The 57,671-nt window shown below is 74.1% G+C and carries 39 protein-coding genes and 1 pseudogene (1 of these 40 running past the window's edge); 20 read left to right on the plus strand and 20 right to left on the minus strand.

Translation table 11 applies throughout. From position 1 onward, the window contains the following. Positions 1 to 184 precede the first annotated feature (184 nt). The 6 genes from OO54_RS25205 to OO54_RS25230 form a co-directional block, all read right to left on the minus strand. Positions 185 to 1,606 carry a serine/threonine-protein kinase gene (locus OO54_RS25205; RefSeq protein ID WP_033206858.1) on the minus strand — a complete coding sequence of 474 codons (1,422 nt, stop codon included), beginning with the start codon at positions 1,604 to 1,606 and terminating at the stop codon, positions 185 to 187. 508 nt (positions 1,607 to 2,114) lie between these two features. Next, complete coding sequence (locus OO54_RS25210; protein ID WP_033206860.1) at positions 2,115 to 4,145, minus strand: DUF8189 domain-containing protein; 2,031 nt, start codon at positions 4,143 to 4,145, stop codon at positions 2,115 to 2,117. A gap of 112 nt (positions 4,146 to 4,257) precedes the next feature. Continuing rightward, the gene (locus OO54_RS25215; RefSeq protein WP_033206861.1) at positions 4,258 to 5,778 is read right to left on the minus strand and encodes a DUF8189 domain-containing protein; all 1,521 of its coding nucleotides are present in this window, start codon (positions 5,776 to 5,778) and stop codon (positions 4,258 to 4,260) included. Between the two features lie 55 nt (positions 5,779 to 5,833). Continuing rightward, the gene (locus OO54_RS25220; protein WP_033206863.1) at positions 5,834 to 6,823 is read right to left on the minus strand and encodes an alpha/beta hydrolase; all 990 of its coding nucleotides are present in this window, start codon (positions 6,821 to 6,823) and stop codon (positions 5,834 to 5,836) included. A gap of 216 nt (positions 6,824 to 7,039) precedes the next feature. Next, on the minus strand, positions 7,040 to 7,375 hold the full coding sequence (locus tag OO54_RS25225; protein ID WP_033206865.1) for an SCO0607 family lipoprotein: 336 nt from the start codon (positions 7,373 to 7,375) through the stop codon (positions 7,040 to 7,042). 161 nt (positions 7,376 to 7,536) lie between these two features. Then, positions 7,537 to 8,418 carry a S1 family peptidase gene (locus OO54_RS25230; RefSeq protein WP_033206866.1) on the minus strand — a complete coding sequence of 294 codons (882 nt, stop codon included), beginning with the start codon at positions 8,416 to 8,418 and terminating at the stop codon, positions 7,537 to 7,539. A gap of 257 nt (positions 8,419 to 8,675) precedes the next feature. Between OO54_RS25230 and OO54_RS25235 the strand changes: the two genes are divergently transcribed. The 6 genes from OO54_RS25235 (at position 8,676) to OO54_RS48380 (ending at position 15,678) form a co-directional block, all read left to right on the plus strand. Then, complete coding sequence (locus OO54_RS25235; protein WP_033206867.1) at positions 8,676 to 8,954, plus strand: hypothetical protein; 279 nt, start codon at positions 8,676 to 8,678, stop codon at positions 8,952 to 8,954. Then, complete coding sequence (locus OO54_RS25240; protein WP_033206869.1) at positions 8,947 to 9,999, plus strand: polyprenyl synthetase family protein; 1,053 nt, start codon at positions 8,947 to 8,949, stop codon at positions 9,997 to 9,999. The genes OO54_RS25235 and OO54_RS25240 overlap by 8 nt, the downstream gene beginning before the upstream one ends. 60 nt (positions 10,000 to 10,059) lie before the next feature. Then, positions 10,060 to 11,223, plus strand: a complete 1,164-nt coding sequence (locus OO54_RS25245) for an oxygenase MpaB family protein (protein WP_033206870.1) — start codon at positions 10,060 to 10,062, stop codon at positions 11,221 to 11,223. 144 nt (positions 11,224 to 11,367) lie between these two features. Further along, complete coding sequence (locus OO54_RS25255; protein ID WP_106970100.1) at positions 11,368 to 11,955, plus strand: lanthionine synthetase LanC family protein; 588 nt, start codon at positions 11,368 to 11,370, stop codon at positions 11,953 to 11,955. Positions 11,956 to 12,448: 493 nt separating this feature from the next. Further along, positions 12,449 to 13,849, plus strand: coding sequence for an APC family permease (locus OO54_RS25260; RefSeq protein ID WP_033206873.1), 1,401 nt, complete (start codon positions 12,449 to 12,451; stop codon positions 13,847 to 13,849). A gap of 158 nt (positions 13,850 to 14,007) precedes the next feature. Further along, complete coding sequence (locus OO54_RS48380; RefSeq protein WP_033206875.1) at positions 14,008 to 15,678, plus strand: TerD family protein; 1,671 nt, start codon at positions 14,008 to 14,010, stop codon at positions 15,676 to 15,678. Here OO54_RS48380 and OO54_RS25270 read toward each other — a convergent pair. Further along, positions 15,671 to 16,798 (minus strand): alkene reductase, encoded by a 1,128-nt coding sequence (locus OO54_RS25270; protein WP_051787169.1) that lies wholly within the window; start codon positions 16,796 to 16,798, stop codon positions 15,671 to 15,673. The genes OO54_RS48380 and OO54_RS25270 overlap by 8 nt on opposite strands. Before the next feature lie 166 nt (positions 16,799 to 16,964). On the opposite strand from OO54_RS25270, the gene OO54_RS25275 reads away from it, so the two are divergent. From OO54_RS25275 to OO54_RS25285, 3 genes are read left to right on the plus strand one after another with little or no spacing between them, the layout of a single operon-like run. Further along, entirely contained in the window at positions 16,965 to 20,528 is a 3,564-nt protein-coding gene (locus OO54_RS25275) for an AfsR/SARP family transcriptional regulator (RefSeq protein ID WP_234439498.1), read from the plus strand. Further along, positions 20,525 to 21,523 (plus strand): GHMP family kinase ATP-binding protein, encoded by a 999-nt coding sequence (locus OO54_RS25280; RefSeq protein ID WP_078905335.1) that lies wholly within the window; start codon positions 20,525 to 20,527, stop codon positions 21,521 to 21,523. Before OO54_RS25275 ends, OO54_RS25280 begins: the two co-directional genes overlap by 4 nt. Position 21,524: 1 nt before the next feature. After that, positions 21,525 to 22,838 carry an ATP-grasp domain-containing protein gene (locus OO54_RS25285; RefSeq protein ID WP_033206876.1) on the plus strand — a complete coding sequence of 438 codons (1,314 nt, stop codon included), beginning with the start codon at positions 21,525 to 21,527 and terminating at the stop codon, positions 22,836 to 22,838. Between the two features lie 12 nt (positions 22,839 to 22,850). On the opposite strand, the gene OO54_RS25290 is transcribed toward OO54_RS25285, so the two are convergent. After that, on the minus strand, positions 22,851 to 23,102 hold the full coding sequence (locus OO54_RS25290) for an EF-hand domain-containing protein (protein ID WP_017240930.1): 252 nt from the start codon (positions 23,100 to 23,102) through the stop codon (positions 22,851 to 22,853). A gap of 232 nt (positions 23,103 to 23,334) precedes the next feature. Here OO54_RS25290 and recQ point away from each other — a divergent pair, with 232 nt between their 5' ends. Further along, the gene (gene recQ / locus OO54_RS25295; protein WP_033206879.1) at positions 23,335 to 25,383 is read left to right on the plus strand and encodes a DNA helicase RecQ; all 2,049 of its coding nucleotides are present in this window, start codon (positions 23,335 to 23,337) and stop codon (positions 25,381 to 25,383) included. A 76-nt stretch (positions 25,384 to 25,459) separates the two neighbouring features. Here the strand turns inward: recQ and OO54_RS25300 are convergent, their stop codons facing one another. Then, positions 25,460 to 26,833 (minus strand): YhgE/Pip domain-containing protein, encoded by a 1,374-nt coding sequence (locus OO54_RS25300; RefSeq protein ID WP_033206881.1) that lies wholly within the window; start codon positions 26,831 to 26,833, stop codon positions 25,460 to 25,462. A gap of 271 nt (positions 26,834 to 27,104) precedes the next feature. Between OO54_RS25300 and OO54_RS25305 the strand changes: the two genes are divergently transcribed. After that, on the plus strand, positions 27,105 to 29,624 hold the full coding sequence (locus tag OO54_RS25305) for an ATP-dependent Clp protease ATP-binding subunit (RefSeq protein ID WP_033206884.1): 2,520 nt from the start codon (positions 27,105 to 27,107) through the stop codon (positions 29,622 to 29,624). A gap of 16 nt (positions 29,625 to 29,640) precedes the next feature. On the opposite strand, the gene OO54_RS25310 is transcribed toward OO54_RS25305, so the two are convergent. The 3 genes from OO54_RS25310 to OO54_RS25320 are packed head-to-tail and all read right to left on the minus strand — an operon-like array spanning position 29,641 to position 33,777. Beyond that, positions 29,641 to 30,582, minus strand: a complete 942-nt coding sequence (locus OO54_RS25310) for a LysR family transcriptional regulator (protein ID WP_033206886.1) — start codon at positions 30,580 to 30,582, stop codon at positions 29,641 to 29,643. Between the two features lie 49 nt (positions 30,583 to 30,631). Next, entirely contained in the window at positions 30,632 to 31,468 is an 837-nt protein-coding gene (gene fdhD / locus OO54_RS25315) for a formate dehydrogenase accessory sulfurtransferase FdhD (protein WP_033206887.1), read from the minus strand. Next, positions 31,456 to 33,777, minus strand: a complete 2,322-nt coding sequence (locus tag OO54_RS25320) for an FdhF/YdeP family oxidoreductase (RefSeq protein WP_033206889.1) — start codon at positions 33,775 to 33,777, stop codon at positions 31,456 to 31,458. Before OO54_RS25320 ends, fdhD begins: the two co-directional genes overlap by 13 nt. A 274-nt stretch (positions 33,778 to 34,051) precedes the next feature. Between OO54_RS25320 and moaA the strand changes: the two genes are divergently transcribed. The 4 genes from moaA (at position 34,052) to OO54_RS25340 (ending at position 38,962) form a co-directional block, all read left to right on the plus strand. Continuing rightward, positions 34,052 to 35,074, plus strand: a complete 1,023-nt coding sequence (gene moaA / locus OO54_RS25325) for a GTP 3',8-cyclase MoaA (RefSeq protein ID WP_033206890.1) — start codon at positions 34,052 to 34,054, stop codon at positions 35,072 to 35,074. A gap of 188 nt (positions 35,075 to 35,262) precedes the next feature. Beyond that, positions 35,263 to 36,519, plus strand: coding sequence for a molybdopterin molybdotransferase MoeA (locus OO54_RS25330; RefSeq protein ID WP_200146727.1), 1,257 nt, complete (start codon positions 35,263 to 35,265; stop codon positions 36,517 to 36,519). 275 nt (positions 36,520 to 36,794) lie between these two features. Then, the gene (locus OO54_RS25335) at positions 36,795 to 37,238 is read left to right on the plus strand and encodes a molybdenum cofactor biosynthesis protein MoaE (protein WP_033207078.1); all 444 of its coding nucleotides are present in this window, start codon (positions 36,795 to 36,797) and stop codon (positions 37,236 to 37,238) included. Between the two features lie 122 nt (positions 37,239 to 37,360). Continuing rightward, complete coding sequence (locus OO54_RS25340) at positions 37,361 to 38,962, plus strand: FUSC family protein (protein ID WP_234439499.1); 1,602 nt, start codon at positions 37,361 to 37,363, stop codon at positions 38,960 to 38,962. 146 nt (positions 38,963 to 39,108) lie between these two features. On the opposite strand, the gene OO54_RS25345 is transcribed toward OO54_RS25340, so the two are convergent. After that, the gene (locus tag OO54_RS25345; protein ID WP_399523783.1) at positions 39,109 to 41,379 is read right to left on the minus strand and encodes an FdhF/YdeP family oxidoreductase; all 2,271 of its coding nucleotides are present in this window, start codon (positions 41,377 to 41,379) and stop codon (positions 39,109 to 39,111) included. A gap of 263 nt (positions 41,380 to 41,642) precedes the next feature. Between OO54_RS25345 and OO54_RS25350 the strand changes: the two genes are divergently transcribed. From OO54_RS25350 to OO54_RS25360, 3 genes are read left to right on the plus strand one after another with little or no spacing between them, the layout of a single operon-like run. Further along, the gene (locus OO54_RS25350; protein WP_033206895.1) at positions 41,643 to 42,641 is read left to right on the plus strand and encodes a Dyp-type peroxidase; all 999 of its coding nucleotides are present in this window, start codon (positions 41,643 to 41,645) and stop codon (positions 42,639 to 42,641) included. Beyond that, positions 42,638 to 43,453, plus strand: a complete 816-nt coding sequence (locus OO54_RS25355) for a family 1 encapsulin nanocompartment shell protein (protein WP_033206896.1) — start codon at positions 42,638 to 42,640, stop codon at positions 43,451 to 43,453. Before OO54_RS25350 ends, OO54_RS25355 begins: the two co-directional genes overlap by 4 nt. 3 nt (positions 43,454 to 43,456) lie before the next feature. Then, on the plus strand, positions 43,457 to 44,092 hold the full coding sequence (locus tag OO54_RS25360; RefSeq protein ID WP_033206898.1) for a DUF1345 domain-containing protein: 636 nt from the start codon (positions 43,457 to 43,459) through the stop codon (positions 44,090 to 44,092). A 24-nt stretch (positions 44,093 to 44,116) separates the two neighbouring features. On the opposite strand, the pseudogene OO54_RS43840 reads toward OO54_RS25360, so the two are convergent. The 3 genes and pseudogenes from OO54_RS43840 to OO54_RS25375 form a co-directional block, all read right to left on the minus strand. Next, a pseudogene (locus OO54_RS43840) lies at positions 44,117 to 44,570 on the minus strand (hypothetical protein); the annotation flags it as partial. Positions 44,571 to 44,575: 5 nt separating this feature from the next. Further along, the gene (locus OO54_RS25370; protein WP_033206900.1) at positions 44,576 to 45,037 is read right to left on the minus strand and encodes a GreA/GreB family elongation factor; all 462 of its coding nucleotides are present in this window, start codon (positions 45,035 to 45,037) and stop codon (positions 44,576 to 44,578) included. A gap of 186 nt (positions 45,038 to 45,223) precedes the next feature. Further along, on the minus strand, positions 45,224 to 46,465 hold the full coding sequence (locus OO54_RS25375) for a serine hydrolase domain-containing protein (RefSeq protein ID WP_051787173.1): 1,242 nt from the start codon (positions 46,463 to 46,465) through the stop codon (positions 45,224 to 45,226). A gap of 153 nt (positions 46,466 to 46,618) precedes the next feature. Between OO54_RS25375 and OO54_RS25380 the strand changes: the two genes are divergently transcribed. Beyond that, positions 46,619 to 47,290, plus strand: a complete 672-nt coding sequence (locus OO54_RS25380; RefSeq protein ID WP_033206903.1) for a maltokinase N-terminal cap-like domain-containing protein — start codon at positions 46,619 to 46,621, stop codon at positions 47,288 to 47,290. Here OO54_RS25380 and OO54_RS25385 read toward each other — a convergent pair. The 3 genes from OO54_RS25385 to OO54_RS25395 form a co-directional block, all read right to left on the minus strand. Then, entirely contained in the window at positions 47,287 to 48,366 is a 1,080-nt protein-coding gene (locus tag OO54_RS25385) for a trypsin-like serine peptidase (RefSeq protein WP_033206905.1), read from the minus strand. The genes OO54_RS25380 and OO54_RS25385 overlap by 4 nt on opposite strands. A gap of 6 nt (positions 48,367 to 48,372) precedes the next feature. Continuing rightward, positions 48,373 to 53,709: a trypsin-like peptidase domain-containing protein gene (locus OO54_RS48385; protein WP_033206907.1), complete on the minus strand. Its 5,337-nt coding sequence runs from the start codon at positions 53,707 to 53,709 to the stop codon at positions 48,373 to 48,375. 129 nt (positions 53,710 to 53,838) lie between these two features. Beyond that, positions 53,839 to 54,741 carry a DNA/RNA non-specific endonuclease gene (locus tag OO54_RS25395; RefSeq protein ID WP_033206909.1) on the minus strand — a complete coding sequence of 301 codons (903 nt, stop codon included), beginning with the start codon at positions 54,739 to 54,741 and terminating at the stop codon, positions 53,839 to 53,841. A gap of 106 nt (positions 54,742 to 54,847) precedes the next feature. Here OO54_RS25395 and OO54_RS25400 point away from each other — a divergent pair, with 106 nt between their 5' ends. Continuing rightward, the gene (locus OO54_RS25400; protein WP_033206911.1) at positions 54,848 to 55,657 is read left to right on the plus strand and encodes a caspase family protein; all 810 of its coding nucleotides are present in this window, start codon (positions 54,848 to 54,850) and stop codon (positions 55,655 to 55,657) included. Between the two features lie 245 nt (positions 55,658 to 55,902). Here the strand turns inward: OO54_RS25400 and OO54_RS25405 are convergent, their stop codons facing one another. Next, positions 55,903 to 57,671 carry the 3' portion of a LuxR family transcriptional regulator gene (locus tag OO54_RS25405; RefSeq protein ID WP_033206913.1) on the minus strand. The gene runs 1,111 nt beyond the window's last position, so 1,769 of the gene's 2,880 nt are visible here — the last part of the coding sequence; its start codon lies off the right edge, out of view; the stop codon is at positions 55,903 to 55,905.

Consider the following 57,671-nt stretch of genomic DNA (forward strand, 5'->3'; position numbering starts at 1 on the left):
CCGACGGCCGCATCGAGGTCTTCGGCACCAGCCACGCCGGCGTCCACCACCGCTGGCAGACCGGCTTCTCCACCTGGTCGGCATGGGGCTGGCTGAACGACGCCGGCCCGGCGATCGACTAGCCGGGGCCCGTCCCCCGGTCCGCGAGGCCCCCGGTGACCGGCATGCCGGTCACCGGGGGCCGTCAGCGCGCGGACGCGGGGCGCGGGCATCCCGGCAGCGCGGGCCGGTCCTTCGTGCGCACGGCGGGGAGCCAGGCGGCGGGGTACGCCGAACCGTGCGGGAGACGGACGCGGAACCAGAGGGTGGACTGGAGGTCCTCCTCGTCGATGACGGGCTGGCCGTCGAACAGCCGGCAGTCGGTGGTGAGGTCGTCGCCGTGCCACACGCGGGTCGGTACGACGTTGCCCGCCGCGTACGGTCGCAGCGGATCGATCGCCAGGCCCAGACTGCACTGCGGGTCCCGGTCGGCCCGGTCCTGGCAGCCCCGCTCCGCGTTGAACACCCGGACCGTGCCGACGGTCGCGCCCGCACGGTCCGGGTCCGCGAACCCGTCCTCCCGTACCGCGTCCGACCACAGGGTCGCGCCGACGCCCGCGCAGAGCACACCGGCGAGCACGGCGTTCCGGGCCCGGCTCCGCGCCCCTCGTACCCGGGCGCCGCGCGTCCCCTCGTGCGCGGCGATGCGGGCGAGCAGGCTCTCGGCCGTGTGCGGGGCGCGCGCCGCGTGCGTCGGGGCCAGGCAGTCGGCGGCCAGGGCACGCCAGAACGGCGGCACCGCGAGGTCCATGCGCAGCGGCGCGCGCCCCTCGCCGTACTCCTGCACCGCGGCGCCCCGCGCCAGTGGCGTGGCACCGGGGAACGGCGAGGCACCGGAGGCGAACACCTCGTGGATGACGACACCCAGGGCCCAGATGTCGGCACTCGGGCGGACCTGCACGCCGAGCTCCCCGAGCGGCGCCCGCCAGCGCTCGGGCGGCAGGTAGTCCAGGGTGCCGAGCGGAGGCACGTACCCGTGCGTCCCGGTCAGCTCCGTGGCGAGGCCGAAGTCCGAGAGACGCACGGAACCGTCCCGGCCGAGCAGCACGTTCTCCGGCTTCAGATCGGCGTGCACCCAGCCCGACCGGTGGAGGTGGGCGAGGCCCTCGCAGATCCCCGCGATCAGACCGCCGCGCTCGCCCTCGGACACCCCCGCGTCGAGGAGTTCGCGCAGGGAGCCCGCAGCCCGCTCCATGACCAGCACGATCGCGCCGTCCACCGCGGGCCGGTCCGGCGCGGACAGGACGAAGGACTCCCGCAGGCCGATCAGCCGGGGATGCCCGGCCCTGCGCGCTAGTTCGACCTCGCGCCGGGCGGACTCCACGATCCTGCGCGCCTGGCGCGGCGCGAGCCCTGCGGTCGGCATGACCTTGAGCGCCACGTCGTCGCCCCGGTCCCGGGCAGGACGGCTCCGAGCGGCCTCGACCGGCCGTGCCGCGTACACCGTGGACCAGCCCCCGGCGCCGATCAGCTCCGTGACCGCCCAGTCGCCCACCCGGTGGCCGGGTGGGAGCAGGTCCGCGCGGTCGTGCTCCGTGGTGTCGCCGGCGTCGCGCGGCGGCGTCATCGCGGTCCGTCCCCCTCTTCGTCCCGTCGCGGTTGTCGGACGAGGAACGATACTGACCGGTCAGGGGAGTTCACCGGCGTGCTTCGGCCACTTCGGGCGGGCGCCGCCGCGGGTCGCCGACGGGCCGCCGCCGAGGGGCGCGGAACGCCTCCGCGGGGCCCGCGGCGGCGCCCGCCGACGGGTGGCACCGGGCTGTGACCCAGGCCACCCGGGCACCGGGCGGGGGCGGCGCTTTGATGTCGATTTCCGCCCTCTGCGGCGGCCCGCGTCCCCGCCCCCGGGCGAGTGGCTCGGGGAGGAGGCCCCAACGAGTCCGCGGCCGTGACCCGGTGCCGCGCACCCTCGGGCCGCGGCCGCGGACGGACGGCCGCCCTCACGCAAGGTGGGCAAGGTCACCATGCCCGGAGGTCGGTAAGGGGCGATCCGGGGAGGTTCGTGAGGGCGGCGGGACCCGCCCCACGCTCCCCGCAGGTGGCGGGATCCGTACGGAGGGCCGCGTCGCGGGCACTCAGAGTGCGGGACTGCCCGACACCACGGGGACGACCGCGCGGTCGCCGAAGGCCGTCCACGGCCGCCAGCCGCCGCTGGGCCACGCCTGCACCCGCGTCCGTACCAGGCCGCCGGGAGCGACGGCGAAGACGTGGATCCGCCCGGTGGAGTCGAGCGCGGCCGACGGCGTGGCCGTGAGCCGCACGCCGGGTTCGCCGAACTCGGTGACGGGATCCCAGGCGCCGCCCGGCGAGTTCTGCCAGCGGTGCACGAGCCGGGCGCCGCCGGGGCTGAGGGAGAACGCCTCCAGGCGGCCGTCCGCGTTGGCGGCGAACGCCGGTGCGGCGGCGCTCCAGTCGAACAGCGGCTGCCAGCCGTCCCAGCCGCCGCTCGGCACGCTCTGCCGCCGGGCGAACGTCCCCACGCCGGACGGGCCGATCGCGGCGACGGTGAGCCGGCCGCTGCCGTCCCGGGCCGCCCGGGGCGCGGCGCCGGCCGCCGTGCCGAAGGCGTGCCACGCGCCGGTCCAGGCGCCGCCGGGGGACTCCTGCCAGCGGTGGCGGAGCCCGGCGCCGCCGGCCGCCAGGACGAACACCTCCAGCCGGCCGTCCGCGTTGGCCGCGACCACCGGCGGAGCCCCCGCGGCCCCGCCGAAGCCGGGCTCCCACGCGTCCCAGGCCGTCGAGCCGGGCGACCGCTGGCGCCGCCGGGCGAAGGAGGAGGCGCCGGGGCTCGACGCGAAGACCTCCAGCCGGCCTTCGGCGTCGCGGGCCACGGCGGGGGCCGCGCCGGCCGGACCGCCGAACTCCTCCCAGCCGTACCAGCCGCCGTCCGGCCGCTGGACGCGGTGGTGCAGGTTGACGCCGCCCGGCGCGAGCGAGAACACCTCCAGGCGGCCGTCGGCGTTCCGCCCCAGCACGGGGACCGCGCCGGCCGGCCCGCCGAAGGTCTCCCACTCCGACCAGGTGTCCGTGTCCGGAGCCAGTTGGACGCGCCGCAGCATCGAGCGGTCGCCGGCGTCGAGCGCGAGCACCGTGAGCCGGCCCGCCACGTCGAGGCCCGCCACCGGATTGTCCGGGCTCTGCCAGGGCGGTGGCGTGTCCCGCCACTGGAGGGGGGCGAGGTGCAGGCCCTGCTCGAACCAGCCCGCGGCGCCGGCGTACCAGGTCTCCCCGTCGGCGAACACCTCCACCGCGTGACCGGGGACGTGGCCCGCGGCGCCGGTGAGGTCGAAGCGGAACGGGTCGCGCGAGGCCAGGACGTCGGTGCCCTCGTAGCCGTTGCGCGGCCCGATGAACAGGTAGTACCAGCCGTCCCGTTCGACGACGTACGGGGACTCGGTGACCGAGACGGTCGCGTCCGTGCTCGCGTCGGTGAACGCGACGCCCGGCTCGCTCCAGTGCACCAGGTCGGCGGACCTGCGGTAGGCCACGACGTGGTGGCCGCCCGCGCCCGACAGCTCGGTGTAGTACATGACCCACTCGCCGCCGACCCGCAGGACCATGGGGTCACGGGCCGCGAGCCCCCGGAACAGCGGCCCCGACGGCTCGCGGGTCCAGGTGAACAGGTCGGTCGACGTGGCCAGGTTGATCGCGGCGCCGCTCGCGCCGCCCGCGGCGTAGAACATCAGGAACCTGCCGTCCGCCTCGACGACGTGCGGCGCCCAGAGGTGCTCCTCGCCGAAGTAGGAGGGATCGACGGTCAGCGCGTCGGCGTGGGTGGTCCAGGGGCCGTGCGGGGCCGGGGCCGAGGCGTGGGCGAAGGAGATCTCCGCCGTGCTGTCCGGGGACTCGCCGGGCGGCGCGGCGTCCCCGACGATCGCGAACAGGTGCCAGCGGCCCTGGGCCCTGATCAGCGTGTGGTCGTTGAGGTAGCGCGGTCCCGCGGCGGTGGACGGGTCGTACACGCGGGCGAAGGGGCCCGCGCCGACCCATCGGGGCGGCGGGACGGCGCCGGCGGTCGCGGTCGCGGCGCGGGCGGCTCCGGTGATCGAGAGCGCGCCCGCGCCGGCGGCGCCCCGGAGCAGGTTCCTTCTGCTGATCGGAAGCATGAATCACTCCAGGGGCCGAGGGGCCGAGGGGCCGAGGGGCCGAGAGGCCGGCGGCGGGTGGCGGGCGAGGGCGCAGGTGGCCGGGGCCGAGGACAGGGGGCCCGGGGAACCGTCAGTCGAGGCCGGGGCCCGCGGTGCCGTTGACCCAGCCCCAGGGGGACCAGGCCGCGAAACCGGTCTGCCAGATGTGGTACGTACCGGTGGGGTTGGTGCCGAAGACCTCGATCCTGCCGTCGGCGTTGGAGGTGGCGGTGACCTCGGTGCCGCCCCCGCCGAAGGGTTCCCACGCGCCGTAGGGCGCGTTCACCCCGGTCTGCCAGGTGTGCACGGCCGTCCGGCCGTTCATGGCGAAGACCTCGACGCGGCCGTCGGCCGTGCGCTCGCTGCTGAGCTGTGCGTCCGCGGGGCCGCCGGTCCCCTCCCATCCGGACCAACTCGTCGGGCCGGTCTGGTACTTGTGGAAGACCCCGATCGGTCCCGAGGCGAACACCTCGATCCTGCCGTCGGCGTTGTGGTCGACGGTGAGGTCGTGACCGCCGACGCCGAAGTCGCCCCAGGCGGACCAGCCCCCGTTCGGTGCGGTCTGGTACAGGTGCTGGAAGGAGCTGCCGTTGAGCGCGAACACCTCGAGACGGCCGTCGGGCGACTTCTCCATCTCGATGCGGCCGGCGGCGGGCCCGCCGCCCGTCGCCTCCCACGCGGACCAGCCGCCGTTCGGGGCCAGTTGGTACCGGTGGAACACGCCGGCCGGTCCCGAGGCGAAGACCTCGATGCGGCCGTCCGCGTTCACACCGGCCGCGATGTCGTGACCGCCGCCGCCGAAGTCCTCCCAGCCGGACCAGCCGCCCGACGGGGAGAGCTGGTAGCGGTGCCGGAAGGTGTTCCCGTCGATCGCGAACAGCTCCAGGCGGCCGTCCGCGTCGGGCGCGATCGCCAGCTGGGCGTCACCGGGCCCGCCGAGCGCCTCCCACTCCGACCAGTCGCGGTTCGCCTCCCGCTGCCAGGCGTGGTGGACGCCGTCGGCGCCGGCGGAGAACACCTCCAGGCGTCCGTCCGCGGACCGCGCCGACACCACCCGCCCCGACTCCGCCGGGTACACCAGGGGCGCGGGCCGCGGACCGCTGCCCGGGACGCAGGGCAGGATCACGCCGCCCTCCGCCAGGTAGACCTCGGGGTCGATGCCGTACGAGTACGACAGGTCCCCCCAGATCCGCAGGTGCAGGTGAGGACCGTCCGAGTTGCCCTCGGCGCCCATCAGGGCGATCTGCTGACCGGCCGTCACGCGGTCGCCGACCGAGACGTCCCGCCGGGACATGTGCCCGTACTCGGACGTCCTCCCGTCCGGGTGGCGGACGCGGATCCACTGGCCGTAGTCGCCGGTGTACCCGGAGATGGTCACCTCGCCGTCGGCCACCGCGTGGATCGGCGTCCCGACGTCGTTGGCGATGTCGACGCCGTTGTGGCCCGCGTGGAACGGCTGGCTCACGAAACCCGCGGTGGGGCATGCCAGGACGGGGCCGGTGGCCCCGGCGGGCCCGGCGGTGGCCGGGGTCGCGGCCACCGGTACCGGCAGGAGTGCGGCCGCAGCCGCGAGGACGCGGCTCAGCACGCGGCGGGAGAGTCCGGGAAGCACGGAACGCTCCTCCCCTCGATCGTCTCGGGACGGACGGGACGGACGGGCGTACGGCTCACGCCTTGCGGAGCCGGCCGATGATGCCGTCGATGTCGCGCCGCATCATGTCGTGGCGGATGAAGTGGCCGCCGGGCAGCTCGTACCACTCGTGCGGGATGCCCGCGTTGCCCAGGAGCGAGCGGAACTCGCGCTGACCCGCGAGGACCTGGGTCTCGTTGGCGGTGTCGAACCAGTTGATCGGGTCCGGGCTGGTGCCGGCCACCAGGAACACGCGCTTGTGGCGGTAGCTCTCGATCCGCTGCACCGGGTTGTCGGCGCTGACCCGGGCCTCGTCCCAGAACGGAGCCCCGTAGATCGTGCCGCCGTTCAGGTCCAGGGCCGCCGAACTGGCGTTGGCCCAGTGGCCGACGAGGCCGTTGTCCCGGCGCAGGCTGGCGGGGCCGGAGTGGGCGCTCACCGAGGCGAAGTGGCCGTAGTACTTGGCGGCGTACTTCAGCGCGCCGAAGCCGCCCATCGAGAAGCCGGCCACGGCACGGCCGTCGTACTCGGCGTACGTGCGGAAGTTCGCCTCGACCCAGGGGAGCAGCTGCGCGATGTGGAAGTGCTCCCAGTTCCGCGGGCCGACGTTGGAGCTCACGGGGTTGGAGTACCAGCCCGCGTGCCCGCCGTCGGGCATGACGACGATGATCGGCTTGCCCGCGGTCCAGTCGCGGACGCCCTCGCGGTCGAAGGTGATGAAGTCCTGGTCGGTCCCGCCGCCGTGGAACAGGTAGAGCACCGGGTACCTGCGTCCGCTCCAGTGGTAGTCGTCGGGCAGGAGCACGTTGACGCCGGGGTTCCAGCCGATCGCGTCCGTCTGGAACCGGTAGTACCACATGCGGTGGTCGGCCTCGTTGCGGTCGACGATCCGCAGGCCGAAGCCGTCGCCGGCGGCGGACGCGGGGGCCGCCGTCCCGAGGACGCCTCCGGCGCCCAGGGCCATGGCGGCCGACAGGCCTCCGGCGGTCTTGAGGATGCTCCTGCGGGTGGGGTGCTGCGCGCTCAACGAGACCTCCAGGTCGCGTGCGTGACGGTGCGTCCGGCAGGCCTGGACGGTAGCAACGCGACGGGGTCCGGGAGACCCCGGAAGATTGCGGACTGACACGCGGGGGAGCGTCGGCTAGGGAGGCGTCGGGCCTGCTCGGCACGGCAACCCCCGGGGGCGGCCGGCGGTGCGGCCGGAGGCCGGGGCCGACGGATGAGGACCCCCTGCCGGTGCGCGTCAGGGCTGGGTCGGGCGGCCCTCGGCGTCCACGACGATCGTGCCCCAGTGGCGGTCCCACTTGTCGCCGACGTGCTGGGGAACCATGCCGGCGGGGTAGCGGACGTAGCCCTCCGGGGGCTCCTGGCCGTCGGCGACACAGTCCTGGCCGTCGGTGTTGCCGACCGCCTTGACCGGGTAGCGGCCGGAGCCGCAGACGCGCTCCTGGCCCGTGCAGCCCGTCAGGAGGAGGGCGGCCGCCAGGGACCCGGCGATGAGCGCGGGGAGGGCGGTGGGGCGGGTGGACGTCTCGCCGGCCGAGGGACGGAACGGTCGGGGGCGTCGGGTCTGCTGCATGGTTCGCTGGCCTCTCTCGCTGGTGGACACAGTCTCGCCGCGGGGGAGGCGCTCGTGATGAGTACGCGTACTCACCATGAGGTGGGTCGTACCGGGGGATCGGGTGGGTGGCCGCCCCGCCGGCCGCCGCGCTCGGGCGGCGGGGCGGCGGGGCGGTGGTGTCACGGCTTGGGCAGCAGGCAGCCGGCGCGGTTGAGGTCGATCACGTTGCCGGGGCCGATGCAGGGGACGAGCGTGTAGGTCTGCTGGGCGTAGTTGATGCCCTGACGGACCGTCACGGTGCCGTTCTGGTCGACCTCGCACGGGTTGTTCACGGTGCAGCTCTCACCGCTCTCGTTGCCCGTGTTGTTGACGGCGACGACCTTTCCGGTGGCCGTGTCGATCACCGGCGAGCCGGAGGTGCCGCCGATGGTGTTGCAGGAGGAGGTGTAGCGGACCGAGTCCTTCCAGGTCCACGAGCCCTCCTTCAGGCGGTAGGCGAAGCCGTCTATGTCGCAGCTGTAGATCCGCTTCCAGTAGCCCGAGACCACCTTGATCGACGTCCCCTGGACCGGGTGCGCGTCGTTGAGGGTCAGCGGGCTGATGCCGTACTGGCTCTGGATCTGCGCGTAGGTCTTGGTCACCTGGTAGACCGACATGTCCGTGTCGGTCATGGTGGCGTACGCGATCTTGCTCGCCCGCAGCGTCGCGACCTTGGTGCCGGCCGAGTTGAGCAGGGAGAACGAGCGGCTGGACCGCTGGTCCTTGATGACCTCGCCGGCCGCGGGGAAGCCGGTCTCCAGGCAGTGGCCGTTGGAGAGGACGAGCGCGGGGTCGCTCGGCAGGGAGCCGGGGGCGCGGACGAGCGAGCCGGAGCAGTTGCTGAGCGCGACCGTGCCCGCGAAGTCGACGGCGGCCGCGGCCTGCGCCGCGGGGGCCTGGGTCTGTGCCGTGGGGGCAGTGGCCTGCGCGACCGTCTCCTGGGGTGTGGAGGCCGCGGCGGGGGCCGCCGTCGCGCCTGCCAGGAGCAGGGCGAGCAGGGCGCCGGCGAGAGGCTTGTTCATGTGGGGGTTCCCCTCTGAGGACCGTGCAACCGAAAATCCTTCGGTTGTCATGAGCATTCTTAGAAGGAAGGTTCCAACGGGCAAGAGGGTCTTCCGAATTGGTCGCGCCGAACGAGCCCGGCGCGTGCCGCCGCTCGTACACGCCGACGAGTCGATCACTCGTTGGTGAGTTCCGTCGCACCCGCCGCCGATCCGCCGCGACGCTGGAGGGCAGTGGTGTCGACACCGCGGCCGGACCGCGGGCGGGGGGAGTGGGCGTGACGCGAGAAACGGGATCCCGCGAGGGCCTGGACGAGCGCGTGGTGCTGGTGGCGGCGGGTCTCGCCGACCTGGCGGCGGAGGCGGTGGGCTCGGGGCTCGGGATCGTACGGGGACTGCTGAGACGGTCGGACGCCGCCGAGGTCGCGGCCGACGCCGAGCGGGACTTGGAGGCGCGCGGGCGGCTCGTGCTCGACCGGTACGCGTCGCCGCCGCCGGCGCACCTGGAGGTCCTCGCCCGGCACGCGATCGCCCGACGGGCCGGCGACGGTGGCTGAGCGGTGGGACGCGGCGGCCTTCAAGGCACGCGTCGACGAGGTGCTGCGACGGTACGCGGCCGAGGAGGCCGACCGACTGGTGGAGGTCGACCCCGCGCTGGGTCCGGTGGCCGGGCAGCTGGAGACCGCCGTCGCGGACGGCAAGCGGCTGCGGGCGGCGTTCTGCCACTGGGGCTGGCGAGCGGTCGGGCAGCCGGACAGCGAGGCGCTGCTGCGAGCGGCGGCGTCCATGGAACTCGTGCACGCCGCTGCGGTCGTCCACGACGACCTGATCGACGACAGCCCACTGCGCCACGGCCGGCCCACCGCGCACGTGGCGCTGCGCGACGCCGTCGCGCACCACCCGCGGGTGTCCGCGGGCGCGCGGTCCCTCGCGATGCTCGTCGGTGACCTGCTGATGTCGCTCGCCGGGCAGCTGTTCGTCACCAGCGGCCTGCCCGCCGCCTACCTGGGCCGCGCCCGCCCGCTCTGGGCCGCGCTCGCCCGCGACCTGATCGCGGGCGAGTGCCTGGAGATCCTGCACACCGGAGCCGCCCCCGACACGGCGGCCTCGCTGAAGGTGATCCGCTACAAGACCGCCAAGTACACCGTCGAACAACCGCTGTTGATCGGCGGCGCCCTGGCCGGTGCGGGCGGGCGACTGCGCGAGGGGTACTCCGCGTACGGCCTCCCGCTGGGCGAGGCCTTCCAGCTGAGGGACGACCTGTTGGGCCTGTTCGGGGACGAGGGGACCACCGGGAAGGCGGACGCCGACGACGTGCGCGGCCGCCGGCCGACGGCCCTGCTCGCGGAGACCTGGCGGCTCGCCGGAGAGGAGGACCGCGACCGGCTGCGCGAGCTGCTCGGCGGGAGCGATCCGGACGGGGACGCGCCGGAGGCCGTACGCGAGGTGATGCGGCGCCTGAAGGCGCCCGAACGCGTCGAGGCCATGATCACCGCGCGGGTCGACGAGGCCCTGCGCGCGCTCGACGAGCTGAACCTGCCGCCCGCCCCCACCGCCGCGCTCACCGCCCTGGCGCACTCGGCCGCGGTCCGCCGCCACTGACGGAGAGCGGCCGAGAGCGGCGGAGGACGGCGGAGAACGACGGAGACCAAGGAGCCCACCATGATCCACACCGAGGCGTCGATGGACGCCCTGCGGCAGACCGGCGACGAACTCGCCGACGCCACCGTCGCCACGCTCTTCGAACGCGGCGAGGTCGGTACGTTCAACACCCTGATGCGGTACGTCTCCACCGCTGGCTCCCCGCTGCCGGACGGCCTGCCCGACGTCGCCCGCGACTACCTGGAGGCCACCGCCACCCCGCCGGCCTGGGTGGACTGGGGCGAGATGGAGAAGGCCCGCCTGTTCTTCATCGACAACAACGTGCACATCTCCACCGCCCTCTCCTTCGCCTCCATGCCCGCCTGCTACGTCGTCCCGCACGTGGCGAAGCTGCTGTCGGCGACGCACGGCCTCGAGTACCCGTCCAAACGCATGGCGGAGACGGGCCAGTTCACCGTCCACCTGATGCAGCCCGACGCCTTCGAGGCCGGCAGCCGCTTCATCCCCGCCGCGCAGAAGGTCCGCCTGCTGCACGCCTCCATCCGCCACCACCTCAAGCGCGAGAACCGCTGGGACACCGCCTCGCTGGGGGTGCCGATCTGTCAGGAGGACATGATCGGCGGGCAGATGTTCTTCTCGATGCTCGTCCTCGACAGCCTGCACCGCCTCGGCATCCACATGTCGACGGAGGGGGCGGAGGCGTACTACTACGCCTGGCGCGTCGTCGGCGCGATGCTCGGAGTCGACCAGGAGGCCGTGCCCGAGTCCCTCGACGAGGCACGCCGGTTCCTCGACCTTTACATGGTCCGCCACATGGGGCCGTCGCCGGAGGGAGCCCACCTGACCCGGCAGCTGATCGACCTGTACGAGGAGGTCGTGCCCGGCACCCTCTTCGACCCGGTCGTCTCGGCCCTCATCCGCTACCTCGTCGGGGACACCTGCGCCGACTGGCTGGAGGTGCCCCGCACCCGCTGGGACACCGTGGTCAAGGCCGTCCCCCACCTCCTCGGCGTCCTGGAGAGCATCGAGGACCGCTCTCCGCTCGGCGCCTGGGCCCTGGACCGCCTCGGCCACCTCACCACCGTCCTCGAACTGTCCTCCCTCACCCGCGGCCGCGTCATGCACTACGCCATCCCCGAACACCTCAGGAAGGACTACGGCGTTCCGTCCGGCCCGCCCCGCACCCGCCGCTGGACACCGCCGGCCGCCACGGTCCCCTCCTGAGACGGGAGGGAGCGGGCGTCAGCCGGCGGAGACGTCCGCCGTGACGTCCGCCCCGGCGAGCCCGCGCGCTCCGCGAGCGCCCCGCCCTGGAAACGGCTCTCCGCCCCCAGCTCCTCCAGGAGTTCGGCGATGTGACGGCGGCAGGTGCGCAGGGACATCCCCAGGCGCCGGGCGATCACCTCGTCCTTCGCGCCCTGCGCCAGGAGCCCCACCAGCGCGCGCCGCAGACCGGGCCCGACCTCCTTGTACGCGGCCTCGCCGGCGCCCCGGAACAGGGCACGCCACCTGGCCGACTCGCCGGAACTCGCGCGGCACTGGCGCAGCGGCTCGTCCGCTGCCGGGACCTTCCTGGTCAGGCTCTGGGCGGCCACCGGCGGGACCGGCAAGGCACTGCGCGACCTCGTGGACGGCGCCGCCCTCGCGGTACGGGCGGGCAGGGCGACCGATTCGCCCGCCACCTGCCACGGGCTCGCGGGCAACGCCGAGTTCCTGCTCGACGCCGCCGCGCGGACGGGCGACGCGAGCCACCGCGCCGCCGCCGAACCGCTCGTGGAGCACCTCGCGGCCCAGGCCGTACTGCGCGACGGACGCCTGCTGGTGCCGGACGAGAACCGCGGGACCGTCCTCGCCGAATACGCCACCGGCCTCGCCGGCGGCCTCTCCCCGCTGCTGCGCCTGCGCGCCGACGGCTCCCGCGCCTGGCTGCCCGAGGGCGGGCCGGCGCACCCCTGAGCGTCCGGGGGAGGGGACCGTCGACACCGGCCGGTCCCTCCCGTCGTGGTGGCGGTCTCCGCCGGGAAGGCGGGTGGTCCTCTCCCGTCGTGGTGGCCGGTCTCCGCCGGGAAGGCGGGTGGTCCTCTCCCGTCGTGGTGCCCGGTCTCCGCCGCGAGAGGGCGGGGGTGCCGTACGCGTCGGTAGGTACGGCGTCGCCACGGCCGGGGTGTCCGAAGGCCGGACACCGGCGGTAAAGCACGGGAAAAGTCCAGGCGGGCGGGGTGCGGTTCCCGCACGGAGCGATTTCGCCGTCTTGACGCGTTCTTGGCGCCCCGAGGCTCCCCCCGGGCGTGGAGGAGCAACGAATTCCGCAGCCGGCAGGCCATTGACCTGCGGTTCTGCCCACGCTTCCATTCAGCCCGGGAGCCACGGACCCACTCTTTCACCGGCCGCCTCGGAGGCGATACCGCTCCCGCTCGCACACACCTAGCCCATCGATCGGAACCGTCTGATGACCGACACCCTCAGCGCGCCGCACGCGTTGGCCCCGCAGACCGGCCCCGTGCCGCAGAAGCTCAAGCGCTCCATCGGTGTCGTGGGCGGCACCCTGCTCACGCTGTCGTGCGTGACACCCGCCTCCACCCTGTTCGTCGTCGTACCGGACCTGTTCGGCGGGGTCGGCACCTTCGCCGCGCTGACCATCGCCATCGGCTCGCTGCTCTGTATCGGCGTGGCGTTCTGCTACTCCGAGCTGGGCACCCTGATCCCGAGCGCGGGCGGCGAGTACGCCATCGTCTCCACCCTCGCGGGCCGCCTGGCCGGCTGGCTCGTCTTCGTTCTGTCGCTGCTCGTCGTGATGATCGTGCCACCGGTGATCGCCATGGGAACCGCCGACTACCTGGCGCCCCTGGTCCACGTCCCGGCCCCGCTCGCCGGCGCCGGCGTGATGCTCCTCGCCACCCTCGCGGGCCTGCTGGACCTGCGTGCCAACGCCTGGATCACCGGCATCTTCCTCGTCCTCGAAGTCGTCGCGGCCGGCATCGTCGCCGTCCTAGGCTTCGCCCACTCGGAGCGCGGCGTCGGCGCGCTCGTCCACGGCCAGGTCGCAGGCGAGGGCGGCACGCACTCGCTCGTCACCGGCGCCATGGTGGTCTCCGGCCTCGCCATCGCCCTCTTCATCACCCAGGGCTTCTCGACGGCCGTCTACCTCTCCGAGGAACTGGAGAACCCGCGCAAGAGTGTGGCCCGCACCGTGCTCGCGACCCTGGCCATCTCCACCGTCGTGATCCTGGTTCCCGTCGTGGCCATCACCCTCGGCGCCGGCGACCTGGAGACCCTGACCGGCGGCGACATCAGCGGCATGATCGCCGCCTGGTCCAGCTCCGCCGTCGGCACCTTCATCAGCCTCTGCGTCGCCCTGGCCATCGTGAACGCCGGCATCGTCATGGTCATCCAGAACTCCCGCGTCCTGTTCGCGTCCGCCCGCGACAAGGCCTGGCCCGAGCCCGTCAACCACGCCCTGTCGCGGCTGGGCCGGTTCGGCTCGCCGTGGGTCGCCACCCTGCTCGTCGGCGTCCCCGGCGCCGCCCTGTGCTTCGTCGACCTCGACACCCTCTACGGCGTCACCGGCGTCTCCGTCACCGGCATGTACCTGCTCGTCGCGGTGGCGGCACTGTTCAGCCGCCGGGGCGCGCACCGCGAGGTCGCCGCGTGGCGCATGCCGCTGTGGCCGGCCGTCCCGGTGCTGCTCATCGGCGTCCTGGCGTACGTCCTCTCCATGCAGGACACCGAGTACCTGCTGTGGACCGGCGGCATCACGACGGTCGCCACGCTCTACTGGGCCCTCTACCTGCGCCCGCGCAAGGACACCCGCTGGCTGGTCAGCGTTCCCGAGGACGACCACCACGCCTGACCGTCCCCGACGACACGGCACCCGGGGCCGGGGCGGTACGGCACCGCCCCGGCCGCCGGGCTTCGCCGTTCGCGCGGCCTTGTCCGCGCGCGCCCGCCGCTGCAAGATCGTTCCGTGAACGACGAGGGTGGGAACACGAGGGGAAGGACCGGTACGTCATGGGGGAGATGACCAAGGGCGGCAACGGCTACGTGCCGACCGTGCCGCTGCGGATCGCCGTACACGGCGGCCTGGACGCGATGGCGTTGCTGCTCACCGAGGGCGGCGTGGTCCGGGGGGACGGAGACGTCGTCTTCCACGGCGCGCCCGCGCACCCGTCGGGCGCCGTACGGCTCACGGCGGCGGGCGGCGGGACGGCCTGGCTGGACGTCGGCCTCCCGGCCGTCGAGGAGCGGATCACCCGCGTCCTGGTGATCGGCTCGACCGAGACCGGTGTCCTCGGCGACGTCGCCGGTCTCGCGGTCGAGGCCTTCGCACCCGACGGCACGTCCGTCGTGCGCTACGACGTGACGGACGCCGCCGGAGAGACGGCGATGGTGATCGCCGAGCTGTACCGGCGCGCGGGCGGCTGGAAGTTCCGGGCCGTGGGCCAGGGCTACGCGAACGGCCTCGCCGGCCTCGCCACCGACCACGGCGTGGACGTGGCGGACCCGGCCCCCGGCCGTACGGCGCCCGACACGGGCGCGTCGCCGTCGCCGACGCCCGGTGCGTCCTCGGGCCCGGTCCCGGCGGTGTCGCCCCCGACGGGACCGGGGCCCACGCCGGTGCCGGCTCCCGTGCCGGCTCCCGTGCCCGCCCCGCCGCCCACGTCGGGCTTCACGCCGCCGCCCGCTCCGGCTCCCGCGCCTGGTTTCGCGCCGCCGCCCGCTCCGGCTCCGGCGCCTGGTTTCGCGCCTCCGCCTGCTCCGGCTCCCGCGCCCGCCCAGGGCTTCACGCCCCCGGCCGCTCCGGCCCCCGAGCCCGGTTTCACACCCCCGCCGCCTCCGCCCGCCCCCGCGCCCGCGCCGGGATTCGCGCCCCCGCCGGTCTTCGGGCCGCCGCCCACGCACGGCTTCGGTGCGCCGCAGGACCCGGCCTTCGCGGCCTCGAAGACGCCGGGCTTCGTCCCGCCGGCGGCCCCGGCCGCGCAGGGCTTCGCGCCTCCGGCGGTGCCCGCGGCGGGCATGCCCGGGGCGCAGGTTCCGCCCGCGGGGCCCGCCGTCCCGGGCGGGCCGGGCTGGTGGTCGTACGGGCCCGTCTTCGAGCCGTACACGCAGACCGGCCGGGACAACGACGTGATCACGGTCGACGGGCTCCCGCCGGGTCCGGTCGTCGTCCAGCTCGACGTCGAGGGCGACGGGTACACGGGTCTCTCGATCCTCAACTGGCGCAACAAGGAGACGGACAACCTCGTCAACAGCACCGAGGACGACTTCCGGGGACGGGTGCTCGCCACGGTGCCCAAGAACGGGACCCTGCGGATGAGGCTGGAGGCGGAGGGGCCGTGGCGGGTGGAGGTGTCGCCGCTGGCGGCGGCCCGCCGCCTCACCGAGGAGGAGGTGGACTTCCGCGGCCCCGACGTGCTGTTGCACACGGGGGGCGTGGCGGACCTCGCCATCCACTACCGGGGTGTCGAGAACCTCATCGTGAACGTCTTCGAGCTCTACGGGCACGACGACCACACCGCCCTGCCCGAGGACGACAACGTGGTCAACGAGATCGGCAAGCGCCGTGAGACCGTTCCGCTGCCCGAGGGGCCGCTCGTGGTGCAGTTCGAGATGGCGGACGGCCCGTGGCGGGCCCATCTCAAGCGGGTGCAGCCGCCGACCCGGCAGGGGCGCTTCAGGTGAGCGTCGGGTAGTCGGTGTAGCCGGTCTCGCCGCCCACGTACATCAGATGGGCGTCGCGGATCGGGTTGAGGGCCGCGCCGGCCCGCATCCGGGCTACCAGGTCGGGATTGGCGAGGAAGGAGCGGCCGAGGGAGACCAGGTCCGCGCCGGCCGCCAGGAGGCGCTCGCCGGCGCCGCGTCCGCCGTCGGCGGGCAGGGGGCCGGGCCAGGGCAGGGCCGGGTTCGCGATGAGCGTGCCCGGCCAGGCCGCGCGGAGCGTGCGGAACAGCGGCTGCTCGGGGTCGGCGAACACGAGGTGCAGATAGGCGAGGCCCAGATCGCGCAGCGCCTCCAGGAGCGCCGGGTAGACCGCCTCGACGTCGTCCTCCTCCATGCCGTTGGCGGTGACGCCGGGGGCGATGCGCACGCCGACCCGCTCGGGGCCGATCGCCTCGGCGACCGCGCGGACGACCTCCACGGTGAAGCGGATGCGGTGCGCGACGGAACCGCCGTAGCCGTCGGTGCGCCGGTTGGTGGCGTTGGACAGGAACTGGTGCAGCAGATAGCCGTTGGCGGAGTGCACCTCGACCCCGGCGAATCCGGCCTCCACCGCCCGGCGCGCGGCCTCGGCGAAGTCGGCGACCGTCGCGGTGATCTGAGCCTCCGTCATCTCCCGTGGCACCACGGCCTCCTGGTGCCCGGAGGGGGTGAAGACCGTGCCCGGCAGCGGGACCGGTGACGGGGCCAGCGGGTGGAGGCCGCTGGTCTCGGGGTGGCCGACCCTCCCGCCGTGCTGCAACTGGAGGAACATCTGCCCGCCGGCCTCCCGCACCGCCTCCGTCACCCGCCGCCACCCGGCCACGTGGGTGTCGTCGTAGATCGCGGGAATGTCGGGGTACGTCGCACCCACCGCGTTGGGCGTCGTGGCCTCCGCGATGATCAGCCCGGCCGAGGCGCGCTGTGCGTAGTACGTGGCCATGATCGGTTCCGGAACACCGGTCGCCCCCGCCCGGTTCCGCGTCATCGGAGCCATGACCAGCCGGTTCTTCAGCCGCAGCGCGCCGAGGCGGGTCGGCTGGAACAGCGGGGAGGCCTCGTGGCCCACGGGGGTGGTGCCTGTCGTGTCAGTGGTCGGGATCATTGCCGTGCTCATAGCCGTGCTCATTGACGTGCTCCCTCGTCCTTGCTCCTGTTCGGGGCGGCGAGCCCCGCTGAACCGAATGTCGCGCAGGCCGCTTCGGGAACGCTGACGGTCCGCTGACGGTCCACCGGGGGCGGGATGATCATGGGTGTGTAGGGTTCCTGCCATGAGGTTCGGGGTGCTCGGTCCGGTGGCGGTGTGGGACGCCGACGGCGCACCGCTGCGGGTGCCGGAGACCAAGGTGCGGGCGCTCCTCGCCGACCTCCTCGCGCACGAGGGACGCCCGGTGTCGACGGACCGCCTCGTGCACGACATCTGGGGGGACGCGGCCCCGGGCAACCCGGCCAACGCGCTCCAGGCCAAGGTCTCCCAGCTGCGCCGCGTCATCGGACGGGACCGCGTCTCCCACCAGCCGGCCGGATACCGGCTGCGCATCGACGACGGCGAGGCCGAGGTCGACGCGGAGCACTTCCGCGCCCTCGCGGCCCGGGCCCGCCTCCTCACCGCACCGCGCGCCAGGGCGTCCCTGTTCGCGGAGGCCCTGGAGCTGTGGCGCGGGCCCGCCTACGCGGACTTCGCCGACGAGGAGTTCGTACGCCCGGCGGCCCGGCGCCTGGCCGAGGAGCGGCTCACCGTCGTCGAGGAACAGGCCGAGGCACGGCTGGAGTTCGGCGACCCCGCCCTGCTCGGCGAGACGGCCGGGCTCGTCGCCCGCCACCCGCTGCGCGAGCGGCTGCGCGCCCTGCGGATGCGGGCCCTGTACGCCGCCGGACGGCAGAGCGAGGCGGTCGCCGCGTACACCGAACTCCGCACCCTGCTCGCCGACGAACTGGGCCTCGACCCGAGCCCCGCACTCGCGGCCCTGTACGAGGCCATCCTGCGGCAGGACCCGGGGCTGCACCCGCTCGCCGAGCCCCCTGGGGCCGTCCCCGTCGGAGGCTCCTCGGCCGTTACCGCGGACCGGAGTCCGGACACGGACGCGGACGCGGGCCGTACGAGCCCGGAGCGGCCCCGCCCGACGCCGGAAGCCGCGCCGGCCCCGGAGGCGTACGCCCGGGACGCGTACGCCTCCGCTCCGTCCGGCATCGGCTCTCGGCGCCGGAATCTGCCCGTTCCGGCGACGGCGCTGGTCGGGCGGGAGGAGGACGTGGAACGGGCCGGCCGGCTCCTCGCTGTCGAGCGGCTGGTGACGCTGACCGGGCCGGGCGGGGTGGGCAAGACCCGGCTCGCCCTGGCCGTCGCCGAACGGGTCGCGGACGACCCGGACGACCGGACGCCCGACGGCGTGTGGTTCGTCGAGTTCGGCGGGCTGCCCGCCGGGACGGCGGTGACCGACGGTCTCGTCCGGACGGTGGCCGAAGCGCTCGGCGTTCGCGACGCCGCGTCCCCGGGACGCGGCGCGGCCGGCCCGTCGGAGACCCTGCTCGCGGCGCTGAGGGAGCGCGAGGGCCTGCTCGTCCTCGACAACTGCGAGCACGTGATCGAACCGGCCGCCGAGCTGGTCGCGTCGCTCCTGCACACCGCGCCGGGGCTGCGCGTGCTCGCCACGAGCCGGGAGTCCCTGCGGCTGCCCGGCGAGGCGGTGTACGCGGTCGATCCCCTCGGACCCGATGCCGCCGCCCGGCTCTTCACCGAACGGGCCGCGGCGGCGGCGCCCGGCTTCGCACCCGAGGCCGAGGACGGGGAACGGGACAGGGGCGGGCAAGAGGACGGGCGCGGGACGGCCCGGGACGCCATAGCGGAGATATGCCGCCGACTCGACGGGCTTCCCCTCGCTCTGGAACTCGCCGCGACACGGGTACGAGCCGTAGGAGTACGGGAGTTGGCCGCGCGCCTCGGCGACCGGTTCCGGATCCTCGCGTCGGGGCAGCGGGGGCTGCCGGCCCGGCAGCAGACCCTGCGGGCGGTCATCGACTGGAGCTGGGACCTGCTCGACCCGTCGGAACGGGCGGTGCTGCGCCGACTGGCCGTCCCCGCCGGAAGCTGCGCGCTGGAGGCGGCGGAGACGGTGTGCGCGGGCGACGGCATCGCCCGCGAGGAGGTCCTCGACCTGGTCGGCCGCCTGGTCGACCGCTCCCTCGTCATGACGGTCGAGGCCCCCGGCGGACCGCGCTACCGGCTTCTCGAATCGGTCGCCGTCTACGCCCGCGACCGGCTCCACGAGGCGGGGGAGTGGGAGGGCACGGCGGCCCGCCACGTCCACCACCACCGCGACCTCGTCGAGCGCGCCGAAGCCCACCTGCGCGGTCCCGGACAGCACCTCGCGCTCGCCCGGCTGGACGCCGAGTCCGCCAACACGCGCGCGGCCCTCGACCACGCCCTGCGCACCGGCGACCCCACGAGCGTCGAGCGGCTGGCCACGGCACTGTGCCCGTGGTGGCTGATGCGGGGCCGCCTGCACGAGGCCCGACGTACGCTCGACGCCGTCCTGGAGGTCGCCTCCGACGATCGCTCCGCCGAACTCCGTCTACTGCACGGGGCGTTCGTCATGATGACCGGTGGGCGCGCGCCGGACACGGACTGCCCCGAAGCGGAGACCGCCGACCCCGTACGCCGTGGCCGCGCGCTCTGGCTGTTCGCGTACGGCCTGTACCACGCGGGCGACCCGGCCGCGGCGGAGCGCGTCAACGCCCGCGCCCTCGAACGGTTCACCGCAGCCGCCGACCCGTGGGGAGTCGCCGCCGCGCGGGCGCTGCGGGCACACACCGCGTTCGCCGAGGGCGACCTGCGCACCGCGCGCGACGAAGGCGTCGGCGGAGCGCAGGCGTTCCGTGAACTCGGCGACCGATGGGGCGAGTTGCAGACGGTTCCCGTCCTCGCCGCGCTCGCCGAGATCGAGGGCGACTACGCCGCCGCCACCGCCCGGCAGACCGAAGGACTGCGACTCGCCGAAGACCTGGGTCTCGCCGCGGAGGCCTCCGCCCGCCTCGGCGGCCTCGGCCGGCTCGCGCTGCTCGCCGGCGAGTGGGAGGAGGCCCGCGTCCTGCACGAGCGGGCCCGGCGCGCGGCCGCCGAGCAGGGCCACCTGTTCGGCGAGGTGTTCGCGCTCATGGGCCTCGCCCTCGGCGCGCGCCGATCGGGCGACCTCGACGCCGCCGAGCACCATCTGCGGACGATGCGCGACCGCTACCCGTCGTCCACCGCCGGAAAGCACCTGATCCATGTGGAGCTCGGCTTCACCGCCGAACTCCGGGGCCAGGCCGAACGGGCCGCCGCATACCAGGCACACGGCCTCGCCCTCGCCAGGGAACTCGCCGAGCCGCGCGCCCTCGCGCTCTCCTTCGAAGGGACCGCGGGCGCCGCCGCTGCCACGGGCGCCACCCCCGGCCTCACCCGGGCCGCGCTCCTCCTCGGCGCGGCCGACGCCGCTCGCCGGAGCGCCGGCGCACCCCTCCCCGAGGCCGAACGGGCCGACGTGGACCGCATCGCCTCCGCCGCCCGGGCGGGCCTCGGCGACTCCGCGTACACGGTCGCGTTCCGCGAGGGCGCCGCCCTGCCGCTCACGGAAGCGGTCCGCACGGCGGCATCGGAGGACGTGCGTACGGCTGAGTCGGTGGACGTGCGTACGGCTGAGTCGGTGGACGTGCGTACGGCGGCATCGGAGGACGTGCGCACGGCCGTGTCGGAGGACGTCCGCACGGTGGTACCGGAGGACGTCCGCACGGCGGCGTCGGCGGACGTCGGCAGCGCGGCCTCCGGGAGCGGCGACACGATCGGCCGGGCCCGGTGAGCGGCGCGGTCAGGTTCGAGGCGGAGGCCGAGGACGGGGTGGAGGCCGAGGACGGGGTGGAGGCCGAGGACGGGGTGGAGGCCGAGGACGGGGTGGGCCGGGTCGGCGTCGCCACGGCCCCGGTGCATCACGGCGAGATCCTCCAGGGAGTCTTTCCGCACCAGGGGCGGCCGACCCGGGGCCTGGTCACCCTGCCCTGCACCGTCCACACCACCCGCGCCTCCTTCGTCCCGGCCCGTGGCGGCGAGCTGACCGTCTCCCCGGCCCGGAAGACCAAGGCGCTGCGCGCCGCGCGGCTCGCCGTCGAGGCCTGTGTACCGCCCGGGCGGGCGCCCGTCGGCGGGCACCTCGAACTGTCCGGCGACGTCCCGCTCCGGCGCGGCTTCGGCTCGTCCACGAGCGACGTGCTCGCCGCGGTCCTGGCCGTACGGGACGCCCTGGCGGGCCCGTTGTCCCGCGAGGAGATCGCGCGGATCGCGGTACGGGCCGAGACGGCGTCCGACTCCCTGATGTTCGACGGGAGCACGGTGCTGTTCGCCCAGCGCGAGGGCGAGGTCATCGAGGACTTCGGCCGCCGCATGCCGGCGGTGCGGGTGCTCGGCTTCGGTTCGCGGCCCGAGGACGGGGGCGGGGGCGTCGACACGCTGGCGCTGCCGCCCGCCGCGTACGACGGGACGGAGCGGGCACGCTTCGCCGAACTCCACGCGATGCTGCGCGAGGCCGTCCGCACCGGCGACGCCGCCCTCCTCGGCGCGGTCGCCTCCGCCAGCACCGACATCAACCAGCGCCACCTGCCCATCCCGCGCCTCGACGGCCTGCGCGCCGTCGCGCGGGAGACCGGCGCCCTCGGCATCCAGGCAGCGCACAGCGGGGACATCGCGGGACTCCTCTACGACCCCGCCGACCCCGACGCCGAGGCCCGCACCGCGCGCGCCGGGCGACTGCTGCACCACATCGGCATCCACGAACAGTGGACCTTCACGACGGGTGACTGACATGACGACGACCAGGATCACGGGCGCCGACGACACGCGCGACGGCGCGGGCCCCGGCACGGACGCACCCCTGCTGCTGCTCGTCGAGTCCAACACCACCGGCACCGGACGCCAGTTCGCCCAGCGGGCCCGCGCGTGCGGAGCCGAACCCGTGCTGCTGTCCACGGACCCCGCCCGCTATCCGTACGCCGCCGAGGACGGGCTGAGGACCGTCGTCGTCGACACCGCGGACGGCGACGCCCTGTGGGCCGCGGTGACCGCTCTCGCGGCCGACGCGCGGATCGCCGGGGTCCTCTCCAGCTCCGAGTACTACGTGGCCACGGCCGCCGACCTCGCCCGGCGCCTCGGGCTGGACGGGCCGTCCGCCGACGCCGTCCGGGCCTGCCGCGACAAGTCCGCGCAGCGCCGCACCCTGGCCGGGGCCGGCGTGCCCGTGCCCCGCTTCCACGTGGCCGGCGACGTGGCCGAGGCGCTCGCGGCCGCCCGGTCGCTCGACGGCCCCGCCGTCGTCAAGCCGGTGCAGGGCTCGGGAAGCCTGGGAGTACGCCTCTGCCGGGACGGGGACGAGGTCGCCGAGCACGTCCGGGGGCTGCTGGCCGCCACCGTCAACGAGCGCGGCCTGAGCACCCCCGGCGTCGTGCTCGTCGAGGAGTACCTGACCGGGCGCGAGTTCTCGGTGGAGGTCTTCGGCGACGAGGCCGTCGTCACCGTCGCCAAGCACGTCGGCGCGCCCCCGGTGTTCGTCGAGACCGGCCACGACGTGCCCGCCCTGCTGCCCGCCGTCCAGGCCGCCGCGCTCGTCGACAGCGCCGTCCGCGCCGTCACGGCCCTCGGCCTCGGCTGGGGCGCCGCCCACGTCGAGCTCCGGCTCGACGGCGACGTCGCCCGCGTCATCGAGGTCAACCCCCGGCTGGCCGGCGGAATGATCCCGGAGCTCGTGCGCCGTGCCCTCGGCGTCGACCTCGTCGGCGCCCAGGTACGGGCCGCGCTGGGTGAGCCCGTCGACCTCGCCGGCACGGCGGACGCCGCCGGAGCGGCCTCCATCAGGTTCCTCACCGCGGCCACCGAGAGCGTCCTCACCGACGTCACCGCCGCCGAGGAGGCGGCCCGCGCCGTCGCCGGCGTCGTCGACACCGCCGTCTACCGCCCGGCCGGCACCGTCGTCGCACCCGCCGAGGACTTCCGGGGCCGCGTCGGCCACGTGATCACGGCCGGCGCGACCCCGGACCGGACGGCCGAGGCCGCCGACACCGCCCTGGCGCACGGTCTCGCCACCGCCCTCTCGGCCGCGGTGCCGACGGGGGCGGCCACGTGACCGTCGAGAGGCCTACCAGCCGAAGCGGCGGTCCACCAGGGCGGCGAACTCCTCGAAGCTGAGGACGCGGTCGCCGTTGCGGTCGGCCTCGTCGAACAGCGCCGAGGCGGCGTCGTCGTCCCCGACGCCCCAGACCGGGATCACGCCCCGTGCGGCGAGGGTCGGGCCCTTGGCCCGGAGCGCGCTGATGACCTCGGCCCGCGTCAGGGTGCCGTCCTGATCGAGGTCGAGCGCGTCGAAGAGGATCCGGGCCTTGTCGCTCATCACATGTCCTGTCCGCTGCCGGATGGTCGCGTTCCCCGGGCCGTACGTGGTCCGTGGGCGTCGGATCGGCCGACGCGTGCCGCACGGAAGGACGCCGGGACGGCCCGTGAGGTTGCCTGCGGAACCCCGGTCTCCGCGGGCCGACGGGGCGCGCCGACGGCCGTGGGCGAGGTTGTCCACAGGTTACGCCGGACGGGACCGGAGTGTCGGCGGGGGCGGATAGGCTGCGTGAATGGTCCTTTCCGACGAATCCACCGAGATCTCCGACGCCGCGCGGGTCCTTCAGCGCGTCTTCGGATACAGCTCCTTCCGGGGCGAGCAGCAGGAGATCATCGAGCAGGTCGTCGGCGGCGGCGACGCGCTCGTCCTGATGCCGACCGGCGGCGGCAAGTCCCTCTGCTACCAGATCCCGGCCCTGGTCAGAGACGGCACGGGCGTGGTGATCTCGCCGCTCATCGCGCTGATGCAGGACCAGGTGGACGCGCTCAGGGCGCTCGGTGTGCGGGCCGGCTTCCTCAACTCGACGCAGGACCCGTACGAGCGGCAGGCCGTCGAGCAGGCCTTCCTCGCCGACGAGCTGGACCTGCTCTACCTCGCTCCCGAGCGGCTGCGGACCGAGGGGACCCAGCGGCTGCTCGACCGGGGCAAGGTGTCGCTCTTCGCGATCGACGAGGCGCACTGCGTCGCCCAGTGGGGCCACGACTTCCGGCCCGACTACCTGGCCCTGTCCATGCTGCACGAGCGGTGGCCGAAGGTGCCGCGGATCGCGCTGACCGCGACGGCGACGGAGGCCACCCACACCGAGATCGCGGCGCGGCTCGGCCTCGAGGACGCCCGGCACTTCGTGGCGGGCTTCGACCGGCCGAACATCCAGTACCGCATCGTCCCGAAGAACAACCCGTTCAAGCAGCTGCTCGACCTGCTCAGGACCGAGCACACCGGGGACGCCGGCGTCGTCTACTGCCTGTCGCGGTCTTCGGTGGAGAAGACCGCGGCCGCCCTCGTGGAGCACGGCATCGACGCCGTGCCGTACCACGCCGGCATGGACGCCCGTACGAGGGCGGCCAACCAGGCCCGCTTCCTGCGGGAGGACGGCGTCGTGGTGGTCGCCACGATCGCCTTCGGCATGGGCATCGACAAGCCGGACGTGCGTTTCGTGGCCCACCTCGACCTGCCGAAGTCCGTCGAGGGCTACTACCAGGAGACCGGCCGCGCCGGCCGCGACGGCGAGCCGGCCACGGCCTGGCTGGCGTACGGCCTCCAGGACGTGGTCCAGCAGCGCAAGCTCATCGAGGGCTCCGAGGGCGACGAGCAGCACCGCCGGGCGCTCGGCATGCACCTGGACGCCATGCTCGCGCTCTGCGAGACGGTCGACTGCCGCCGGGTACGGCTCCTCGCCTACTTCGGGCAGGCCGGAAAGCCGTGCGGCAACTGCGACACCTGTCTGACGCCCGCCGAGTCCTGGGACGGGACCGTCGCCGCGCAGAAACTGCTCTCCACCGTGTGGCGGCTGGCCAAGGAAAGGCGCCAGAAGTTCGGCGCCGGCCAGATCATCGACATCCTCCAGGGCAAGAAGACCGCCAAGGTCATCCAGTTCGACCACGACGCGCTGTCGGTGTTCGGCGTCGGGTCCGACCTCGGCACCGCCGAGTGGCGCGGCGTCGTCCGCCAGCTCCTCGCACAGGGGCTGCTCGCGGTGGAGGGCGACTACGGGACGCTCGTCCTCACGGACCGGAGCGGCGAGGTGCTGGGCGGCCGCCTCCCCGTGCCCCTGCGCAAGGAGAAGGCCCCCGCCGCACCGTCCCGCAAGGAGCCCGGGGCCCGCTCGGGCAAGGGCGCCCGCGTGCCGGTCGACCTGCCGGCCGCCGCCGTCCCGGTCTTCGAGGCCCTGCGCGCCTGGCGGGCCGCCACCGCACGCGAGCAGGGCGTGCCGGCGTACGTCGTCTTCCACGACGCGACCCTCCGCGAGATCGCCACCCTCTTCCCCGGCACGGTCGAGGAGCTCGGCACCGTCGGCGGCGTCGGCGAGGCCAAGCTCACCAAGTACGCCGACGGCGTCCTCGCCGCCCTGGCGGAGTGCGAGGCCCCGGGCACCGCCCCGGCCACCGCGTCCGAACCGGCCTCGACCTCGGCCCCGGCCCCCAGAGGTCCTGTCGCCGCGTCTCCGTCTCCGTCCCCGTCCGCCTCCCCGGTCCCGGCGCCGCGGGCCGCGGCGCCGTACGACGAGGAGCCGCCCTGGGACGAGACGGAGGCCGAGCCGCCGTGGGACGAGTGGGAGTAGACGAGTGGGAGTAGGGGTCACCAAGGGGTGTCTCGCCGATCACGCCGCGGCCCCGGCGTGATCGGCGAGACACCCCCTACGGCTGCGGGGTGAGGCGGCGCAGGCCCCGGCGGTCGTAGTAGCGGGTCATGGCGAAGCCGAACGCCAGGGCGAGGACCGTGCCGATCGCGATCATGATCCAGCCGCGGGCGAGGCCCGCGTCGGCGCGGGCGTCGAAGTAGAGGATGGAGCGGACGCCGGCACTCAGCTGGTGCATCGGCTCGAAGACGCCCAGGAAGCGGTAGAAGCCCGGGGTGGCCTCCAGGGGGACGGTCGCGCCGGAGGAGGGGAGGGCCAGGGCGATGAAGACGAACATGGACACGAGCTGTCCGATCCCTCCGAAGGCGGCGTTGATGGCCTGGACGCCGAGGCCGACGGCGACCGTCGAGCAGTAGGAGAAGAGCCACAGCATCGGCAGGTGCGAGGCGTCCATGTCCAGGATCCCGATCGTCGCCACCATCACGAGGGTCGTGGTCAGGACCGAGATGCCCGCCGTCATGACCATCTTCACGACGAGGGTCCGGGTGCGGTCGATGGGCACGGTCGGCCGGCGGGTGTGCCAGGGGCCGAGCTCGCTGTCCGCGTATCCGAGGGCGGTGTCGACGCCGGTGTTGACGAGGTTCCCGCCGATGAAGCCGCCGAGGACGAGCAGCAGCGTGAAGTAGAAGGCGGTCAGGCCCAGGCCGCTGTGCCGGCCGATCGGATGGCCGACGCGGGTGGTGACCTCCACCGGATCGGCCAGCAGCAGGCGCGTCGTGGGCACGGTGGTGGTGGCCGTGAGCTGCTTCCCGATGGTCAGGGAGGCCTGGTGGGCGGCGTTCTGGTTGATCGTGGCGGTGAGGGAGGAGCCCAGGCTGCCGACGCCCGGGTTCGTGAGCACGGTGAGCGTCGGCCGTGCCGTCGCCCGGTTCGTGGTCAGTGCCGCGACGGACGCGGTGAAGTCCTCGGGGACGACCAGCGCGCCGAAGACCTTCCCGGAGGCGAGCGCGTCCTGCGCCTCCGCGCGGCCGAGCAGGCGCCAGTCCACGCTGTCCTTCCCCTGCGAGGCCGAGAGGATCGCGTCGGTGATCTGCTTCCCCAGGTTCTCCCGCTGCCCCGGCAGCGGGCGTCCCTGGTCCTCGTCGACGAGGGCGACGGGCAGCCGGTGCAGGTTGTCGGCCGGGTTGAGGATGCCACCCATGTAGAGGAGCGAGAGCAGCAGCGCGACCAGCGCGCTCAGCAGTGTCGGCACGAGCCAGAGCGCGGGACGCCGGAGAACCGCCCCGGCCCGGACGCCGGGGCCGCGGTCGTCCGGGCCGGGACGGCCATCCGGGCCGTCTGGGCTGCCCGGATCGTTCGGGCCGCCCGGATCGTCCGGGCCCTCCGGGGTCTGCGGGCCGTCCGGGGTCTGCGGGGGGATCGCGGAGGTCATGGGGCCATCGTCGACGGGAGCGGTGCCCCGGGCCGGGAACGCGGACCATCCGGGCGGGACGGGCGTGTCGGGCCCCGCCCGCGGGTCGCCCCGCAGACGACCCCGCAGATCGCCCCGCAGACGACGCCGCTGACGACCCCGCAGGTCACTCCCGTCGATCGACCCAGCCGCTCGCCCCGCCGGTCGTCACGCTCCGTTCCGTTCCGTTTGCGGAGCGGTGGACATGGCGTTTCAGTGGGATCGACTCCCCCCACGCGTCTCTGGAGCAGACATGTCGATGGCGTTCGGTTCCCCCTTTGGCTCGTCCGATCCGTTCGGCGACATGCTGAACAGGTTCTTCGGCATGTCACCGGCGTCGTCGCCTCCGGCGGTGCAACGCGTCCCCATCGGGCGGCTGCTGACGGAGTCGTCGTACGAACTCCTCAACATGGCCACGCAGAAGGCGGTGAAGGACGGCACGGCCGACCTCGACACGGAGCACCTGCTGTGGGCGGCCACCCAGGTCGACCCCACCCGCAGGCTGCTGTCCCAGGTCGGCGTGGACCCCGACGCGCTCGCCTCCCAGCTCGACCGGGTGCTGCCCCGCGAGTCCGGCGGGCCGTCCGCGGAACCGGGACTCACCCCGGCGGCGAAGCGCACGCTCGCCGCCGCCTACGGGCACTCGCAGGCCGCGGGCGTGTCGTACATCGGCCCCGAGCACATCCTCGGCGCGCTCCTGGAGGACGCCGGCTCCGGCGCCACCCGGCTGCTGCGCGCGGACGACGTGGACGTACAGAAGCTGCGCGGGCTGACGGACAAGTCCGGCCGCGCGGAAGGCGGCGCTCCCCCCGCGGCGAAGCAGCAGCCCGCCACGACCCTCGACGAGTACGGCCGGGACCTGACGGAGGAGGCCAGGGCGGGCAAGCTCGACCCCGTCGTCGGACGGGCCGAGGAGATCGAGCAGACCGTCGAGATCCTCTCCCGCCGCTCCAAGAACAACCCGGTGCTCATCGGCGAGCCCGGCGTCGGCAAGACCGCCATCGTGGAGGGTCTCGCCCAGCGCATCGTCGCGGACGAGGTCCCCGAGACCCTGAAGGGCAAGCGGGTCGTCTCCCTCGACCTGTCGGGGATGGTGGCCGGCGCGCAGTACCGCGGACAGTTCGAGGAGCGTCTGAAGAAGGTCATCGAGGACGTCCAGCAGGCGAGCGGCGAGATCATCGTCTTCATCGACGAGCTGCACACGGTCGTCGGCGCGGGCGCGACGGGCGAGGGCGCGATGGACGCGGGCAACATGCTCAAGCCCGCCCTCGCGCGCGGCGAGCTCCAGCTGGTGGGGGCGACCACCATCGACGAGTACCGGAAGCACATCGAGAAGGACGCCGCCCTCGAACGCCGCTTCCAGCCCGTGCTGATCCCCGAGCCGACGGTCGAGGAGACCGTGCAGATCCTCGAAGGGCTGCGGGACGCGTACGAGGCCCACCACCAGGTCCGCTTCGCCGACGGAGCCCTGGCGGCGGCCGCGGAGCTCTCCGACCGCTACATCAGCGACCGGTTCCTGCCCGACAAGGCCATCGACCTGATGGACCAGGCGGGCGCCCGCGTACGGCTCCGCGGCACCGGGCGCTCCACCGAGGTGATCAGTCGCGAGGACCGGCTCGCCAAGCTGCGGCGCGAGAAGGACCAGGCCGTCTCCGGCGAGGAGTTCGAGAAGGCCTCGGACCTGAAGCGGCAGATCGCCGAGGCGGAGGGCGAGCTCGCGGGCATCGAGGAGCGCCGCGAGGGCGTCGTCTCGGTGACGGCCGCCGACATCGCCGACATCGTGTCCCGGCGTACGGGCATCCCGGTCTCCCAGCTCACCGCCAGCGAGAAGGAGAAGCTCCTCAAACTGGAGGAGGAGATGCACGCCAGGATCGTCGGCCAGGACGAGGCGGTCACCGCCGTCTCCGAGGCGGTGCGCCGCAACCGCGCCGGCATGGGCGACCCGAACCGCCCGGTCGGCTCCTTCCTCTTCCTCGGGCCCACCGGCGTCGGCAAGACGGAGCTCGCCAAGACCCTCGCCGCCCTGCTGTTCGGCGACGAGGACCGGATGATCCGGTTCGACATGAGCGAGTTCCAGGAGAAGCACACGGTCGCCCGGCTCGTCGGAGCTCCCCCCGGATACGTCGGTTACGAGGAGGCCGGCCAGCTCACCGAGAAGGTGCGGCGCCAGCCGTACAGCGTGGTGCTCTTCGACGAGGTGGAGAAGGGGCACCCGGACGTCTTCAACACGCTGCTCCAGATCCTCGACGACGGCCGCCTCACCGACGGCCAGGGCCGCACGGTCGACTTCCGCCACTGCGTCGTCATCATGACGTCCAACATCGGCGCCCACCGCATCCTCGCCCACGAGGGCGACGCGGCCGAGCTCAAGGACGAGCTGATGGAGGACCTGCGGGGACGCTTCCTGCCCGAGTTCCTCAACCGCATCGACGACATCATCGTCTTCCACAGCCTCACCGAGGACGACCTGTCGGAGATCGTCGACCACCTTCTCGACCGCAGCAAGCAACGCGTCCACGCGCAGGGCATGACCCTGGAGGTCACCGAGGCCGCGAAGAAGCTGCTCGTCGCGCACGGCTACCAGCCGGCGTTCGGCGCCCGCCCGCTGCGCCGCACCATCCAGACCGAGCTCGACAACCGCGTCGCCTCCCTCCTCCTCGGCGGCGAGGCCGACCCCGGCGACACGATCGTCGCCGACGTCGTCGACGACTCGCTCCACTGCACCGTCCGCAAGCCGGCGGCCGCGGACACGGCGGCCGGCGGCGAAGTCTGAGCCGCCGGAAACGCTCCTACGAGGCCCCGGGCGACGGCCCGGGGCCTTCGGGCAGGTGCTCCAGCGCCGCGGCGACGTCCGTGCGCCCCGCGATCTCCGCGAGGGCGCGGGCCAGCACCGATCCCGGCTCCCTCGCACTGGTCACCAGCCCCATCGACACCGTCCGGGACGGCTCGACCAGCGGGAGCGTCCGCATCCCGTGCGGCACGCCGAAGACGTGCAGCCAGGTGTGCGGCACGACGCTCGCCCAACGGCCCGTCCGCACATGCGCGAAGAGCGCCGCCACGGAGTCCGTCTCGACCCGGGGCGACGGCAGCACTCCCGCCTCGGCGAACAACTCGTCGAGCACCTGACGCCCCTGCATCGCCCCGGTCAGCAGACAGAGCGGCAGCCGCGACGCCTCCGCCCAGGTCACCGCGGTCCGGTGCGCCGGGGCGTCGGCCTCGCCGGTGAGGAGCACGTACCGCTCCTCGTACAGCGGCACCGCCCGGAACCGGTCCCCGAGCCCGCGGCGCAGATACGTGACCCCGGCGTCGAGCTCGAAATCCCGCAACTGCCGCAGCACGTCGTCCGACCGCAGGTCCGCCGTCACCTCCACCGTCACGAGCGGGTGGGCCAGGCAGAACGGCGCGGTCAGCAGGGCGACGGAACCCGACGCGGTCGGGACCGAGCCGATCCGCAGCCGGCCGCTCAGCCCCGTACGCAGCGCACCGGCCTCGCTCTTGAGCGCGTCGCGGTCCGCCAGGATCCGCTGCGCCCACACCACGATCCGTTCGCCCTCGGGGGTGAGGCCCTCGTAGGTGCGGCCGCGCAGCACCAGCGGGACGTCGAGCTCCTCCTCGAACTTGCGGATCGCCTCCGAGAGCGCGGGCTGGGAGACGTGGCAGGCCTGGGCGGCGCGGGCGAAATGACGCTCCCGGGAAAGGGCCACCAGGTACTCGAGTTGACGGAACAGCACCCCACGGGTCTACCCGACCACCCGCTCGAACGCCAGTCGACGCCCCCGGTCAGACCATGGCCCCGGCCTCCAGGCGGTCGCCGCCGCAGTAGACGTTCATCGACGTGCCCCGCAGGAAGCCGACCAGGGTCAGCCCGCTCCCGGCGGCGAGGTCCACGGCGAGCGAGGACGGCGCGGAGACGGCCGCGAGCAGCGGGATTCCGGCCATCACCGCCTTCTGCACCAGCTCGAAGGAGGCCCGGCCGCTCACCATCAGGACGGTCCCGCGCAGCGGCAGCATTCCCGACCGCAGGGCGTGGCCGACGACCTTGTCCACGGCGTTGTGCCGGCCGACGTCCTCCCGCAGGCACAGCAGCTCGCCCTCGGCCGAGAACAGCCCGGCCGCGTGCAGCCCGCCGGTGCTGTCGAAGACCTTCTGGGCGGCCCGCAGCCGGTCGGGGAGGGCCGACAGGACCTCGGGGCCGACGCGCAGCGGGTCCTCGGACACGGACCAGGCGGCCGTGGTCCGCACCGCGTCCAGGCTCGCCTTCCCGCACAGCCCGCACGAGGAGGTGGTGTAGAAGTTTCGCTCCAGGGAGGCGTCGGGGGCGGCCACGCCGGGGGCGAGGACCACGTCGACCACGTTGTACGTGTTGCCGCCGTCGGACGTGGCCCCCGCGCAGTAGCGGATCCCGGCCACGTCCCGCGCGGAGTCCACCACTCCCTCGCTCACCAGGAACCCGGCCGCCAGGTCGAAGTCGTCGCCCGGGGTGCGCATCGTCACGGTCAGCGGGCGCCCGCCCACCCGGATCTCCATCGGCTCCTCGGCGGCCAGGGTGTCCGCACGGTAGGAGGGATCCCCCTCCCGCACGCGCAGGACGCGCCGGCGCACGGTCACTCGCCCCATGGTCCGCTCCCCTCTTCGGCCGCGGGATCACGGGCCGGCTCCAGCCGGATCAGGACCCCCTTGGACGTCGGGCAGTTGCTGATGTCGGCGACGCTGTCCAGCGGCACCAGGACGTTGGTCTCCGGGTAGTACGCGGCCGCGGAGCCGCGGCTCGCCGGGTAGGCGACGACCCGGAAGCCCTCCGCGCGCCGCTCCCGCCCGTCGTGCCAGACGCTCACGAGGTCCACCGGGTCGCGATCGGCGAGGCCGAGGTCCGCCAGGTCGGCGGGGTTCACCATCACGACCCGGCGGGCGTCGTGGATGCCCCGGTAGCGGTCGTTCGGGGCGTACCAGACCGTGTTCCACTGGTCGTGCGAGCGCAGGGTCTGCAGCAGCAGGTGTCCCTCGGGGACGTGCGGCATCGTGAACTCGTTGCGGGTGAAGACGGCCTTGCCGCTCGGCGTGGGGAAGACCCCCGAGTTCACCGGGTTGGGCAGGGTGAAGCCGCCGGGCACGGCGACCCGCGCGTTGAAGTCCTCGAAGCCCGGGACGACCCGGGAGATCCGGTCGCGGATGGTGCCGTAGTCGGTCTCGAACTCCTTCCACGGGATGAACGGCCGGTCGCCCAGGGTCGCGTGGGCGAGCCGGCTGACGATCGCGACCTCGCTGAGCAGGTGCGGCGAGGCGGGCGGGAGCTTGCCGCGGGAGGCGTGGACGTCGCTCATGGAGTCCTCGACGGTGACGAACTGCTCGCCGCCGGCCTGCACGTCCCGGTCGCTGCGGCCCAGGGTCGGCAGGATCAGCGCCGTGTCGCCGCACACGGTGTGGGAGCGGTTGAGCTTGGTGGAGACGTGCGCGGTGAGCCGGCACCCGCGCATCGCCTCCTCGGTGACCGCGCTGTCGGGGGTGGCCCGCACGAAGTTGCCGGCGACGCCGAGGAACACCTTGGCGCGTCCCTCGCGCATGGCGCGGATGCCGTTCACCGCGTCCAGGCCGTGGTGGGCGGGCGGGGTGAAGTCGAACTCGCGGCCCAGGGCGTCGAGGAACTCCTGCGGCATCCGCTCCCACACGCCCATGGTGCGGTCGCCCTGGACGTTGCTGTGGCCGCGCACCGGGCAGACGCCCGCGCCGGGCCTGCCGATGTTGCCGCGGGCGAGGAGGAAGTTGACGACCTCGCGGATGGTCGGCACCCCGTGCTTGTGCTGGGTGAGGCCCATGGCCCAGCACACGATGACGCTCCTGCTCGCGAGGACCCGGTCGAACACCTCCTGGATCTCCTCGCGGGTCAGCCCGGTGGCCGCCAGGACGTCCTCCCACGGGACCGTCCGCGCGTACGCGGCGAAGTCGGCGAACCCCGTGGTGTGGGCCGTGATGAAGTCGTGGTCGAGCACCGTGCCGGGCGCGGCGTCCTCGGCTTCGAGGAGCAGCCGGTTCAGGGCCTGGAACAGGGCGAGGTCGCCGCCGGCCCGGATGTGCAGGAACCGGTCGGCGATCGGCGTGCCGCGCCCGATGATCCCGCGGGCCTTCTGCGGGTGCTTGAACCGCATGAGCCCGGCCTCGGGCAGCGTGTTGACCGCCACCACGTGACCGCCGTTGCGCTTGGTCTCCTCCAGGGCCGACAGCATCCGGGGGTGGTTGGTGCCCGGGTTCTGCCCCACGACGAAGACCAGGTCCGCGTGGTGGATGTCGTCGAGGGAGACGCTCCCCTTCCCGATCCCCAGCGTCTCGGACATCGCGGCACCGCTGGACTCGTGACACAGGTTGGAACAGTCCGGCAGGTTGTTCGTGCCGTACGCGCGGGCGAAGAGCTGGAGGAGGAACGCGGCCTCGTTGTTCAGCCGGCCCGAGACGTAGAAGAGGGCCTCGTCGGGAGAGTCCAGCGCTTTGAGTTCCCCGGCGAGCAGGGCGAACGCCTCGTCCCAGTCGATCGGCTCGTAGTGGGTCGCGCCCGGCCGCTTGACCATCGGCTCGGTCAGCCGGCCCTGCTGGTTGAGCCAGTAGTCGGACATCGAGCCGAGCTCCGCGACCGAGTGCTCGCGGAAGAAGTCCCGGGTGACGCGCCGCGACGTGGCCTCGTCGTTGATGTGCTTCGCGCCGTTCTCGCAGTACTCGTTCCTGTGCCGCTCGCCCGGTGCGGGCTCGGGCCAGGCGCAGCCGGGGCAGTCGATGCCCTGGGGCTGGTTGATGTTCAGCAGCGTCAGCGCGGTGCGCCGCGGGGACGTCTGGCTCAGGGAATACTCCAGCGCGTGCGTCACCGCGGGCAGACCCGTCGCCCAGGTCTTCGGCGGGGTGACCCGCAGGTCGTCGCTCGGGTCCTCGATGCTGCTCATGATGTCGGGAGCCTCTATTTCTCACACGAATCCGATTCTCTCCGCAGAGCAGATTCGGCCGATTCCAGAGCAAAGTCAAAGTGGTAATTCCGATGACGTGATCGGTGCCGCCTATCGGTGTGTCAGGCCTTCTGTGAAGGGGTTTGTGCGACCGGATAAGCGACTCCTATCACGTCATCGAAAACATTTCTTTGACTTGTGCGGAAAATTCGCCGAGGGTGATCGGGTCATGAATTCGATGTCACCGCCGCATGGTGAGGAAGAAGGCGGACACGTGCTTCCCGACCCCACCGAGGCCGCCGCGCGGCCCGCCCCCCTGGTGGACCGCTTCGGCCGGGTCCACACGGATCTGCGGGTGTCGCTCACCGACCGCTGCAACCTGCGCTGCACGTACTGCATGCCGGCCGAGGGCCTCGACTGGCTGCCCCGGCCCGAGCTGCTCACCGACGACGAGGTGGTCCGCCTGGTCGGTGTCGCCGCCCGGCGCCTCGGCATCACCTCGGTACGACTGACCGGCGGCGAACCCCTCCTGCGCCGGGGGCTGCCCGGGCTCGTCGCGCGGCTGAGCACCCTGGACACGGCCCCCGAACTCTCCCTCACCACCAACGGCATCGGCCTCGCGCGCAGCGCCGCCGCGCTGCGCGATGCCGGTCTCCACCGGGTCAACATCAGCCTCGACACCCTCCGCCCCGAGCGGTACGCCGAGATCACCCGGCGCGACCGCCTCACCGACGTCCTGGACGGGCTGCGTGCCGCCCGCGCCGCGGGCCTCGCCCCGGTCAAGGTCAACACGGTGCCGGTGCGCGGGGTGAACGACGACGAGATCGCCGACCTGGCCGCCTTCGGCGCCGAACACGGCTACCGCACGCGGTTCATCGAGTCCATGCCCCTCGACGCCCAGGGCGCCTGGGAACGCGACCGGATGGTCACCGCCGACGAGATCCTCGACCGGCTGGGCGAGCGCTTCGACCTGATCCCGGTAGGCCGGCCGGACAACGCCCCCGCCGAGGAATGGCGGATCGCCGGGACCGAGGCGGTCGTGGGCGTCATCGCCAGCGTCACCCGCCCGTTCTGCGGCGGCTGCGACCGGGTACGGCTCACCGCCGACGGCCAACTCCGCAACTGCCTCTTCGCCGCCGAGGAGTCCGACCTCCGCGCCCTGCTCCGCGGCGGCGCCGACGACGCGGCGATCGAGGCCGCCTGGCGCGGCGCCATCGCCGGCAAGGGCCCCGGCCACGCCATCGACACCCCGGCCTTCCGCCGCCCGCAACGCCCGATGTCCGCCATCGGCGGCTGACCGCGGCCACCGGCCGTCGCCGCACCCGCGGCCGTACCCGCGGCCGTACCCGCGGCCGTACCCGCGGCCGGACCCGCGGCCGTACCCGCGGCCGGACCCGCGGCCGGACCCGTCGCCGTACCCGTGGCCGTACCCGTCGCCGTACCCGTGGCCGTACCCGTGGCCGGGACCCGAACCGAGGAGAGCGCATGACCGTGACACCCCTGGGCCGGGAGGCCCCACCGGACGAGGCCCGGCGGTGCCACGGCGGTCACGCCATGGCCTGGCACCGCGCCCGGGCCACCGCGCGCGCCGCCGCCGGGCCGCCGCGGCCCGCGGGATCCCTGCCACTCGCCGAAGCCCTGGGCCACGCCCTGGCCGAACCGCTGACGGCCCTCACCGCGCTGCCCGCGTTCGACACCTCCGCGATGGACGGCTGGGCCGTGGCGGGGCCGGGTCCGTGGAAGCCGTCGGGGGAGGGGGTCCTGGCCGGCGGACAGCCGGGGAGGCTCGCGCCCGGCACCGCCGTGCCCATCGCGACCGGCGCACGACTGCCGAGCGGGGCGCGCGCCGTACTGCGCCGGGAGCACGCGGAGACCGATGCCGCGACCGGGCTGCTGCACGACCGCTCCGAGGGTCCCGGACCGGTGGCTTCCGGACGCGATGTCCGGCCGTGCGGCCAGGAGTGCCGCGCGGGTGAAGCCCTGCTCCCCGCCGGTACGACCGTGACACCGGCCGTCCTCGGCCTGGCCGCGGCCGCCGGGCACGACCGGCTGGCCGTGCACCGGCGCCCGACCGTGGAACTGCTCGTGCTCGGCGACGAGTTGCTGGAGGAGGGGCCGCCCCGGCACGGCCGGGTACGCGACGCGCTCGGTCCGCTCCTGCCCCCGTGGCTGCGGCGCGGCGGCGCGGAGTTCGTCGGCCGCCGCCTGGTGCCGGACGACTTCGGGCGGCTGCGCGCCGCCGTGCGCGACTCCTCCGCCGACGTCGTGGTCACCACCGGCAGCACCGCCGCCGGACCGGTGGACTTCCTGCACGCCGCGCTCGGCGCGGCCGACGCCCGGCTGCTCGTCGACTCCGTCGCCGTGCGGCCCGGCCATCCGATGCTGCTCGCCGCGCTCCCGCCGGGCGCCGACGGCCGGCCGCGACGCCTGGTGGGCCTGCCCGGCAACCCGCTGGCCGCCGTGGCCGGGGCGGTCACCCTCGCCGTACCGCTGCTGCGACGCCTCGGCGGGCACACGGACGCCGAACCGCTCCGTACGACCGCCGCCACGGCCCTGCCCGGGCACCCGCGGGACACCCGGCTCCTCCCGGTGCGCCGTACCGGACACGGCGCGGCGCCGCTGCCGTTCGACGGCCCCGCGATGCTGCGCGGTCTCTGCCTGGCCGACGGCCTCGCGGTGGTCCCGCCCGGCGGAGTGGACGCCGGCGCCTCCGTCGAGATCCTGGAAGTACCCGGGCCGTGAACCGGACCGAGACCCAGCCACCATCCCGGTCCCAGCCCGAGCCCGAGCCCGAGCCCGAGACCGAGAACGTGACCGAGACCGAGACCGAGAACGTGACCGAGACCGAGCCCGAGCCCGAGACCGAGCCCGAGCCCGAGCCCGAGCCCGAGACCGAGAACGTGACCAGGACCGAGACCGAGACCGCGAACGTGACCAGGACCGAGCCCGAGACCGTCCCCGAGACCGACACCGAAACGCGTGGCCGGTCATCCGTACGAGGGCCAGGAAGAGCGGCCGTGCCGGCACCGACGCCACCCGGCGACCCGATCCGGCTCCTCGCCGTCCGGGACACCCCGCTCTCGCTCGACGAGGTGTACGCGGCCGTGGGCGACGACGCCGCCGGCGGCACCGCCCTGTTCGTGGGGACGGTCCGCGACCACGACGGCGGCCGGCCGGTCGCCTCGCTGGAGTACAGCTGTCATCCCGACGCGGCGGCCGAACTGCGGCGGGTGGCGGAGAAGACCGCCGCCGACTTCCCCGTACGCGCCCTCGCGGCCGTCCATCGGACGGGCCGCCTGGCCGTGGGCGAGGTCGCCGTCGTCGCGGCCGTCTCCTGCGCGCACCGCGCGGAGGCCTTCGCCGCGTGCGAACGCCTCGTGGAGGACCTGAAGCACGAGGTGCCGATCTGGAAGCACCAGGTGTTCGCGGACGGTTCCGAGGAGTGGGTCGGCGCGTGCTGAACGCAGGACGGGGGCCGGCCGGCCGGTGGAGGGCGGCGGGGCGTGCTCTGTCGCCCCGGGGCGCCCTGGCGCTGCAGAGCGTGGACGGCGCCCTGTCGTTCGCCGTGCGTGCGGCGGCCGCGATGGCGGTGCCCGCCGTGCCGATGGCGCTCGCGGGGCGTGCCGACCAGGCCGTCTACGCCATGCTGGGCTCGTTCACCACCACGTTCGGCCGCAACCTGCCGTACCGGCGCCGGGCCCGCGTCCTCGCGGTCGTCGCGGTGGCGATGACGGCGTGCGTGGGCCTCGGTACGGCGCTCGCCGCGTGGGCGCGCCCCTGGGACGGGGGAGCGGGCGCGGCGGTGACGATGGCGGCCATGGCGGTGGTGGCGGGGGCCGCGAAGCTCGCCTGTGACGCGGCGCGCCTGCGGGGCCTCGGCGCCGTCCTGCTGCTGTTCTCCTTCGCGGTGGCGGCCAACGCCGTCTCCGCCCCCGCCGACGTCCTGCCGCGGACCGCCCTGGCAGCGGCCGGTGCCGCCGTCGCCTGGGTCCTGGCGATGGCCGGCCGGTTCGTGCACCCGGACCGGCCGCAGCGGCTCGCGGTGGCCGCCGCGCTCCGGGAGCTGGCCGACCTGTGGGCGGCGGGCGGCGGCAGCGGGCTCGTACGGCACCGGGCGACCGCCGCCGTCCTCCAGGCGTACCGGACCCTCGGCCGGCTCCCTCCGGCCTCCGCCGAACGGGACGGCCGGGGCGGCACCCTCCTGCGGCTCACCGACCTCTGCTGGTCGCTCCTCATCGGATCGCCCAGCCGCCCGCCGGACGACCCCTCGGGCCTGGCGGGAAGCCTGCGCCGACAGGCCCGGCTGCTCGCGAGCCGCCGACGCCGGTTCCCGTACGCGCTGCCCGAGCTGACGGCGCCGCCCCCGACGGACCGGCCGGGCCGCCGGGGCCGCGGCCGGAAGCGGGCGGGGCCGGCCGGCCGGGAAGCCGCCGAACTGCGGGCCGCGGAGCTGGTGACGGGACCGCGCCACGGCCGCGCGGCGGTCCTGCTCGTGCCCGCCCTGCGGATGACGCTCGGCACCGGGATCGCGGGCGGCGCCGCCCTCCTCCTCGGGCTCGGCCACGGCTACTGGGCGGCGATCTCCGCCGCGGCGGTCCTGCACTCGGTCAACGTGCGCACGGCGACGCAGCGGGCCGTGCAGCGCACCCTCGGCACCGTCGCGGGCCTGCTGCTCGCCCTCGGCGTGCTCGCCGCGAACCCCGGACCCGTGCTCCTGGTCCTCGTGATCGTGCTGCTCGAATTCCTCCTCGAATACGTGGTGGCCCGCAACTACGGCCTCGGCGTCGTCTTCCTCACCCCGCTGGCCCTGCTGCTCTCCGATCTGGCCGCGCCCTCGCCCGCCGGGGCGCTCGTCGTGGACCGGGCGCTGGGCAGCGTCCTGGGGGTCGGCGTCGCGCTGGGCTGCGCGCTGCTCGTGGTGCACGACCGCGCCGCCGTACGGGCGGAACGCGCGCTCGCCGCCTGCACGGCGGCCTCCGACGAGGCCGAGCGCGTGCTGGCGGAGCGTGCGGCGCGGTCGTTCCCGGCCGTCCAGACGCGGCTGGCGGCCGCCGTGGTGGAGCTGCGCGAGGCCGACGACGCCGCGGCGGGCGAGTTGTGGCAGGCGGAGATCGACCCCACCGAACTCGCCGCCGCGGAACGGCGCGCCTATCTCCTCCTGGAGCGCTTCCTCCGGTGGCGCTGACGCTGACCGCGACAGACCGTGGACGACCGATCGTGGACGACCGACCGCGGACGACCGACCGCGGACGGCCGACCGCGCACGACCGACCGCGGGCGGCCGACCGCGACGCGTGGGCGACGACGGAAGCGGTCCGGCAGGGCCGTCGCTCAGCCGGAGGGGGCGATCGTGACGTTGACGTGCTTCATGATCGGCTGGTCGCTCTGGGTGCTGTAGTCGCCGAGCGCGCACAGCACGTTCATCTCGGGCATGTAGCCGGCGGCGCAGCCGCGCGGGATGTCGTACGGGACGGCGAGGTAGCCGTGCAGGGAGCGTCGGCTGCCGTCCCTGGCGGTGCTCGTGATGTCGACGGGCCCGAGGTCGGCGATCCCGCGTTCCCGCATGTCGGCCCGGTTCATGAAGACGAGCGTGCGCAGGTTCTTGACGCCCCGGTAGCGGTCGTTGTCGGAGTAGATGGTGGTGTTCCACTGGTCGTGGGAGCGCATGGTGCCCAGGGCCAGGGTGCCCGGCGCCGGGACGACGTCGGGGAGCTCGGCGGCGGAGAACTCGGCGCGTCCGGACGGGGTGAGGAAGACGAGTTCCCGGGCCGGCTGCTTGATGCGGAAGCCGAGGGGCAGCCGTACGCGCCGGTTGAAGTCCTCGAAGCCGTCGAGCGCCTTGGCCATGGTGTCGCGGATGCGGTCGTAGTCCTCGATGTACCACTCCCACGGCGTGGCGCTGTCGGGCAGCGCGGCGCGCGCCATGCCGGCGACGATGGCGGGCTCGGAGAGCAGATGCGGCGAGGCGGGGCGCTTCATGCCGATCGACAGGTGGACCATGCTCATCGAGTCCTCGACGGAGGTGCTCTGGATCCCCTTGCGCTGGTGGTCCTTCTCGGTGCGGCCGAGGCAGGGGAGGATGAGGGCTCCGGCGCCGTGGACGACGTGGCTGCGGTTCAGCTTGGTGCTGACCTGGACGGTGAGGTCGCAGGTGCGCAGCGCCGCGTACGTGACCGGGGTGTCGGGCGCGGCGAGGGCGAAGTTGCCGCCCATGCAGACGAACACCTTGATCTCGCCGCGGCCCATCGCCTCGATGGTGCGGACGGTGTCCATGCCGTGGGCGCGCGGCGGCTCGATCGCGCAGACCTCGGCGAGCCGGTCGAGGAACGCGTCGGAGGGCCGGTGGTCGATGCCGCAGGTGCGGTTGCCCTGGACGTTGCTGTGTCCGCGTACGGGGGAGGGGCCGGCCCCCTCCCGGCCGAGGTTGCCGCGGAGCAGCAGCAGGTTGACGATCTCGCGGACGGTGTCCACGCCGTGCTCGTGCTGGGTGACGCCCAGGCACCAGCTGACGATGGAGCGGTCGGCCTCGCCGTACACCCGCGCGGCCTTGAGGATGTCGGCGCGGGTCAGCCCGGACTGCCTCTCGAGCTCCTCCCACGGCGTGGCCTCGCACAGGGCGCGGTACGCGTCGAACCCGTGGGTGTGCCGCTCGATGAACTCCTGGTCCAGGGCCTTGGGGTCGATCGCGGACTGTTCCAGGATCGCCTTGGCCATGCCGCGCACCAGCGCCATGTCGCCGCCGATGCGTGGCTGGAGGTTCAGGGTGCTGGTCCTGGTCGACTTGAACAGCGCCATGTCGGTGAAGTCGTGCGGGACGATGGTGCGGGTGGCGGCCGCCTCGACCAGCGGGTTGACGTGCACGACGGCGGCGCCGCGGTGGTACGCCTCGGCGAGGGCGGTGAGCATGCGGGGCGCGTTGGAGGCGGCGTTGACGCCGAAGATGAACAGGGCGTCGGCCGTCTCCCAGTCCGCGAGGTCGACGGTTCCCTTGCCGGTGCCCAGGGACGCCTGGAGGGCGCGGCCGCTGGCCTCGTGGCACATGTTGGAGCAGTCGGGCAGGTTGTTCGTGCCCAGTTCGCGGGCCATCAGCTGGTAGAGGAACGTGGCCTCGTTGCCGAGCCGGCCGGAGGTGTAGTACGAGGCCTGGTTCGGGTCGTCGAGGCCGCGCAGGGCCCGGCCGACGACCTCGAAGGCGTCCTTCCAGCTGATCGGCACGTAGTGGTCGGATTCGGGGTCGTAGACCATCGGCTCGGTGAGCCGGCCCTGGTTCTCCAGGTCGTAGTCGCTCCATCCGGCCAGTTCGGTGACCGAGTGGGTGGCGAAGAACTCGCGCCCGACCCGCTTGCTCGTCATCTCCCAGGTGACGTGCTTGATCCCGTTCTCGCAGATGTCGAGGTGCAGGCCCTTGGTGTCGTCGGGCCACGCGCAGCCGGGACAGTCGAACCCGGTGTTCTCGTGGTTCATGCGCATGATCGCCCGGGGGCCGTCCACCAGGGCCTTCTCGCGCACGAGGAAGTTCGTCACGCTCTTGGCGGCGCCCCAGCCGGCGGCGGGGTGGTGGTACGGCTCGAAACGCGGTTCGCCCTCGGGGGTGGGGCCCACCCGGGCCTCGGTGGCCTCCGGAGGCTCCTGTCCGTCCTGGGCGGTGTTCCTGTCCTGGTCGGTGGTCAACGCGCTTCACCCCTTCGCCGCGCGGACGCGCGGGCATGGTGGGCAGAGGGACCCCTTCCGCGAGGCTATGCCCGCCGTTTCCCGCCTGCCACTCGACGGCGGGAGGCGCGCGCCGGGCTGCGTACCGGATCATGCGCACCTACGCTGACGCTGTCCCTTTCCTCTGCATTTCCGGTCCTTTCTCTGGGGGCAGCATGGCCGTACCGCAGCCCATCGTGGCGTCGCCCCTGCGGGCCGCCGTCTTCCTGGTGGTCACCGTCAATCCCGGGGGCGAGACCGCGGTCAGGGAAGGGCTCCAGGATCTGGCGGGCCTGACCCGGTCCGTGGCCTTCCGCGCGCCCGACGACCGGCTCAGCTGCGTCGCCGGCATCGCCTCCGGGGCGTGGGACCGGCTCGTCGGCGGCCCGCGCCCCCGTGACCTGCACCCCTTCGTGCCGCTGCGCGGTCCGCGCCACCGGGCGCCCGCCACGCCCGGCGACCTCCTGTTCCATCTGCGCGCCCGCCGCATGGACCTCTGCTTCGAACTGGCCCGGCTGATCGTGGACGGGCTCGGCGCCGCGGTGACCGTCGTCGACGAGGTCCACGGCTTCGCCTACTTCGACCAGCGCGACCTGCTCGGGTTCGTCGACGGCAGCGAGAACCCGGCGGGCACGACCGCCCTCGAGGCGGTCCACATCGGCGACGAGGACCCGGAGTTCCGCGGCGGCAGCTACGTCATCGTGCAGAAGTACGTGCACGACATGGCCGCCTGGGACGCGCTCACCGAGGAGGAGCAGGGGAGGGTCGTCGGACGGGCCAAGGCGTCCAACGTCGAACTCTCCGACGACGTCAAGCCCCCGAACTCGCACGTCGCCCTGAACACGATCGTCGACGAGGACGGCGTCCAGCAGCAGATCCTGCGCGACAACATGCCGTTCGGACGGGTCGGCAGCGGCGAGTTCGGCACCTACTTCATCGGGTACGCGCGGACGCCCGCCGTCACCGAGCGGATGCTGCGGAACATGTTCCTCGGCGATCCTCCGGGCAACACCGACCGCATCCTCGACTTCTCCACGGCCGTGACCGGCGGCCTCTTCTTCGTGCCGAGTGCCGACCTCCTCGACGACCTTCCCGCCGCCGCGCCGCCGGCGGCCGTCGCCGTCCCCGGGGACTCCCTGGGCATCGGCGGCCTGAAAGGAGCTCCCGTCCCATGACGACCCCCGACGTCACGAACAACCTGCACCGCGAACTCGCCCCGATCACCCCCGCGGCCTGGGCCGAGATCGAGGAGGAGGCCCGCCGCACCTTCCGCCGCCATGTCGCGGGCCGCCGCGTGGTCGACGTCCCCGACCCGGCAGGACCCGGGCTGGCCGCCGTCGGCACGGGGCACCTCACGCCCATGGACCCGCCCGCCCCCGGCGTCACCGCGCGGCTGCGCGAGGCGAAGCCCCTCGTCGAGCTCAGGGTCCCCTTCACCGTCGCACGGGCCGCGGTGGACGACGTCGAACGCGGCTCCAAGGACTCCGACTGGCAACCCGTCAAGGACGCGGCCAGGACCATGGCGTTCGTCGAGGACCGGGCCATCTTCGACGGGTACGGGGCCGCCGGCGTCGACGGACTGCGCGCCCGCAGCTCGAACCCGGTGGTCCGGCTGCCCGAGGAGCCGAGCGACTATCCGGACGCGGTCAGCCGGGCCCTCACCTCGCTGCGCCTCGCCGGCGTAGACGGACCGTACGCCCTGCTCCTCGGCGCCGACCAGTACCGGGCCGTCAGCGAGACGTCCGACCACGGCTATCCGATCGCGGCGCACCTCGGCCGGATGCTGGACGGCTCCCCGATCTGGGCACCGGCCCTCAGCGGCGGCTTCGTCCTGTCCACCCGAGGCGGCGACTTCGAACTGCTCCTCGGCCAGGACGTGGCGATCGGCTACTCGGGCCACGACGAGAACGGCATCCACCTGTACTTCCACGAGACGCTGACCTTCCTGACCTACACGGACGAAGCCGTGGTCGTCCTGGAGGCCTGAGCGGTGAACCGCCTCCTCGCCGGCGCGGTCTCCCGGCTCGCCGGATCGGCGCTCGTCGGAGCCGCGGCCGGCGCGGTCGTCGCCTGGCCGACCCACGCCGCGCTCGGCGTGCTCGCCGGCATCGCCGTGGCGGAGACCGTCTTCGTCGTCACGGGCTGGCTCGTCCTGTGGCCCATGGACGCCACCACCACCCACCACAACGTCCGGCGGGAGGAGTTCCGGCCCGTCGTCGAGGAACTCGCCGTCGTCGGGGCCGCGGTCTGCGGTCTCGTCGGCATCGTCGTGATGCTGCTCGTCGGCGACTCGGACCTCAGCCACGCCGCCGCGGCGACGGCCCTCTGCGGCTGCTTCATGGCCTGGGCGGCGCTCCACCTCACGTACGCCACCCGGTACGCGTACCTCTACTACGCCCTGAAACCCGGCGGCGGCATCGACTTCAACTCCCAGATCCCGCCGCGGTACAGCGACTTCCTCTACTTCAGCTACAACCTCGGCATGACCTACCAGGTCTCCGACACGAACGTCTCCAGCACCCGGATCCGCGCGGTCGCCCTCCGGCACTGCCTGCTGTCCTACGTCTTCGGCGCGAGCATCCTGGCCACCACCATCAACCTGGTGACCGGCGCCGTCACGGGCTGACCGGCCCGGCGCGACGGCCCACCGTCAGGTGCGCCACCACGGTTCCCGCACATAGCGGCCCTCGTCGCTCGTACAGCCGAAGCCGTTCGAGATCTGCTCCGTGTCCAGGTTCCAGCCGACCACGCCGTCGCCCTCGCGCCCCAGCTCGATCAGGCGGTCCGTCGTGGTGTCCGTGCCGCTCGTGACCCGGCAGGTGACGATGGTCGTCCAGGACCGCCCGTCCAGGGCCGAGACGAAGGCGGGCAGAGGCCGTGAGGGCCGCCCGGCGGGCCGCGCCGGCGAGACCGCCGCGCAGCGGGATCGCGCCGCGCGCGGCGAACAGCGCGAAGACCAGCCGGGAGACGACGACGCCGAGGACGGAGCCGAGGAGCGGATCGGTGATCACCATGCCGAGCACCACGTCGGGCCAGTTGCCCGGTTCCATGCCGACGAGGACGTCACGGACCGCGTCGCCGCCGACGGTGTACGCGACCTTGGTGGCTGTCAGCCGAGGGAGAGCACGACCGCCGTGGTCCGCCCCGCGGGCGTCGCGTAGGTCACGGTGTCGCCGGTGCGGTGGCCGACGAGCGCGCGGCCGAGCGGGCTGTCCGCCGTCACGAGGCCCGGGTCGTCGGCGTCGGCGAGCTCGCCGATGTGGAAGGCGCTCTCGGTGCCGTCCGAGAAGCGCACCGTCACGGAACTGCCGACGCCGATGGCGTCGGTGGGGGGAGCCCCGGCCGCGGCCCCTTCCGTGAGCCGCCCGTCGATCTCGGCGATCCGGGCGTCGAGCCGGTCGAGTTCGTCGGCGCGCTGCAACTCGTCGGCCTGGTCCGCCCGGTCGCCGACCTCGTCGTCGGGGCCGCCGAGGGTGGCGGCCACGCTGTCGCGCTCGGTGCGCAGATCGGCGAGCTCCCGCCGGAGCGCCTCACGAGCCGCGGCGCTGATGGGTTCGGGTCCACCGGTCATTGCTGCTCCCGTTCTGCTGCGGCACGAGGAAGTGCCGGTGAGGGTGTCGAAAGAGGGCATTGCGAGACATTTCGAGACTAGCAGCGGATCGCCTCACCGGGGCGGGGACGCGGGCAGGGTGATCCCCCGGCGTCCGCTGGCCGTCACCTGCACCGGTGCCCGCGCGCCGCCTTCCCCTACGGTCGGTCACCCCTTCGGGCTCGGCGGCGGAGCCGTCACCGGGATGTCGAACACGTGGTCGGGGGTCACGATGCGGGTGATCGCCTGCCCGAAGAGGGTACTGGGCTCGGTGTCGTCGTGGAGGACGTCCGTGTTGAGGAGGACGACCAGGGTGGCCTGCGACTCCGGCAGATAGAGGGTGAGCGACTCGTAGCCGGGCAGGGAGCCGTTGTGGCCGATCCAGCCCTGGATGTCGAAGATGCCGAGACCGTAGCCCGCGCCGGGGATGCCCGACGGATAGGTCTTGAGGCGCTCGGCCTGGGTCTTCGGCGTCAGCAGCGTCCCGGTGGCGACCGTCCTGGCCCAGGACCGCATGTCCTGGAGGTCGGAGATCATCGCGCCCGCCGCCCAGCCCCAGGACGGGTTCCAGTCGGTGGAGTCCTCCAGCTTCCCCGAGGCGGTCTGCACCGTGTAGCCGTGGGCGTGCGGACTCGGGAAGGCGGCGTCCGTCGGGAAGACCGTGTGCCGCAGCCCCGCCGGCTCGATGACGTTCTTCTGGACGAACTCGTGCAGCGGCATGCCGCCGGCCTTCTCCACGACGAGCCCGAGCAGGATCAGGTTCGTGTTGCAGTAGTCGAACTCGGCGCCCGGCTGGAACGACACCGGGTGCTTGAAGGAGTAGGCGAGCAGCTCCTGCGGGGTGAACGGCCGGTAGGGATCCGAGGTCAGCGCCTTGTAGAAGTCCTCGTCCGCCGAGTAGTTGAAGAGACCGCTGCGCATCGACGCGAGGTTGCGCAGGGTGATCCGGTCGCCGTTCGGCACGCCGTCCACGTACTTCGAGATCGGATCGTCGAGGGCCACCTTGCCCCGGTCGACCAGTTCGAGCACCGCCGTCACGGTGAACGTCTTCGTCTCGCTCCCGATCCGCATGTACAGGCCGGGGTTCATCGCCTGCCCGGTGGCCTTGTCGGCGACGCCGAACGAGCGGATGTACGTGCCCTTCCCGGGCGCGGAGAGGGCGACCGAGACCCCCGGCACGCCCGCCTCCTTCATCACGTCCTGGACCGCCCGGTCCAGCCGCGCGGCCACGGCAGGCGTAAGCTCCGGGAAGTCGGACTCGGCCGCCGGGACGGCGCCGGCCACGACGGGTGCGGGCACCGGGGGTTCGGCGGCGAAGGCGGTGCCGGCGCCGACCGGCGCGGCGAAGACGCCCAGGGCCGCGAGCGCCGCGCAGACGCGGCGGCTCCGTGGTGTGCGCGAGTACCTCACGGCGGGCCTCCTGCCGGCCGGGGACAACGCTCCACCTTCAGGCTAGGTCGGCCGGGACGGCCGCGCGCGCCGACCCGGGAGCGCGTCTGTTACGTTGCGCCTGCCCGGCCTCAGGGCCGGCAGGAGCCCCCGGTCGAGAGGAAGAAGCACACGATGGCCGTCATCCACCACACGACGATGCAGCCCACCAAGCTGGAGCTGCTGACCGCGTGGCTGCCCACGCGGTCCTGGTACACCGAAGGGGACGGCGGGCCGCGGCCGGTCAAGGCGGGCGGGTTCCGGCTCGACGACCCGGAGGGCCAGGTCGGCATCGAGTTCATGGCGGTGGCCGACGGGACCGAGGGCGACGCCGTCGTCCACCTCGTCCCCATGACCTATCGCGGTGCTCCGCTGGAGGGAGCCGAGCACGCCCTCATCGGCACCTCCGAGCACGGCGTGCTCGGCACCCGCTGGATCTACGACGGCACCCACGACCCGGTCCTCGTCGCCCAGTTGTACGCCCTCCTCGCCGGAAACGCCGTCGCGCAGCACCAGTCGCAGGACGACACCCCGGACCCCACCGTCGTCGCCGCCTACACCCCCGACGCCGACGCCGCCGAGCTGGTCCGGGCCGCCGACGGCTCCGGCCACACCGACATCGTCGTACGCACCCTCGGCACGCCCGACGCCACCGAACTGACCCTCCGCGTACGACGCGTCCTGCGCGCCGGAACGGACACCGCCCCGGCCGCCGGCCGGCTCACCGCCGACTGGCTGCTCCCGGACGGCACCACCGCCCGCGGCGCGTGCGTCGATGTCCTGGCGGCCGAAGGTCCGCTGGGCTAGACCCAGTTGACCTCGGCCTCGGCGAGCAGCGGGTCGTCGATCATCTCCCACAGCGGGACGGCGAAGTTGCCGGTGCGGTAGCGGCCGCCGAAGTGGAGGCCGAGGACGCGGTGGTCGGTCAGGTCGAAGACCGGGGAGCCGCTGTTGCCGCCGAGGGTGGAGCAGTCGTGCTTCATCACCAGGCCGCCCGGGGTGAACTCGGTGGCGGCGCCCGGCTGGAGGCGCTTGACGTTGTAGACGTCCATGAAGATCCGGCGCATCGACTCGGGCTCGTTGCGCCGGCCGTCCCAGGCCGGGTACCCCACCACGTACACCGGGCGGCCCGGCACGCTCGCGGGGGCGTCCGCGGCGACCGCGAGGGGGCTGGGCAGGGCGCCGTCGGCGGACGGCTCGACCCGCAGCAGGGCCATGTCGACGTCCGGGTGGATGCCGATGACCTCGACGACCTCGTACGGGGCCGTGGCCGCGTTCGGCACCCCGTCGACGGGCAGCTCCTCGGCCGGGTCGACCCGCGCCGACATGCCGTACTCGATCGTCCAGCGGCCGTGGCCGTCCTCGAGCCGGCTGAACTCCACGGCCACGTGACGGTTGGTCATGACCGTGCGCGGGCCCACGAGGAACGCCGTGCCGATCCAGTCGAGCCGGGGGTGCCCGGAGACCTCGACCCGGCCGACCCGCAGGAAGGACTCACGGATCGCCGTGCGGTGCCCGTCGAGCACCGACCACTCGTCCCGCTGCGGGGCGAAGTCCTGCCGCTGCACCAGGATCGCGGGACGGCCCTCCAGGAGGACGATCGCCTCCACACCGAACGACTCGTCCGGATCCAGCTCGTCCTCGCGGTGCGCGGCCAGCTTCTCCAGGCCGCTCACCCCCGCCTCCAGGACGCGGGCCCGCTCCTCACGGGCGAAGCGGGAGATCTCCGCCGCCGGTGCCACGTCGGGGGGGAGTTCCTGCGCGGACTCGGCGATCTCCGCCTCCAGATTCGCGCGCACGCGCGCCGCGACTTCCTGCAGATCACCGAAGATCTGCTCGGTGGCCGTCGCGACCGGTGACACGTTCCGCGATCCGTTCGGCATGCTCCCTCACCTCGGCTTCCCGTTCGTCTGCCCGGAGGGGACCGGCCGCCCCGACTGGGCCGCCATGACCTCCTCGTACAACTCCGGCCGGAACTCACGCAGATGGGCCAGGATGCTGCTCATCTGCGTGCCGATGTTCACGAACCGGGTCTTCCCGCCCTGGAACTCGACCTCGTCGACCTTCCGCGTCCCGCGGTGCAGTCCCACGACCGTCCAGTCGTCGAGGCAGACCGGGGAACCGGAGGAGCCGCCCCGCGTGTCGGTGAAGTACAGGATGTCGTGCTCGTCCGCCCGGTAGACCAGGTTGTTGCGCAGCGCGACCCGCTTCGGCAGGCCCCCCGGGTGCTGGATGATGTTGACCGGCACGCGCTGCCGCTCCCGGACGAGCAGCGGCCGGGTCGCGACCTTCAGCGTCGGCCGCCGCTCCTGGTCGGGTGCGAGCCGCACGATGGCGTAGTCGAGCGCCGCGTCCCAGGCGGCGAGCTCCCCGGCCGTCGCCTCGGGCGCGGCCGCCGCGTTCTCGACGAAGTCGAAGCGGGAGCGCGACATCAGCGCCTGGAGCCGCAGGTCCTCGTCGCTGACGTAGGGCCGCACGCCCGCCTCCCACGAACGGGCCATCACCACGTGGTGGTTGGTGATCAGCAGTTCCGGTGCGAGCATCCACCCCGTGCCGCCGTGCGGATACGACGGGAGGAGCGGCGCCCCCGACTCGTACGGCGGGATCCGCAGCAGCGCGACGGACGCACCGGCCCGGATGCCGCCGTGCAGGAACTCGTACGGCACGGTGTCGTCCTGGAGGACGACCTCCTCCTTCAGCTCGCCGGGCATGAGGTCGGCCGGAAGGTCGGCCTCGCCCGTGATCTCGCGCGCCACGGCGTCGAGCGCGCCCTGGAGGACGGCCCGCGGACCCGGCTCGCGGACCTGCTCGATCGCGTTGTGCAGCCAGATCTCCAGCGGCACGAGACCGTCGAGCAGCCGCTCGACGTGGTTCATCGCGTTCAGGTCGGCATGGGCCTGTTCCCGCGGGTCGTCGATCGGTTCGAGGGTGGCCGTGAAGTAACCGGGGATGCCCCTGAGCAGCGCGGGCCGCAGGGCGCGGTCGGCCAGACCCGCCTCCATCGCCGCGTTGCGGACCCGGACCAGCTCCGGCTGCGCCAGGAACGGCACCTTGCGCAGCGCCGCGCCCGCCGCGTTCGGCGGCGGCCGCGTCCACAGGCCCGCGCCGCCGTGCCGGGGACGCGGTCCGGCCAGGGGGCCCGGCTCCGCACCGGCCGGTGCGGAGCCCTCGGCGGCGGGGCCGTGCGGCCCCGAGTCCATCGCGGAGGCAACCCCGATCAGCAGGTCCCCGCTGCCGTCCCGCAGGGTCAGCGCCTGCCGGGCCACGCCGTCCAGGGTGCCGCGCCCTCGCGCCTCCCGCAGGTACCGCTCGATCAGGTCGAGGTCGGGACGGTCCGCGTCCGGAGCCGGATCGGGCTCGCCGGCCGCGGACGCCATGATCCGGGCCAGCGGCCCGAGCAGCCCCGGCTCGTCGGTCAGGGTGGTGTCGATCCAGCGGGCGAGCTCCGTGATGACGGCCTCCTCGTCCGCCGGGAGCCCCACCAGACGCAGCGTGTGCTCCAGGAGCCGAGGGTCCGCCCGGCAGGCCGTGGCCGCCGCCGTACGGGCCAGGGACGGCTGCCGTGCCAGGTCCGCGTCCGGCATGCTCCGCAGGGTCCGGGCGAGCCGCTCCTCGGCCGGAGCGGCGTCCACGTCGGCCAGCGCGGCCAGCCGGGACCGGGCGACCAGGACGCCCAGGGACTCGTACCGGAGCCCGAGGCCCGCCGCCAGCTCCTCCGCCTCCTGGAGGTCGCGGTCGGCGTCCGCGAAGTCGCCCGCGTCCTGCGCGAGCCGCGCCGACAGCTGGAGCAGTTCGAGCTGGGTCTCGGCGCAGCCCGCCTCCTCCGCCCGGTCCACGGCCCGCTCGGCGCCCTCACGGGCCTCCGCCGACCGGCCGGAGCGGGCGAGGGTCTCGGCGAGCAGCGCGTGCAGCCTGCTGCACGGCGTCCACGGCCGCCGCTCGGCCAGCCGCTGCGCCGCCACCTCCACGTACCCCTGGGTGAGCAGGTCCTCCACTTCGCGCGCGGCGATCCGCTCCCAGTCCTCCTGGTCGGCCTCGGTCATGATCTGGTCGGGCACGTGGCCGCCGATCCGGCCGAGGAGGAACGCCGCCGAGCGGTGCGACATCTCCCGGTGCGTCGACCCGCCCAGGTGCGGAGCCACTCCAGGCTCCCAACGCGCCTCCACCGCACGGGGGTTCTCGCCGAGCCGGAGCCGGTGGTAGATCTCCTCGGCGCGGGCCCGGGCGCCCTCGCGGGCCGCGTAGTAGGCGACCGCCCTGCGGTCCACGGCGCGCATCAGATCGGTCCGCGCCCGGTCCGAGAGGCGCAGCATGATGGCCCGCAGGTCGGCCCGGTGCCGGATGGCCTCCGGTCCGGCGGACTCCATCAGGTCGACCCGGGAGGTCAGCAGGCCGTAGAGTCGCCGTGCCTCCGCCGCGGTGTCCACCCGGAGGCCCGCGGGCCCCGCCAGCACCTCCCGGACCAGGTCGGGGGTGATGAACCGGAGTGCCAGACCCGCCTGGACGAGCGCCCGGACGTCGTCCTCCGCGATGTGGTTGAGGAGCCGGTCGTACAGCGTGCCCTGGATCAGCATCTGGTCGACCTGCCGGTCGAAGTACCGCCGCCGGGAGGGCAGTCCGCGCAGCAGCTCGCCGAGCGAGGAGGAGTCGGTGCCGAGCGCGACCGCCGTGCGGGCCGCGAGCCGCAGACTCAGCGGATGACCGCCGATCCGGTCGGCGAGGGCCTCGGCGAGCGGCTCGTCGTCCACCCCGGACGACATCAGCAGGTCCACCGAGGCATGGTGGTCCAGCTCGGTGAGCTCCATCGAGCGGGGGGTGAGGATCCGGGCCGGATGGTCGATCGGCGCGCGGCCGGAGACGATGAACCGCAGGCGGGAGTAGGCCGCGCGCAGCGCGGTCCAGATCGCCCACATGCGCGCCATGACGGGGGAGCCCCGGTACTGGGCCTCCTCGAAGGAGTCGACGACGACGAGGAACGGCGGGGCCGTTTCGCCCGGGGCCGGCCGGACGGCCCCGGCGACCAGGGACGCGGCCCGGTGGGCGAGTTCCTGTTCACGGGCGCTGGCCCGGGCGTGGAAGTCGGCGGAGTAGTCGCGGCCCATCGTGGCGCGCGCCCCGCCCAGCTGGTACAGGTCGTCGAGTTCGTTGCGCTCGCCGCGCTGCACGGCCGCGGTCCGCTCGCACTCGTCCGCGAGCGCGTCGAACTCGGCGCGGGACGCGGGATACTGGATGCCCAGTTGCCGGGCCGCCTCCGCGATCACGGTGGCCGGCTCGTGGATGGAGAGCGTCGGACGGGCGAAGTCGATGTAGACGAAGGGGAATCCGTCCGGTGAGGCGGCCATCGCGTCGACGAGGAACTTGGCGAGCAGCGTGCTCTTGCCGATGCCGCCCACCCCGTACAGCAGCACGGGCGGCTCCGCCGGCTCCTCGGGCAGCGCCAGATAGGCGTGCAGGGCGTCGAGTTCGGCGGTGCGGCCGTGGAAGGTCCCCCGGATCAGCCGATGCATCGGCTGGAGCAGCCGGGCCTTCTCCAGCCGGTGCTGGACGTCGTCGACGGCCGGCAGGCCGGTCACGCCCGGCACCCGGCTCAGCCACAGGACGGCCTGAAGGGTGTCGGAGAGCTCCTCGACCGGGTCCTGGACCGGGGGAGGGGGCAGGCCGTCGAGCGGGTGGCCGGCCGCCTCCGTGCCGACCGGGAGGCCGCCGGTGAGCAGCGCCAGGGCGGCGCGTTCCGGGCCGGGGCCCGGAGGACGCAGGCCGATGTTGCTCCGCAGGACGCGCAGCGCGGACGCCGGCCCCGCGAGGCCCGCGAGCGTCGTGTCGCGGACCTCCGGCTTGAGCGTCCACACCGTGGTCGGCGCGCCCTCGGGGCACGGCAGGCCGGTGCAGTCGTCGACCAGTTCGAGTACGGCCCGGCCGGTGGGCAGCTCCTCGTCCGGCAGGCGCAGCCGTGCCGGGTCGAACTCCTGGAGCAGGCAGGCGGCCTCGCGGTACGACCTGCGCAGGTCGGGCAGGGCGGTGGCGGGCGCCGCGAGACTGGTGCGCAGCGCGTCACGGAGCAGCGGTCCGGCCGCCCCGGGCCGCGGTGCCGAGGTCGGTGGCAGCGCCCGGCGGAGCCGTACGACGTCCTCCACGGCCGTGCACACCCGACGCATGTAACTGTCGCCGTTCGAGGGCGCGTCGACGGCCCGGAGCACCTCGGCGACGGCCGTCTCCGTCAGCTCGCCGGCGGCGTCCTCCTGTCCCGGGGGCAGCGTGTCGGTGAAGAACTCGCTGAAGAAGGCCCGCAGGTCACCCTCCTCCACCAGACGGGTGGTGTCACGGCACTCGTTCTTGCGTATCTCGTAAGGGAGTTGGCGCATCGACGACGCGTAGCCGAGCAGCACGAGACGGGGCACGGTCTCGGCCCGCACCGGCGTGTGCTCGTACACGGCCCGGGCGAGGACGCCGATGCAGTCCCACACGTCCGACTGCGGGTCCAGCCGGTCGCAGTCGTCCAGGACCAGCCAGAACCGCTCCTCGGCCGCCGTCGCGCGCGCGACGATCCGGTGCGCGGCGTCCTCGAAGCACGGCAGTGGATCGTTCAACCGTGTGGGGTTCAACAGGACCTCGTCGGCCCCGGGCCCCGACACGAACGCCGCGAGCCGCTCCATCAGCCGCGCGGCCGTGGACGTGCGGGACAGCGTCACCCGCACCGGACGGAAGCCGCAGTGCTGGCCCAGGTGCCGGATGAGCTCGTAGGTGTACGACCGCCCGCTGTCCGGCGGACCGTCGACGACCAGCACCGTCTGCTCCGGATCGGCCAGGAAGCCCCGCAGCTTCTCCCGCAGTTCGCTGCGGTCCAGGAACGCCGCCGTCCCGTGCTTCAGGAGCAGACTGTCGAACGGGTCCCGCGGCGACCGCCGCAACCGCTCGTCCTCCCGCAGCCGGGTGAGCAGGTTGCGCGCCTCCGCGCCCTGCTCGAAGGCGTGCGGGTGGTCGATCGCCGCCAGCGCGTCGAGACCGGCGAGCACGGCCAGCAACCGCCGCTGATGCGCGATGTCCCTCCGGGCCGCCGCCACCACCAACAGCGCGTTCCTGTCCGCGTCCGGCGTCAGCGGCAGGTCCTCCACGAAGTCCGCGGGCAGGCCCGCGCGGAGCAGTCGTTCCCGCGGCTCAGGGGTGTCCAGGAGGTGGTCCCGTACCCAGCTGGCCACGAGCCCCCACTCCGTCTCGGTGAGAGGCATACCGCACCTGCCCGGCGCTCTTCGCGCAGCGCCGGTCGCTCCGGCGCCGGAGGTGATCCCTTTCATCGTTCCACCGCCCCGAACCGGCCGCAATCGCTGCCCCGCCGGGGCAGCGATTGCGGCCGGGGGTCAGGCGTGCAGCACGATGTCGTCGTACGACTCCAGCCGCCGCCACCGCTCCTCGGGGCCGCGCGCCGGCGGCAGCACGTCCACGTCCGGCAGCGGGCCGAACTCCAGCTCGGTGATCTCCGCGATGTCCGAGACAGGCACCTGGTACGTGCGGAAGGGGCCGAGCGGCGGCGGCGCGCCGGCCTTCGCGCCGGCCAGGGCCCGCTCGGCGTCCCGGCTCAGATCGGGGCTCTGGTCGAGGACGTACGCGGCGGCGGCCAGCGCTCCGTCCTGCATGAAGGCGGCCACCTTCCAGAACCGCAGCGGCACCTGGATCCCCCGGTACGGCGGGTCGGAGTCGTGGAGCACCGGGCCGGTGAGGACCGTCAGTTTCCGGTCGTACTGGGCGGCATGGTCGAGGAGGTAGTTCTCCAGTCCTTGCCAGAGCTGTTTCCCCTGGTTGAAGACGTCGGCCTGCGGGGCGGCGTTGGTGTAGTGGAAGGTGTCGGTGTTGGCCCGGTGGGCGACGGCCGGAGAGCCCCAGACCGGGTCGAGCCGGCGGACCAGGTGGCCGCGGTCGAGGCTGTTGTTCCGGTAGACGTCGTTGCCCGCCTGGTGCTCCTCGGGCAGCCGGGGATCGAACTCCCAGACGTCGTCCCGGGGGACGTCCTCCAGGAGCTCGCGCCCCTCGATGCACACGGCCGTCGAGGCCGCGAGCCGTCTGTCGGGGCGGAACACCACGGTGAAGTGCGTGTACGGCAGGATCACCGTCGCGACCCCGTCCCGCGCCGGGACGGGCAGCGGGACGTCGGGGCCGAGGAAGGCCGCGTCGTAGCCGGTGCGGTCGGCGAGGGCGGACCGGCCGACGTCGCCGCCCCGGGCGACGGAACCGGACGGAGGGAGCGGAGGTTCGGAAGGGTTCATAGGATGGAAGTACCGCGTGGAGAGGGTCGTGGTCGGCGTCGGGGCGCAGGGCCACCCGAACAGACGCTCCTCGGCATCTCCTCCGCATCTCACCTGGAGGCACCCCATGGCCACCGGACTCTCTGTGCACGTCGGACTGAACAGCGTCGACCCGGCCCGGTACGAGGGCTGGGAAGGGACGCTGGTCGCCTGCGAGAACGACGCCCACGACATGGCTCGGCTCGCGCGGGCCGGCGGATTCGAGACCACCACGCTGCTCACGCCCGAAGGGACGGTCGCCAACGTCACGGCCGTGCTGGGCGAGGCGGCCGCCCGGCTCGTGCCGGGTGACATCCTGTTCTTCAGCTACTCCGGACACGGCGGCCAGGTCCCCGACGAGTCCGGCACGGACGACGAGCCGGACTCGCTCGACGAGACCCTCGTCCTGTACGACCGCCAGTTCCTCGACGACGAGGTCCAGCAGGCCTTCCGGGCCTTCGCCGACGACGTGCGCATCGTCGCCCTCTTCGACTGCTGCCACAGCGGCAGCAGCATCGAGGTGCCCGGCGGCACGGACGAGGACGTCCGCGGCCGGTACATGCCCGAGCCGCAGCAGCGGCAGCTCTACGACCGCGACCGCGAGTTCCTCACGGAGCTGCGCGACTCGCTCGCGAAGTCCGCGGCCGCCGCCGGCCGGGGCCCCGACGCCCTCCTCGTCTCGGCCTGCCAGGACGACCAGGTCGCCTCCGACGGCGACGTCAACGGGGCCTTCACCGCCGCCGTGCTCAAGACCTGGGACGACGGCGCCTTCCAGGGCGGCTACCGAGAGTTCCACGCGGCGGTCCAGAAGAAACTGCCCCGGAGCCAGCGCCCGAACCTCTACCTGACCGGCTCGCCCGACGAGGCGTTCCTCGACCAGCGGCCGTTCACCATCTGACAGCGGTCCGCCCACCCACTGGTCCGGCCACCCACCGGTCCGGCCACCCACTGGTCCGGTCACGCGTCGGTCCGGCCACGCACTGGTCCGGTCACGCGTCGGTCCGGCCACGCACTGGTCCGGTCACGCGTCGGTCCGGTCACGCGTCGGTCCAGGCCGGAGCGGTCCGGGCCGGAGCGGTCCGGGCCGGAGCGGCGTGGGAGCCGCGCCCCCTCAGGGCCGGGGCGCCGTCGGAGGCCGCCCCCTCACGGCCGGAGCGCCGTCGCCAGCTGCGCGCGGGAGCGGACGTCGAGCTTCTGGTAGATGCGGGTCAGCCGTGCCTCGACCGTCTTCACGCTCAGGTACAGCTTCGCCGCGGCCTCCTGGTTGCTGGCGCCCTGGCACACGAGCCGCGCGAGCCGCAGCTCACCCTCCGTCAGCGAGGACAGCGCCGGCAGCGCGTCCTCGACGCCGGAGGCGGAACCGGGCCCGTCGCCCGCGCCGGCCGCCGGCGTCTCGCCGGCCAGCGCCAGCCACGGGGCCGCTCCGGCCCGCTCGAAGACCTCCGCCGCCGTCTGGAGGGCGCTCTGCGCCGCCGACCTGCGCCGCCTGCGCCGCTCCACCCGGGCCAGCGCGATCAGCGCCCGTCCCCGTTCCAGCGGCAGTCCCGTCCGGCCGAAACTGTCGGCCGTGCGGGTCAGCAGCTCCGCCGCCTCGTCCGTCCGCCCCTCCGCCGCGAGGCACAGGGCGTACGCCCGGTCGCAGCCGAGCAGGACCGTGGACCGGCCGAGACGCTCGGCCACCGGCCGCACCTCGGCGAGGAGCGCCAGGGCCTCGTCGGCCGCGTCCTGGGCCAGCAGCGCCTCAGCCAGCTCCTCGTGCCAGCGCAGCATCGACGGGTCGACGTTCGACTGGGCGCGCTCGTCGGCCTGGACGCGCCGCAGCGTCTCCAGGGCGGCGGCCACGTCGCCGTTGATCAGCTGGACCCGGCCGAGCGCGTACCGGCTGCGGGAGAGGAAGACCCGGTCGCCCTCCTCCTCCGAGGCCTGCACGCTGCGGCGCGCGTAGCTCGCGGCCCGGGCGAAACTGCCGCCCGCCGTCTCCGCGAGCGCGAGGGCGTACCAGGCGGGGCCGGGGGAGAGCCCGGCCTCCAGGGTGAGGGCGAGCGACTGCCCGGCGTGGGCGAGCGCCGCCCCGCACGGGCCGATCCGGGACTCGATCTCGGCGAGCGTGCTGAGCAGCTCGATGGCGTCCTCGACGGAGCCGCGCCGCTGCACCAGCGGGAGCAGGGCGCCCAGTTCGTCACGGGCCTCCGCGAGGCGGCCGTCGAACAGGGCGTGACGGATCGTCAGGATCTGTGCGGCGTTGCGGATCCCGAGCGGGCGCTCGGCCAGCTCCAGGGCGCGGGCCTGGGCGAGCACGGCCTCCGCGTCCGGCGAGCCGAGGGCCCGTTCCATCCGCGCCTGGACGGTCAGCGCCTGCGCCGCCGTGCGGGGGTCGCCCATCGAGGCGGCCAGCGCGGCCGATTCGACCGCGGCCGTCCGGGAGCGCTCCGGATCGCCGTCCGCCAGGACGTACTTGACGGCGAGCCGCAGCTGCACGGCGGCCCGCAGCGCGGTGTTCCCCTCGGAGTCCTCCATGGCGTGCACGTACATCTCGTCGAGGCCGGTCAGCCCCTGGCCGGCCGTGTCGAGCACGGCGAGCCGTGCCCGCACCCGGTCGGCGGGCACCGCGTCACGGGCGAGCAGATCGGTGGCGGCCCGCATCGCGAGGTCGGCGCGGGCCGCGCGGGCGGCCTCCTCGGCGGCGTCGACGAGCCGCGTGAGCCGCCGCCCGCCGTGCCGGCCGGGCGTCGACTCGGCCGCCAGCAGGGCGAGTTCGGCGGCGAGCGCGCTGTTCCCGCGCCGTCTGGCCAGATCCGCGGCAGCCGCGACCTCGGCGGCGAGTTCCTCGTCCGGGCAGTCGGTGGCCAGCGCCCGGTGGCGTACCGCCTCGACGGGGTCGTCCACGACCTCCGCGAGGGCCGCGTGCCCGG

The organism is Streptomyces wedmorensis, assembly GCF_000716445.1.
GTDB classification, from domain to species: domain Bacteria; phylum Actinomycetota; class Actinomycetes; order Streptomycetales; family Streptomycetaceae; genus Streptomyces; species Streptomyces wedmorensis.

What these genes read in the sequence shown, in the direction of transcription:
- OO54_RS25245 (WP_033206870.1), top strand. Translation starts at nt 10,060, where the DNA reads ATGATCCACACCGAGGCGTCGATGGACGCCCTGCGGCAGACCGGCGAC.
- recQ (WP_033206879.1), top strand. Translation starts at nt 23,335, where the DNA reads ATGGTCCTTTCCGACGAATCCACCGAGATCTCCGACGCCGCGCGGGTC.
- OO54_RS25340 (WP_234439499.1), top strand. Translation starts at nt 37,361, where the DNA reads ATGGCGGTGCCCGCCGTGCCGATGGCGCTCGCGGGGCGTGCCGACCAG.
- OO54_RS25300 (WP_033206881.1), bottom strand. Translation starts at nt 26,833, where the DNA reads ATGACCTCCGCGATCCCCCCGCAGACCCCGGACGGCCCGCAGACCCCG.
- OO54_RS25225 (WP_033206865.1), bottom strand. Translation starts at nt 7,375, where the DNA reads ATGCAGCAGACCCGACGCCCCCGACCGTTCCGTCCCTCGGCCGGCGAG.
- OO54_RS25230 (WP_033206866.1), bottom strand. Translation starts at nt 8,418, where the DNA reads ATGAACAAGCCTCTCGCCGGCGCCCTGCTCGCCCTGCTCCTGGCAGGC.
- OO54_RS25205 (WP_033206858.1), bottom strand. Translation starts at nt 1,606, where the DNA reads ATGACGCCGCCGCGCGACGCCGGCGACACCACGGAGCACGACCGCGCG.
- OO54_RS25350 (WP_033206895.1), top strand. Translation starts at nt 41,643, where the DNA reads ATGGCCGTACCGCAGCCCATCGTGGCGTCGCCCCTGCGGGCCGCCGTC.
- OO54_RS25275 (WP_234439498.1), top strand. Translation starts at nt 16,965, where the DNA reads ATGAGGTTCGGGGTGCTCGGTCCGGTGGCGGTGTGGGACGCCGACGGC.
- OO54_RS48385 (WP_033206907.1), bottom strand. Translation starts at nt 53,709, where the DNA reads ATGCCTCTCACCGAGACGGAGTGGGGGCTCGTGGCCAGCTGGGTACGG.
- OO54_RS25370 (WP_033206900.1), bottom strand. Translation starts at nt 45,037, where the DNA reads ATGACCGGTGGACCCGAACCCATCAGCGCCGCGGCTCGTGAGGCGCTC.
- OO54_RS25260 (WP_033206873.1), top strand. Translation starts at nt 12,449, where the DNA reads ATGACCGACACCCTCAGCGCGCCGCACGCGTTGGCCCCGCAGACCGGC.
- OO54_RS25320 (WP_033206889.1), bottom strand. Translation starts at nt 33,777, where the DNA reads ATGAGCAGCATCGAGGACCCGAGCGACGACCTGCGGGTCACCCCGCCG.
- OO54_RS25210 (WP_033206860.1), bottom strand. Translation starts at nt 4,145, where the DNA reads ATGCTTCCGATCAGCAGAAGGAACCTGCTCCGGGGCGCCGCCGGCGCG.
- OO54_RS25290 (WP_017240930.1), bottom strand. Translation starts at nt 23,102, where the DNA reads ATGAGCGACAAGGCCCGGATCCTCTTCGACGCGCTCGACCTCGATCAG.
- OO54_RS25330 (WP_200146727.1), top strand. Translation starts at nt 35,263, where the DNA reads ATGACCGTGACACCCCTGGGCCGGGAGGCCCCACCGGACGAGGCCCGG.
- OO54_RS25400 (WP_033206911.1), top strand. Translation starts at nt 54,848, where the DNA reads ATGGCCACCGGACTCTCTGTGCACGTCGGACTGAACAGCGTCGACCCG.
- fdhD (WP_033206887.1), bottom strand. Translation starts at nt 31,468, where the DNA reads ATGGGGCGAGTGACCGTGCGCCGGCGCGTCCTGCGCGTGCGGGAGGGG.
- OO54_RS25270 (WP_051787169.1), bottom strand. Translation starts at nt 16,798, where the DNA reads ATGATCCCGACCACTGACACGACAGGCACCACCCCCGTGGGCCACGAG.
- OO54_RS25355 (WP_033206896.1), top strand. Translation starts at nt 42,638, where the DNA reads ATGACGACCCCCGACGTCACGAACAACCTGCACCGCGAACTCGCCCCG.
- OO54_RS25380 (WP_033206903.1), top strand. Translation starts at nt 46,619, where the DNA reads ATGGCCGTCATCCACCACACGACGATGCAGCCCACCAAGCTGGAGCTG.
- OO54_RS25285 (WP_033206876.1), top strand. Translation starts at nt 21,525, where the DNA reads ATGACGACGACCAGGATCACGGGCGCCGACGACACGCGCGACGGCGCG.
- OO54_RS48380 (WP_033206875.1), top strand. Translation starts at nt 14,008, where the DNA reads ATGGGGGAGATGACCAAGGGCGGCAACGGCTACGTGCCGACCGTGCCG.
- OO54_RS25395 (WP_033206909.1), bottom strand. Translation starts at nt 54,741, where the DNA reads ATGAACCCTTCCGAACCTCCGCTCCCTCCGTCCGGTTCCGTCGCCCGG.
- OO54_RS25305 (WP_033206884.1), top strand. Translation starts at nt 27,105, where the DNA reads ATGTCGATGGCGTTCGGTTCCCCCTTTGGCTCGTCCGATCCGTTCGGC.
- OO54_RS25385 (WP_033206905.1), bottom strand. Translation starts at nt 48,366, where the DNA reads ATGCCGAACGGATCGCGGAACGTGTCACCGGTCGCGACGGCCACCGAG.